We start from the raw sequence: 47,805 nt of genomic DNA on the forward strand, positions 1-47,805 counted from the left end.
GCGCTAGCGAATCGACAAAGCCCGCCCCGGCCGGTGGTTGGAGCGGGTTCTTCTCGTGGAGCTAAGGGGATTCGAACCCCGGACCCCCACTTGCAGGACGGGGCGGGAGCCGTGACCAGGCCTTTTACCGGCTTGAACGCCGTGTCGTTGACGTAGTTGGGCACGCTACTGTCGTCAGTGTTGTCGTCAGAATTGTGGTCAACGGAGTGCCCATACCGACGAGACGGCACTTCAGCGGCGTCAGCCCTTCCACGGGTCAGAGGAGGCGAGGAGGTCCGCGAACAGCCAGCCGACATTTGATGCCCGCGGCGCTCGATAGCATCACTTAAGACGTGAAGTGATGCTATCTTCGGTATGTGGCATCAGCTGGGGAGGGCACCGCGCTCACGTACGAGACGCTGACGTGGGACGCGCCCGTCGAAGCCGGTTACGGCCTTGCGGACCTGCGGGCGGCGCAGCGACAAGCCGGAGAGTACGAGGCCGCGATCCCGGCGTCCATCGCCGAACTCGCCGTGTCGCTTCCGGCGGCGGTCCTGGCCGACGCTGAAGAAGCGAGCAATGAGATCACACGTTTCGACGCTGAGCTCGGCGACGAGATCGCGCCCTTCGCCGCCGACTTGCTGCGATCGGAGTCCGCGGCGAGTTCGAACATCGAGAACTTGACCGCCTCCGCGCGCGCGATCGCTGAAGCCGAAGCCCTCGGCGACACCAGCCGGCGCAATGCCGCCCTGATCGTGAGCAACACCGAAGCCATGAAGGCTGCAGTCGCGCTGGCCGACCGACTCGACGACAAAGCGATCCTGGCTATGCACGCCGCCCTGATGCACCACACCGACCCTGTCTCCGCCGGAAACTGGCGCACTGAGCAGGTTTGGATCGGCGGTGGAAATTTCGGGCCCCGCGGCGCCGACTACGTCGCACCTCACCACACCCGCGTGCCCGGCGCGATCGAGGATCTCCTCGCCTTCACCCGTCGCGCCGATGTGCCCAGCCTCCCCCAGATCGCCATCGCCCACGCACAGTTCGAGACCATCCATCCCTTCACCGACGGCAACGGCCGGACCGGCCGCGCACTTATCCAAGCGATGCTGCGCCACAAGCGACTCACTCGCCAGATCACCGTCCCGGTCTCGGCCGGGCTCCTCACCGACACCGCTGCCTACTTCGGCGCCCTCGGCTCCTATCGCGACGGTGATCCCGCACACATGGTCGAGCGGCTCTCGGAAGCGTCGCTGCTCGCAGTCGCGAACGGACGCCGACTGGTCACCGACCTCAGATCAATTCGCGAGGAATGGGATACAAGGATCGCTGCCCGGCGGGACTCAGCTGTTCATCGGGTCGCCGACCTGCTCATCCAGCACCCGGTCTTTAACGCGCAACTTCTTCAGCGTGAACTCGGCATCAGGACCGGGAACGCCCGCCGATATGTCGACCCGTTGACCACCGCCGGAATCATCATTGAGTTCACCGACCGCGCCCGCAACAGGGCATGGCGCGCACCAGAAGTCCTCAGCGCGCTCGACGCGTTCGCCGCGCGAGCCGGGCGACGCAGCCGGTCCTGTTAGGCCGGCGAACCGGCAACGATGGATTATGAGTGGGTCAGTCCCCGGCACTTTTGGCCGAATCTACGTGCCTTGCGACGGGTTTGATGGCCTCAATCTGAGGTATTGGGTGCATGACCTGCGCCACTCGTGCGCCACGTCGCTCTTCACGATGGGCGTGCAGCCCGCCACCGTCCAGCGGATCCTGCGCCATCGTTCGATCACCGTGACCACGGGAAACCTACGTCGAAGTGATCGAGGCGGTGCAGCTCGACGCACTCGACTCGATGTGTGGAATCCATGTTCGAACGACGACTGTCGCCAAAGACTGTCGTCAAGACGGATCTCCGACCGTCCGCGCAAAACGACGAAACCCACCCCAACCGATGGTCAGAGCGGGTTTCGGACTGTGGAGCTAAGGGGATTCGAACCCCTGACCCCCACACTGCCAGTGTGGTGCGCTACCAACTGCGCCATAGCCCCGTGTCGTGCCCATCGAAGTTACACCACTGCCAGGTTGCCGTTCAAAATGGCTGGTCACGGTAGCTCCCCGGCGGCGTCGGGTCCGAGTGGGCGGGCCGGGGTGTGTTCGGCGGACGGCTTCCGGGTTTCGGGCGCGAAGAGCCACCCAACCGCGGCGGCCAGCAGGATCGCCCCGCTGATCACGAACGACCACGCGAACGACAGGTGCTGGGCGATCTGCCCGACCAGCAGCGAACCCACGATCGAGCCCATGTCCGCCATCATCTGAAACCCCGCCAGCGCGGTGCCGCCGCGCGCCTTGTTGCCGATGACGTCGGCCACTGCGGCCTGCTGTGGCGAGCTGAACATCCCCGTCGCCGCGCCCGCCAGAAACGCCGTGACCAGGAACACCGTCAGGTTGTCGCTGAACCCGACCGCAATCGTGGCCGCCCCGGCCGCGGCCAGCCCGATGATGAGCAGGATCCGGCGCCCGACTCGGTCCGACAGATGTCCGCTGGGGATCACGGCGACCACGTTGCCGATCGCGAACGTCGCCAGCGCCAGTCCCGCAGTGCCGACGCCGCGACCGAGCACCTCCACGACGAACAGCGGCACCAGCGCGATACGCAGCCCGAACGCCGACCACCCGGTGGCCAGGTTCGACAGCAGCGCGGCGCGATACGCCCCGTGGCGGAACGCCTCGCCGAAGGTGACCTTGATCTGGGTGTCCGGCGCGGGAGCCGCCAGCGACGAGTGCCGCAGGCTGATGAACACCACCGCGGCCGCAACCGAGAGCGCACCGCCGTAGATCAAAAACGGCGCCGATAACCCGAAGCCAGCGGTCAGGCTGCCCAACACGGGCCCGCCCACCGAGCCGACCAGGAATGCCGAGGAGAACATGCCGGCCACCCGCCCGCGGGCATCGGGCGGGCTGATCCGGATCATCAACCCCAGCGCGGAGATGAAGAACATGGTCGAGCCGACCCCGCCGACCGACCGGAACAACAACAGCTGCCAATACGTCTGCGCGAACGCGCACGCTCCCGTCGACAGCGCGACGATCAGCAATCCGCTGACGTAGATGCGCCGCTCCCCCAACCGCTGTACCAGCTGCCCAGCGGCGGGGGCGAACAACAGCCGCATCATCGCGAAGGCCGTGATGACGAACGTCGCCGCGCCGATGCCCACACCGAAATGGCGGGCATACTCCGGCAGCACCGGCGACACCACCCCGTAGCCCAGCGCGATCACGGCGTTCGAGAAGATCAGCACCCAGACTTCGGGGGGCAACCGCTCCTTGGTGCGTGCAGCCGCCGCGGACGAACTCACACGGCGACCCTATTGGACGACTTTGTTGACCACTTCCTTGGCAGCGTCCTGCACCTGTGCCAGGTGCTCGGGCCCACGAAAGGATTCGGCGTAGATCTTGTAGACGTCCTCGGTGCCCGACGGGCGCGCGGCGAACCACGCGTTCTCGGTCGTCACCTTCAAGCCCCCGAGCGGCGCCCCGTTGCCCGGCGCCTCGGTCAGCTTGGCGGTGATCGGTTCACCCGCCAGTTCGGTGGCCGTCACCTGCTCGGGCGACAGCTTGCCCAGCCGCGCCTTCTGCTCGCGGTCGGCGGGTGCCTGGATGCGGGCATAGGTCGGGGCGCCGTACTCCTCGGCGAGCGCGTGGTAGCGCTGCGAGGGCGTGGCGCCGGTGACCGCGAGGATCTCGGAGGCCAACAGCGCCAGGATGATGCCGTCCTTGTCGGTGGTCCACACCGAACCGTCGCGCCGCAGGAACGACGCGCCGGCACTTTCCTCACCACCGAAACCGATTGTGCCACTGAGTAATCCGTCGACAAACCACTTGAAGCCGACCGGCACCTCCACCAGCTTACGGCCCAGCCCGGCGACCACCCGGTCGATGATCGACGAGCTGACGATGGTCTTTCCGACCGCCGTGGCGGCCGGCCAGTCCGGCCGGTGGGCACAGAGGTATTCGATCGCCACCGCCAGGTAGTGGTTCGGATTGAGCAGGCCTGCATCGGGTGTGACGATGCCGTGCCGGTCGGCGTCGGGATCGTTGCCGGTCGCGATCTGATAGACGTCGCGGTTGGCGACCAGCGGCGCCATCGCGTGCGGTGAGCTGCAGTCCATCCGGATCTTGCCATCGGTGTCCAGCGTCATGAACGCCCACGTCTGGTCGACGTAGGGATGTACCACGGTGAGGTCCAGGTTGTACCGCTCGGCGATCGCGCCCCAGTAGTCGACGCTGGCGCCGCCGAGCGGGTCGGCGCCGATGCGAATACCTTCCGCGCTGATCGCGTGCATATCTACGACGGTGGCCAGGTCGTCGACGTAGGCGTTAAGGTAATCGTGGCGCTGCACGTCGCTCATCGCCCGCGCCAGCGACACCCGACGAATGTCCTTGAGCTTGCCGGCCAGCAGTTCGTTGGCCCGTTTGGCGATCGCGCCGGTGGCGTCGGTGTCGGCGGGGCCGCCGCTTGGCGGGTTGTACTTGAAGCCGCCGTCACGCGGGGGATTGTGTGACGGTGTGACAACGATGCCGTCAGCCAGACCGTCGGCGCGGCCGCGGTTGTAGGTGAGGATCGCGTGGCTGATCGCCGGCGTCGGTGTGTAGCGGTCGGCCGAATCGATCATCGTCACAACGTTGTTAGCGGCCAGTACCTCCAGCGCCGATTCCCACGCTGGCTCTGAGAGCGCATGGGTGTCACGGCCGAGGAACAACGGGCCGGTGGTGCCCTGCGCGGCGCGGTACTCCACGATCGCCTGCGTGGTGGCCAGAATGTGCGCCTCGTTGAACGACGCGTCCAGGCTCGACCCGCGGTGTCCGGACGTGCCGAACGCCACCTGTTGGTCGGGATTGTACGGGTCCGGCTCGGTCGTGTAGTACGCGGTGACCACCGCAGCGACGTCGATGAGGTCTTCGGGCTGCGCCGGCTGACCGGCTCGTGGATTGGCGGCCATGGACCCGATTGTGCTCCACACCGGAGCGGAACGCTCGGTGGTACCGCCATACTTTGCGTTGTGCTCAGTTACGACGGCCGCGAGCTAGCCGCGGTGTTTGTGGGCGGTGCGCTCGGCACGCTTGCCCGCGCAGCGCTCGAGGCACTGGCCGCGCCGGACCCGGGGCGGTGGCCGTGGCCGACGTTCGTCGCCAACATCGTCGGGGCACTTCTGTTGGGGTACTTCACTACCCGACTGCTGGAACGGTTGCCGGTCTCGAGCTACCGGCGCCCGCTGCTGGGCACCGGCCTCTGCGGTGGCTTGACGACGTTCTCGACCATGCAGGTCGAAACGCTGAAGATGATCGAGCACGGCCACTACGCGCTGGCCGTTGGCTACACGGCCACCAGCATCGCCGCCGGTTTGGTGGCGCTCTACGTCGCCACTGCGATGGTGCGACGCGTTCGGGTGCGCACATGACGACGTTTGCGGTCTGGACCGCGGTGCCGCTGTTCGGAGGTCTCGGCGCGGTGCTGCGTTTCGTCGTCGACCGCACGGTGTCGAATCGAGTCAACAGCGCCTTCCCTTACGGCACGCTGGTGGTGAACATCAGCGGCGCCCTGCTCCTTGGATTTCTGGCGGGCCTGGCCCTGGACCCGCACCTGGCGTTGCTCGCGGGCACCGCGTTCGTCGGCTCGTATACGACGTTCTCGACGTGGATGCTGGAGACCCACCGGCTCGGCGAAGAACGCCGGGTCGGCATGGCCGTCGCCAATATCGGTGCCAGCTTGGTGCTGGGACTTGCCGCGGCGGCATGTGGTCTGTGGCTGGGATTGCGCCTGTGACCGACGATTACATCAAGCTCAGTTGCTACTTCGGTGAACGACACCGGGCGGGAAACCGGTTTCTGGCCGAAGCGCTCGTCGGGCTCTACGCCGACGCCGAGGTCGCCGCCAGCGTCGTGCTGCGCGGTATCGCCGGCTTCGGTCCGCGCCATCGGTTGCGCACCGATCGGACCCTCACCTCGTCCGAGGATCCGCCGATCGTCGTCACCGCGGTCGACACCGCGACGAAGATGCACGGTCTTGCCGAACAGGCGGCCGCGTTGACCACCGATGGGCTGATCACCCTCGAGCGCGTGCGTCCCGTCGACGAGTTCGACGCGACGACGGCCGAGGTCTCGATGCTGACCGTGTACGTGGGCCGCTATGGCCGGGTGGCCGATCAGCCCGCCTACCGCGCCGTCTGCGACCTCCTGTACCGCCGCGGATTCGCCGGTGCCACCGCATTTCTCGGCGTCGACGGCACACGGCTGGGACGACGTCGGCAGGCCCGGTTCTTCGGCCGCAACCGCCACGTACCGGTGATGATCACCGCGATCGCGCGCGCAGAGCAGATCGATGATGCGACGTCCGAACTGCGTGCCGTATTGGACGATCCGCTGATGACGCTCGAACGCGCGCACCTGTGTAAACGCGATGGCCTGCTGGTGGACCGGCCACCGCCGCTACCGCCCGTCGACAGCGAGGGACTAGCGCTGTCACAGAGACTGACCGTCCGCACTTCTGAGGCAACGCTGCACGACGGTGTGCCGATCCACCGGGCGCTCGTCCGGCGCCTGCGCGAGTCCGCCGCGGTGAGCGGCGCGACCGCGCTGCGCGGTGTGTGGGGCTTTCATGGCGACCATGAACCGCACGGCGACAAGCTGTTTCAGATTGCCCGACAGGTCCCGGTGAGCACCGTGATCGTTGACACACCCGAGCGGATCTCGGCTTGCTTTGACATAGTCGATGAGCTGACCGCCGAACACGGCCTGGTCACCAGCGAGTTGGTACCCGCCGTGGTGTCCATCGACGGCGGTGAACGGCTCGGCGGCACGCGCCTGGCCCGGCACGACTGCTAAACCCGCCGAGGTAAGCCAGCCTCTGCTGCTTCGACGGTGTACCGTCACTCGCCGTGAAGCCGTCTACTCCAGAAGCAGTGAATGCCGCGCTCACAGAGATCTTGCGCGACGACATGAACGTCGACATCAGCCGGGTGACCCGGGAATCCCGGCTGATCGACGACGTCGGTCTCGACTCGGTCGCGTTCGCGGTCGGGATGGTGGCGATCGAAGATCGTCTCGGGGTGACGCTGGAAGAAGAAGATCTGCTCAGCTGCAACACGGTCGGCGATCTCGAAGCCGCAATCCTCGCAAAAGAGCCTGCCGCACAGACGAACTCGTGAACATCAGCGAGGGTTAGGCGACGTCGGAATTGCGCGGCAGCGCATAGAGCGCCATGCGCCGGTTGGGCATATCGTGCTCGCCGAGAAACTCGCATCCGGCGTACTCGCACAGGCGCCGGGCCCCGCTGTTGCGGTGGTCCGGGTCGAACATGATGCGCTGGCACTGTGGCTCCAGCTCGAAGATGCTGGCGACGATGCGCGGCAGTACGATCGGCCCGATCCCCCGGTTGACGAACCTGGCATCGGCGATGGCTGCGTGCAGACCGATGTCATGCGGGTCGGCGGCGTACCGGGTGGCGATGGAATCCTTTGCCGCCCGGTAGAGCTCGATATAGCCGAACGGCTTACCGCGGAAGAAGCCCAGCAACGGGCGCGAGTACTGGCCGTCGAGTTGAGCGGTCAGATAGCGGTGCCAACGCGCCGGCGGCCACGCGTACTCCCACGCCTCGACCAGATGCGGGCGGTTCATCCACTCCGAAATCAACTCCGCGTCGGTGTCGGGGTCGACGAGGCGCGCGGCGTACGGCTCGCCGACGATGGGAATAGCCGGCGCCGCCACCTGACGCACCTCTTCGCAGATGTCTTTCAGCTCGCGCGGCAGCACCGGGGTCGGCGCCTCTTCAATGTCGGTCATCGGCCTCCGACCCTACCCCACCAAGTTAGGCAAGCTTTACCTCCATTGAGGCGCGCACCGGGCGGGTGCGAGCGGCAACGCCCCGGTGGCGTTGTACGACCCGACGTCGGCGCCGCATGCACGACATCCACCTTAGGACAGCAGCTTCCGCAATACCGCCGCCTGGCTGATATCCATATCGCGAGACGCTGTCACCAGCACGACGGGGCCGTCGCGCATCAGGTCACGCACCTCGGACAAGGCGGCTGACCCTGCATCGGATTCGAGTTCCTCGGCGTAGCGGGTGGCGAACTCGTCGAACCGCTCACGCTTGTGCGAGTACCAGCGTCGCAACTCGGCGGACGGTGCCACGTCCGGAAGCCAGCGGCCGACCCTGGGATCGTCCTTGCGCATACCGCGCGGCCACAACCGGTCGACGAGCACCCGCGCGCCCTCGTCGGAAGCGGGGTCGTCATACACCCGGGCGAGCTTGATGCCTGAGCGTCGACTCATGCGTGGGATGGTAGGACGATGGACATCGATCGGGTCGCAGAACTTCAGCGTTGGGAGGATGCCGGCGCGGTGTGGGAAGTGCTGTCTCGGCGCGGCGGCGCCGTGATCGTGGCGTTGTTGCGCTGCGACGGCGGCGAGGAGGTAGACCGGTTCACCTCCGACGATCCCCGCCTGCTGGATTTCATCGGTGACCGGCGCAGCAGCGAGGAGTGAGGCGTGCAGGTCGGCCAGCTCACCTTCGTGCCCGCCGTCGATGCGGTGGAGCTTGTCGCGGCACCGGTACGCCGCCAGCTGCGCGACGGCCTGTGGGTCAGCGCGATCGACCCGAAGTTTGCCGACACCGCCGCATTCTGCGAGCACTACGGGGTGGGCCTGGACGAGTCGGCGAACTGCGTCGTGGTCGAGGCTCGCCGCGCCGAGCGCACGTGGTACGCCGCGTGTCTGGTGCTGGCCACCACCCGCGCCGACATCAACGGTGTGGTCCGCAAACACCTTGGCGCGCGAAAGATCTCGTTCGCGTCGATGGATACCGCGGTGTCGCTGACCGGTATGGAGTACGGCGGCATCACCCCGATCGGCCTCCCACCGGAGTGGCCGATCCTCATCGACGACAACGTGATCCGGCAGGGCCGGGTGATCATCGGCAGCGGTATGCGGGCCTCGAAGCTCCTTGGGACCACCGATGTGTTGGCCGGTCTGCCGAATAGCGAAGTGTTGGCGATTGTCAAGCCCGAGTAGACCGCATGCCGACGAGGTCGGCGAATGCGTTGGCCGCGGCATCGACACCGGCGAGGTCTTCGGTGGCCACGAGGTCGAGCAACAACCCACGGGTTACCGCCAGGCCGAGGCGCGTCAACGCGGGATCCGGCGCGCTACCGGTACTGACAGCACAGGCCAACCACGCGTCGATGGCGCCCGGCAGCATCCTGGCGAACGGCTGCTCGCCCTGTGCGCCGCGCGCGTAGCACTCAAAGAAAAGCCGTTCGAACGGGCGTAGTTCGGGGCGCCGCAGGTTCGCCCACATGGCGGCGATCGCTTTATCCGGCTCGGGCGGCAGCTCGCTCAGCAGCGCCATCTGCCGGCGCTCGACCTCCTCGACAATCGACAGCAGCAGCTCATCACGGGACCCGAAGTGGTGCAGCAGCATGCGGTGGCTGGTGCCGACGGCCGCGGCGATCTCCCGAAGCGAACGGTCGCCGATGCCGGCCTTCGCAAACTCGGTGACCAACGCGTCGAGCAGCTCCCTGCGCCGCCCGACGTCAGGAGGCCGCGCCATCGAGGCGGTAGAGCTGTTCGCTTCGGGTCTTCAGGCCCGCGGCCTCGAGATCCAGATAGCGCTTGGTCATCCGGTGCATCAGCACAGCGACCGCGACGCCGACAGGGCCCCGCTGGTCGACCTGCTGGCGCACCCGGGTGCGACGGTCGGTTACCGGCGCAATCTCGTGGCGCGCCACGGTCAACCCTCCTGGGGAGCGCTGCTCCCAGCTCCAGCCCGTGCCCGGCGATATCTCGGTCACCACCCATATCAACTTGGGCATCCGGGGCTGCTTGAGCTCGTAGCGCTTTCCGATAGCCAGCTCCGAGCCGTCCAGAGCGGTGAGCCGGGTGACCGAGGACGTCCACTCCGGCCAGCGTTCGACGTCGCTGAACACATCCCACACCACATTGGCGGGCGCCTCGATCTCGACGGCACATTCAGTAATCATGTACCAGATGGTACATCCATCGTCGGATCGACGGAAGGCCCCGTAGCAAACAGAACCGGCGAAAGTGCGTGCAGAACCGGTCGGGCAGCCATACCGTCATTCCATCGGCCCGCGCCGCAGGATTGACGAAAGGATGCCTTCGTTGACCACGATCGCGAACGCATACGGGCGATTCATCGGCAGGGTCGGCGCACTGGCTGTCGCGCTGGGTGTCGGCGCCGCCATCGCCCACAGCCCCGGCATCGCGCTCGCCGAGAACGGCACGGCCGACACCGCCGACAGCACCAGCGCTTCGGTGTCGGAATCCGCCGCAGTTTCCGACGACGACGTTTCGGTTGAGGACGACGTGTCCGTGGAGGACGACGACGTTGAGGACGATGTGTCCGTGGAGGACGACGACGTTGAGGACGATGTGTCCGTGGAGGACGACGACGTTGAGGACGTTGAGGACGTTGACGTTGAGGACGACGAGGAAGACGACGACGAGCCCACGTCGGACTCCGGCAGCGATCACCCGGCCACACCGATCGTAGAGGTGCCGACCGGCACCGCCGAACCGATCGACGAAGAGGAACCGCCGGCGGTAACCGTGTCGCAGGTGACCACGCAGCCCGATCCGCAGCCCGATCCGACGCCGACAGAAACCGTCGCGACCGTTGTCGCCGACACACCCGAGCAGGAAACCGCCGACGCACCGGTCGTCACGCACATCGACGGCGTCGTCTCATCCGTCCTGTCCGCGTTGGGTTTTGGCGCACACGCAGCCGATGGTGCGCCGGCACCGCAGCAGCCGGTCGCGCTGTGGGCGATGCTGGCATGGGCGCGACGCGAGATCGGCACCACGAGCACGCCGACGCTCAGCCCTGCCGCCTCGACCGTGACGACGTCACAAACCGCCGCCGAAACCACCGTCAGCCCGCTGGGCACACCCCAGCAGCTGGCCGCCGAACGGATTGCCCGGCAGACCGCCAACTCGCTACCGGTCACGCTGATGAAAGTCGTGCTGCGGGTGGGCTTTTTGTTTGCCGCGCACCGGCAGTATCCCGGCGGGCTCGACCAGGGCAGCCTGGCGTCGCTCAACAGGGCGGTCAACGAATACGCGATGGCAGCGGCCTATCAGCAGCAACTACTGAACCCGCTGACCCCGACGGTTGTCACCCAGGTCGCCCCGCCCCACATCTGGTACGGCCAGAGCGCGGGCGGGTCTCGGATCCTCTATGACAACCCCGACACGATCTACCGGTTCATGGCGGTCAGCGCCTCATCGGAGTATGTGATCACCGGCCGGTTTCACGATCTCACCGAAGACGGCCGGCCGGCCGACACCACGTTCAGCGTGCTGGAAGGTCTGGCGGGTACGACCTCGACGATCCTGAGTGCCGACGATCTGGAGATCAATGACGACGGCACCTTCGTCATCACGGTCAGCACCGAACCGGCCAACGGGCGCAAAAACCATCTGCAGCTGACGTCCGGTTCCACGCTCATCGCCGCGCGGGACACGTTGGGCAACTGGAACGAAGAGACGCCGATGAGCCTATCGATCGAACGCGTCGCCGGCCCGCCCAACAGCCTGTTCGCCCAGATCGGCGGCTTTGTGTTCCTCGGTCCGCAGGTCAGCACCAACCGGTTCCTGACGACGTTGGTGTCGCTGGTGCCGCCCCTGCCGTATATGCCGCCGGTGCTGCGCGGGGCGTTCACCGCGGTGATCCTGCTGGTGCGCGGGGTCAACGAGCAGGCCAAGTACATGGCGCTGGCGAGCACCGATCCGGAGACCGGACAGCCGCGCGAGGCCAACGTGCTTGCGCAGCCGTCCTCCAACGCCGAGTTTCTCGCCAACCAGCTACAGAGCACCGGACACTTCCAGCTCGCCGACGACGAAGTACTAATGCTCACCATCGATCCCGGCAGCGCCGGCTACTTCATCGTCCCGACCTACAACATCTGGACCATCACCGACGACTACTGGAACCAACAAACCAGCCTCAACAACGAGCAGGCCGTCGCCAACGGGGACGGCACCTACACGGTGGTCATCTCCCCGACCGATCCCGGTGCGACCAATTGGATTTCGACCGGAGGGCTGCACCAGGGCGCGATCTCGATCCGGTTCCAGGACCTCGGCCCGAACCCTGACGACAACCCGCCGCGCATCCTTGATCAGCAGGTGATGTCCCATGAGGAGTTGCGCGATTATCTGCCGCCGGAGGACTTCATCACCGAAGAGCAGCGCGCGGAGCAACTCGCCTTACGCAAGGCCGGCTACGACAGGCGCTGGGCGCCCTACCCGCAGCCCTGACCGTGAAGCCGGGTGCGGAACAATCGCATCCGACATGACCGACATCGAAGACCCACCGCCCACCTCGCGTCGTCGCCACGTCCTGCGCCTGGTCGCGGTCGCGGCGTTCCTGTTGGGGCTGTTCTACCTGGTCGCGGTCGCCCGGGTCATCGACGTCGAAGCCGTGCGAAACGCGGTCGCGGCCACCGGCCCTATCGCTCCGCTCGCGTACGTGGTCGCCTCCGCGGTGCTCGGCGCGGTGTTCGTGCCCGGCCCGATACTGGCGGCGGGCAGCGGCTTGCTGTTCGGACCCGTGCTGGGGGTTTTCGTCACGCTCGGCGCGACGGTCGGTACCGCCACCATCGCCAGCCTGATCGGACGTCGGGCAGGCAGGGATAGCGCGCGGGCCCTGCTCGGCGCGCAGCACGCCGAGCGCCTCGACCGGCTGATCCTACGGGGCGGGCTGTGGGCGGTGGTCGGCCAGCGATTCGTCCCCGGTGTCTCCGACGCGTTGGCGTCCTATGCGTTCGGCGCCTTCGGAGTTCCGTTGTGGCAGATGGCCGTCGGCGCGTTCATCGGGTCGGCGCCGCGTGCGTTCGTCTACACGGCGCTGGGTGCGTCGATCGGGGACTTGTCGTCGCCATTGGTCTATGCCGCGGTCGCGGTCTGGTGCGTGATGGCTGTCGTCGGCGCCTTCGCCACGCACCGCGGCTTCCGGACCTGGCGGGCGCGGTCTGGGGCGAACAGGCCCAGCTGAGCTTGATTGTGAGCTGACTCACATTAGGATGGGCCGCGGAGGTCAGGCCCATGACACGTAACTATTCACACTCACTCGTTTCAGGCGGGCTGAACTGGGACAGTCTGCCGCTGAAATTGTTCGCCGGCGGTAACGCCAAGTTCTGGGATCCCGCCGACATCGACTTCTCCCGCGACCGAGAAGACTGGGAAGGGTTGTCCGAACTGGAACGTGATTGGGCGACGCGGTTGTGCGCCCAGTTCATCGCCGGCGAGGAAGCCGTCACCCAGGACATCCAGCCGTTCATGGCGGCGATGCGGGCCGAAGGTCGCCTCGGCGACGAGATGTATTTGACGCAGTTCGCGTTCGAGGAGGCCAAACACACGCAGGTGTTCCGCATGTGGCTCGACGCCGTCGGCATGACCGGCGACCTGCAGCACTACCTCGATGAACTGCCGTCCTATCGTCAGATGTTCTACGAGGAGCTGCCGCGATCGCTGGACGCCCTGGCCACCGACCCCTCACCGGCCGCGCAGGTTCGGGCGTCGGCGACGTACAACCATGTCATCGAGGGCATGATGGCGTTGACGGGATACTATGCGTGGCACCGGATTTGCGTGGACCGAGGTATCCTTCCCGGCATGCAGGAGCTGGTGCGGCGCATCGGCGATGACGAGCGCCGCCACATGGCATGGGGCACGTTCACCTGTCGGCGCCACGTCGCCGCTGACGACGCCAACTGGACGGTGTTCGAGACGCGGATGAACGAGCTCATTCCGCTGGCGCTAGCCAATACCGAAGATGCATTCGCGCTCTACGACGACATCCCCTTCGGTCTCACGATGGCCGAGTTCCAGACCTACGCCGCCGACAAAGGTATGCGCCGACTCGGAACGATCGACAGTGCACGAGGTCGGCCGCTGGCCGATATCGACGTCGACTATTCGCCGCTTCAGCTCGAAGATACGTTCGCCGACGAGGATCGAGCATCCTTGGTGACGTCCGGCTAAGGCAACGCCGGACTGCCCGGCGGCGGTGCGAGCCGCCAGGTATCGCACGCCGTCGCCAACATCGCGTACGTGCCGAAGATGAAGATGAGCTCCATCGCCTGATGCGTGCCGATCTCGTCGACCAGGCGCTGCCACGTTGCTGGGTGGATGTGCGCGTCGGCCAGCATCTGGTCGGTGGCCTCCAGCACCAGCCGGTCCAGGCCGTCGAAGTCGTCGTTGCCGCGGGCCAGCAGGGCGATGTCCTCTTCGGCGATGCCGCCTGCGACGGCGATGCGGATGTGTTCGCCCCACACAAAAGCGGAGCGCCGTGCGTGGGCGAGGCGCAGTATCGCCAGTTCCCGCAGGCGCACCGGAAGTTCACCATGCATCAGCAGAAAGCCGTTGTAGCTCAGGAACTTCTGCGCCAACTTGGGGTGCTGGGCCAGCAATCCGAGGATGTCGAAGTTCAGCGGGTCCCTGGGATGCCCCGATCCGGCCCGCGGTATCTGGTCGCCTGAAACGCCGGTCAGTGCCCCGACGGCCTCGTATTCGTCCTTGCCCCACGCGTCGGCGGTCAGCGGGGTCAGCAGCGGTGCGTCAGCGTTTTCGGTCATGTCGCCCTTCGGTGTGCGGGCCGCGCCGTGTCAGAGAAGCGGCTCTTCGCGCGCCAGGATAGTGCGATGCATCAGCCGTCCGCTGTCCTCGGCATACCGAAGCGCCCGGTGCATGGTTCCGGTGTTGTCCCAGATGAGCAGATCGCCAAGTTGCCATTGGTGCCGGTTGGTGGACAGCAACGTCGATCCGGTCCGAGACGGGTTCGACGTGGTGTTCGGTACCGGACCACTGCAAGATTCGACGCTGATCGCGCGTAAGGTGTTCAGCCTCGAGTTGTTCCTCTGTGCCTCAGCGGAATTCGTTCGAGAAGTCCGCACACAGATCTCCGAACCCGCTCACCTCAACGAACTACCGTTCATCGACTTCGGCTTCTGCGGGCAACGCAAACTCGCCGTAACCAAGAACAAGCGTCGACACGAACTCACCCCGCCAGTGCGAGCGCGCGCCAACAACTTTCAGGTGTGCAAGCAATACATCCTCGAGGGTTTAGGTATCGGCGCCATGCCGACCCAGATCATCTGCACCGACGAACTGCGCGACGGCACCGTCGTGCCCGTCCTACCGGAGTGGACGCCGCAACCGCTGGACGTGCACATGATTTACCCGTTCGAACTGTCCTTCTCCACGCTGATCAGCGCGTTCTACAAGGCGGCCTGCGAGATCATCATCGAGAACACCGCACGCACATAGCCCTCGCAGCGAGGCCGACACAATTCCGATGCCAACGGTACCGTAATATTGCACGATGTTTATCTGCGTCACCGGCGGTACCGGATACGTCGGCGCGCACTGCGTACGCGCGCTTCTCGCCGACGGGCACCGAGTGCGTCTACTCGTCGCCCCCCATGACGAAGGCGCACCTGTGTTGCAGCGGTTCGCCGACGTGGGCGACATCGAACTGTTGGCCGGTGACGTTCGGGACCGGCCAACCATAGACGCGTTGCTCGACGGCTGCGATGCAGTACTGCACGGCGCCGGCGTGGTCGGCACCGACAGCCGTCGCAGCGCACTGATGTGGGAGATCAACGCCTACGCCACCGAAGCGGTGCTGACCCGCGCCGTCGACGCCGGCCTCGACCCAGTGGTGTCGATCAGCAGTTACAGCGCGCTGTTCCCGCCGCCCGACGGCGTCATCGGCCCGGACACCCCGACGAGCGCGGGACGCAGCGACTACGCGCAGACCAAGGGCTATGCCGACCGCGTCGCCCGACGACTCCAGGACCAGGGCGCACCCGTCGTCGTCACCTACCCCTCGAGCGTGGTCGGCCCGGCGTTCCACACCGCGCCCGGCGTCACCGAACGCGGTTGGGCACCGATCGCGCGGTTCGGTATCGCGCCCAGGTTGCGCGGCGGCATGCAGATGATCGACGTTCGCGACGTCGCCGACGTGCACGCAGCGATCATGACGCCGGGTCGGGGACCTCGCCGCTACGTGTGCGGCGGCACCCTCGTCGCGTTCAACGACATGATCTCCGCACTCGAGCGGGGCTCCGGCCGGCGATTCACCCGAATCCCATTGAGCCCTGGAATGTTTCGTTCGGGCAGCAGGATCGCCGAGGCGATGTCGATGATCGTTCCCATGGGTGACGGTCTGAGCTACGAGGCTGCGCTGCTACTGACCGCAGCGACCCCGACAGACGACTCGACCACGATCCGCGACTTCGGCTTGACCTGGCGTTCACCCGTTGAGGCCATCGTCGCGTCGTTCTCCCGACACCGCGTCGGTGAGGATGCCGGAGATGCGGGCGTGTAACTCGTCGGTGTCGTCCTCGACGCCGACGATGGTGAGAAAGAGAGCCGCCCCGGCGGCCATCGCCATCACCGCACGAGCATCGCGTTCGTCGTCCTGACCGTCGGCGAAGAGGGCGACAGCCGGTCCGCTGAACGTCTCCCACAACTGCCTGCGCAAATCGTCGTTCTGCGACATCGCGAGCAACAGGCCCGGCACCGCAGCCCGCACCTCGGGACGGGAAAACAGCTCACGGCTACCGCGCACCACCCAGTCGACCCAGCCGCGCCGGTCGGTACCGGCGAAGGGCGCCAGATCCGGTGTCGCGCCCAGTATCGCGTGCAGCACCAACTCCGCCTTCGACGACCAGCGGCGATTCAGACTCGATCGGCTGACCCCGCTACGTGCGGCGATCTGTCGCAGGCTGAGGTCGTCCCAGCCGATTTCCACCAGCAATTCGCGGGTGACGGTGAAGACCCGCTGCTCGATCGACGCGTCGCGCGGACGTCCCGCTGATCTGGCACCGGCCACGTCCGCAATTCAACCCCACCAGCGCAGAGCCAAGCCGACGCGCGCCCCGACATTTCGCTAATAGGCTGTTGGCCCTGTCGGGTACTCACTAGCATGGCAAGAGCGACTCCTCGCACATTTTCGTTGAAGGAGGTCCTTTGACCGCCGAAGCGCCCCCAGTTGGCGAACTGAAGGCCCGCCGGCCGTTTCCTGAGCGGATGGGCCCCAGAGGCAACCTGATCTACAACCTGATCACGACCACCGACCACAAGCTGATCGGCATCATGTATGTGGTCACGTGCTTTGCCTTCTTCTTCATCGGCGGGCTGATGGCGTTGCTGATGCGGGCCGAACTCACGGCCACCGGCCTGCAGTTCTTGTCCAACGAGCAGTACAACCAGCTGTTCACCATGCACGGCACGGTGATGCTGCTGTTCTATGCGACCCCTGTCGTGTTCGGCTTCGCCAACCTGGTGCTGCCGCTGCAGATCGGCGCCCCCGATGTGGCCTTCCCGCGGCTCAACGCCTTCTCGTTCTGGCTGTTCCTGTTCGGCGGTTTGATCACCCTTTCGGGGTTCATCACCCCGGGCGGGGCCGCGGACTTCGGTTGGACCGGCTACGTGCCGTTGAGCAGCGCCATCCACTCCCCTGGCGCGGGCGGTGACCTGTGGATCTTCGGCCTCGGGGTGGCCGGCCTCGGCACCATCCTGGGCGCCGTCAACATGATCACCACCGTCGTGTGCATGCGTGCACCGGGGATGACGATGTTCCGGATGCCCATCTTCACCTGGAACATCATGGTCACGTCGATCCTGGTGCTGCTGGTGTTCCCGATCCTGACGGCTGCGCTGTTCGCGCTGGCCTACGACCGCCACCTCGGTGCGCACGTCTACGACCCCGCGAGTGGCGGTGTGCTGCTGTGGCAGCACTTGTTCTGGTATTTCGGGCACCCAGAGGTCTACATCGTGGCGCTACCGTTCTTCGGCATCGTCACCGAAATCGTGCCCGTCTTCGCCCGCAAACCGGTCTTCGCCTACACCACGTTCGTCTACGCGACGATCGGTATCGCGGCGTTGTCCATGGTGGTGTGGGCGCACCACATGTTCGCCACCGGCGCCGTGCTGCTGCCGTTCTTCGCGTTCACCACATATTTGATCGCGGTGCCGACAGGCATCAAGTTCGTGAACTGGATCGGCACGATGTGGCGAGGCCAGTTGACCTTTGAAACACCGATGCTGTTCTCCATCGGCTTCCTGCTGACCTTCGTACTCGGCGGCGTCACGGGCGTGATCTTGGCCAGCCCGCCGCTGGACTTCCACGTTCACGACTCGTATTTCGTGGTCGCGCACTTCCATTACGTGCTGTTCGGCACCATCGTGTTCGCCACCTATGCCGGCATCTACTTCTGGTTCCCGAAGATGACCGGGCGAATGCTCGACGAGCGGCTGGGCAAGCTGCACTTCTGGCTGACGTTCATCGGCTTCCACACCACGTTCCTGGTGCAGCACTGGCTCGGCGACGAGGGCATGCCGCGGCGCTACGCCGACTACCTGCCCACCGACGGCTTCCACACGCTCAACGTCGTGTCGTCGATCGGCGCGTTCATCCTGGGCATATCGGTGCTGCCGTTCACCTGGAACGTGTTCAAGAGCTGGCGTTACGGTGAGCCGGTTCTTGTCGACGATCCGTGGGGTTACGGCAACTCGCTGGAGTGGGCGACGTCCTGTCCGCCGCCGCGGCACAACTTCACCGAACTGCCGCGCATCCGCTCCGAGCGACCCGCCTTCGAGCTGCACTACCCGCACATGGTCGCCCGAATGCGCGCCGAATCCCACGTCGGCAGACATACCGACACCGAGGATTCACCGAAGGGCGCCAACGCGCGCCCCGAAGCCGACCGCAGCAGCTGACCGTCTCGGACGGCTACGTCGCGTCGGCCTTCAAGTCCTCTGCGGCGTGCATCCCGTACGGGACCGCCTTGAGCAAGGTCACGGTGGCCGTGTCCCCGCTGGGCAAGGTGTAGGTGCGCTGCTCACCCGGGCGGGCACCGACAATCGCCGAACCCAACGGCGATTGCACCGAATAGACCTCGATTTCGGCGTACTCGGCGCCGCGCACACCAAGCAGGAACGTCTCGGCGTCGTCGTCGTCGTCGAAACGCACCGTCACGACCATCCCCGGTTCGGCGATCCCGTCATTGGGCGGGTCCTCGCCGACGACGGCGTTGACCAGCAGATCGTGGATCTGCTGAATCCGGGCCCGACGGGCGCGCTGGATCGCGGCGGTGTTCTCGTCGCTGCCTTCCTCGTCGTCGGCGACCTCATCGGTGAGTTGCTGCAAGGTGGCCAGTTCTTCCTGGAGCCGCTCGTGCGCCTTCGGGGTGATCCAAAACGTTTGGGAAGATGTCATTTTCGTCCTTTCAACCGTGGTGTGAGAAGAGATGGATGTCGTCAGATCGGAGTGAGCGCCTACCGCCGTCCGTGACGACGTGACCGCCCGTGGCGGGCGAAGGTCGCTGGCTGCGCCGGCTACCTGCCGGTTCGGCGCAGCGGATTGAACTCCCGCAGGACTTCGGGTTGTTTACCGGTGGTGATGTGTTCGGAGAGCAACCGGCCGGTGATCGGCCCGTGTGCCAACCCCCACATCCCATGGCCACCTGCGACATACACGCCACGCGACACCTCACCGATGAGCGGTCGGCCGTCGGGCGTTACCGGCCGCGGTCCCACCCAGACAGCACGGCGCTCGGCCCATCGCACACCGTCGAGCAGAGGACTCGCCGACGCAACGATCGCATCGACGCGTTCGTCGACCACCCCGTCATCGGGATCGCGGAACTCCATGGTGCCCGAGACCCGCAGCGCGCCTTGATAAGGCGTACATGCCACCCGTGCATCCGGCAGGTAAATCGGGCCGACCACCGGACGGTCGACAGGCACGGTGAACGAGTAACCACGGCCGGCCTGCACGGGCACCCGCAGCTGGGCACCCACCAGATGTGACAGCCAAGCGCCCGTGGCGATCACCGCCGCGTCCGCGGTGAGCACGTCGCCGCCTGCCGAGGACACCTTCACTCCGGCCGTCGAACTGTCAACGTCAACAACATCGTTCGTCACGATCGACGCGCCCCGCTCAACGACGGCGCGCCCCAGGGCGTGGACGAAGCGGCCGGGATCGACGAAACGCTGATGGTTGATGCTCAGCCCCGCGGTGACCACCGGGGATACCAGCGGTACCTGCTCGCGCAGCGCCTCCCCCGACAGCCCGGTGACGTGCAGTTCCTGTCCAGCCTTTTCGAGCTCACGCATTTCGGCAAGCATGTGCTCGGCGGCGCGGGTGCTGCGGAACACCGCGGTGAGCGGCGCATCGGTCACCGGCGCGTCGACCCCGTTGGCCACCAGCACGTCGAACGCTTCGATGGCTTCCTCGTTCAGCGGGACGTTCGCCCGTACCGCGCGCCGCCAGGTCGATTTACGACAGCTTTTCGCGAACTGCATCAGGAACGCCACGAGCGTGCGGTCGGCGGTGAATGGAATGTGCAGCGGGGCAGTCTTGTCCAGCAACGACCGCAATCCGTACCGCAGCACCCCGGGCGAGTTCAGCGGCAGCGTCAACGCGGGAGAAACCCATCCCGCGTTGCCCCAAGAGGAGCCCGCAGCGACACCGCTGCGGTCCACGACCGTGACCTCGACCCCGCGCTCCTGGAGGAACCACGCGGTCGACAGCCCGACGATGCCCGCACCGACGACGATCGCCGATCGGGGCCCGCCGTCTAACCGGTCGCCGCCGCCCATCAATACCTCCACAGCTGAAAAATCTGCTCGTACCCTCCATCATGGCCGCCATCCGCGACCAGGCCATTGCCCGGAATCAACAACGCTGCGCTGCCAGGTTGTGGCGATCCAACAACGTCGGCGGTGAGTTTGCTTCGCACGGCAAAAGCGTGGTCGGAACCGTCTTTACCCGTTGCCGTGCGGTTCGGGTCCGCCGCTGGTGTGCTCATCGAGCCGATGGGCCTCGGTGGCCGCAAGTTCGATCATCATCGCCAGCCGTTTGCCGGCGTCGTCGAGTTGCAGATCGGTGACCTCACCCATCTTGCGCAGTCGGTACCGCACGGTGTTCTCGTGCACCCCGAGCCGACGGCCCGCCTCAGCAGGATCGCCGAGGGCTTCCAACCAGGCGCGCAACGTCGCCACGTAGCCGGTGGCGTGCGCCTCGTCGTGCCTGCGCAGTTCGGCCACAGGGCCGCGGTCGGGTGAACGCCCGGCCAGAGCCGCCGTGCGAAGCCGCTGCAGCAGGATCTCGTCCCACGATTCGTCGTAGGCCGGCGGCGCAGTGTCGACCGAGCAGGTCTGGTGTAGCGCCAGGCACTCGTCGGCTTCTTGGCGCGCCGCGGGCAACTCGGTGAGGTACGCGGGCTTGCTGATCCCTGCCGACAACGTGACCGGGTCGGGCAGCGCCGCGCGCAGACCGGCGACCCATCGCCGGGCGGCGTCGGCGTCCTCGCCGGGCAGGATGGTGTAGACGGTGTTACCCGCCAATGCGCTGCGGCCAGGGCGCGACCAACCGAACCCGGTGGTGGCGCGGTCGAATGCCAACAGCAGCGCGGCATCTCGTTCTGCGCCGTTGACCGCCTGAATCGCGATGACGCGCAACGGACCGGATGAGAAGCCCAACCTGCTGACCGATGATGTGGTGTCCGCGCTGCCCTCGAGCAGCCGTATCACCAATTCAGACTCCACCTGCCGTTCGAGGTCTGCACTGGCGCGCGACCGCAGCAGATGCAGGGCCACCGTGCGGGCGCCGTCGACCAGCGCCGCGCGCGCCTGACCTTTCAGCGGCGCGGGGCACGCGACCCAGACTGAACCGAGAAGTTCGCGCCCGGAGCGCACTGCCACCACCATGCGGCCGGTCACACCGTGCTCGGGATGCGCACCGATGTACAACGGTTCGTCGGAGGCCGCTAGATGCGGATAAACCCCGCGGGTCCTGAAGAATTCCTTCAGCCGGTCCGGTGCTTGGCGGTCCATGATCGTGGCTGTGCGCGCGGGGTCGGCGTTCTGCTGATCTCTGGAGTAGGCCAACACCCGCAACAGCTGGTCCTCGATGACCACCGCGCCGCCGGTGGCGTCTGCAAGGCTGTCGGCAAGTGCGAACAAATCTGTTGGGCCGCGCCCTGATTCGGTTTCTCGGCCCTCCAGCACCAGGCCGTAGACCACCGCCGCCAGCTCGCTCCACGACACGCTCGGGTCGACCGCCATCACCGCGACACCTTCGGCCATTCCGGAGAACGTGGCCTCGTCATCACCGCTGCGCAGCAAGACGACCACCGCTCGAGCCGAAACAGCCCATCGCACAGCTTCTTTCACCGACCGGGCGCCGATGGCCAGCAGCACGTCACCGATGACGGTGCGGCCGCCGGCCACCTCGTGCATCACGACACTGCCCAGTTCTGTGGACCGCGGCACCGGGCAGAAGCGCAAGCGAACCCCGTAGCTGCCCAGCACGTTGACCAGCCGGTCTAGCGTGACCACACGTTCTCCTTAGGCCCAGCCGGTCACGTCGGCTCGGCGAGTTCGCCTGTCGGTGACGTAGAGCCTACTGTCCGTTGGGCCGTAGCCGCACCGAGAACGCTCAGCGCGCGCCGCGCACCAACCGGCCGGGTCGGGCACCGGTGTCGACGTCGTCGCGCCTCGTCACCGCACCGTTGACGATCGTCGCGCGGTAGCCGGACGCGCCCTGCACCAGACGGTTGCCGCCTGCGGGCAGGTCGTAGGCCATCCGAGGGGCGTGCAGCGTCAACGTGTTCATGTCGATCACGTTGATGTCGGCCTTCTTGCCGACGGCGATCGTGCCCCGGTCCGCGAGCCCGAACAGCTGTGCGGTGTCGTGGGCCTGTTTGCGGATCACATATTCCAGCGGCAGTTGTTTGCCGCGGTGGCGGTCGCGGGCCCAGTGCGTCAACAGGAACGTGGGATAGGACGCGTCGCAGATCATGCTGCAGTGCGCGCCGCCGTCCGACAGTCCCAGAACGCCTGCGGGATGGGTGAGCATCTCGCGGATCGCGTCGTGATTACCGTCGGCGTAGTTGTACAGCGGCAGCAAAAGCATTGCCCCCGCGTCGGATTCGAGCATCAGATCGTACATGGTCGCCAGTGGGTCCGCACCGCGTTCGCGGGCGATGGCGGTGACCGTGCGATCGGGGGTGGGTTCGTAGTCGGGCGGCTCGCCGAGGGCGTAGAGCCGGTCCGCCGAATGCTGCGCGAACGCGAACATCCCGTCGAATAGCACGTTCGGGTCAGCGGGCAGATCGTCCTCGGCCAGGATCGCCGCCTTGACGGCGGGATCGGCGAGCCGGGCGGCGAGCCCTTCGCGGCTGCATTCGGCCTTCAGCCGCCGATAGGTCGGCCGGTGGGTGAACGCATGATGGCCGGGAAAGCCCAGCAGCATCCCGAACGGACGCGCCGCGATCTGCGGGTACAGCCGGCTGCCCGCGTCGTGGGCGGCAGCGCTGATCTCGAGCTGTTCGCGCCACAGGTTGGGGTCGGCGTCGACCTGGATCAGCGCGAAGCTCAGGGCGCAGTCGATTTCGGCGCCCAGCCGGCGCATCCAGTCGAGCTCCTTTTTGGGCGCGACGATGTCCTCGCCCGCCGCGCCCTGCGGGGCGAGCTCGAACACCGACGCACCGCCCGCGGCCATCGCACGTCCGAGCGCGAACAGTTCGTCTTCGGCGGCGAAGGTGCCCGGCACGGGTTCGCCGTCCATCGCGCGGTGCGCGAGCGTGCGTGACGACGAGAAGCCCAGCGCGCCTGCCTCTGCCGCCTCCTGCACGAGCCGACTCATCGTCGCGATGTCCTCCGGAGTGGCGGGCTCATTGCGCGCACCGCGCTCCCCCATCGCATACGCGCGGACGGTTCCGTGGGCGATCTGGCTGCCGACGTCCACCGCCAGTTCGCGTTCACCGATCACGTCGAGGTACTCGGCATAGCTCTCCCAGCCCCAGCTGATGCCTTCGGACAGCGCGGCACCCGGAATGTCTTCGACGCCCTCCATCAGCTCGATAAGCCATTCCTCGCGGCCGGGCCGCACCGGGGCGAAACCGACACCGCAGTTACCCATGACGACCGTCGTCACGCCGTGATTGCTGGAGGGTTCGAGCAGATCGTCCCAGCTGACCTGACCGTCGTAATGGGTGTGGATGTCGACAAAGCCGGGCGCGACGATGTTTCCGGTCGCATCGAGCGTTTCGCGCGCGACACCTTCCAGCGGCGGGTCGTGCGGGCCACGGCGGCGCACTTCGACGATCTTGCCGTCCTGGACGCCGATGTCGGCCTGGAATCGGTCCGCACCGGTTCCGTCGACGACCGTTCCGCCAGTGATTTTGAGATCGAACACGATTCACTCCTCGGGTGCCCTACCGGCCGCTACAGTGGCAATGTAACACCGTTACAGGTCGATGTCGTAGACTTCAGACAGGCAGGACGCTTCCATGACGACCCAGACCGAGCGCACTCCAGATCGCGCCGGTCCCGCACCCCGTAACCGGGGCGACGATGCGATCGGCGCGCCGCCGCGGCGCCCCACCCTGGTACCGGCCGAGCGGTACTACTCGGCGGCGTTCGCAGCGCGCGAAGCCCAGCGGTTGTGGCCGAAGGTGTGGCAGGTGGCCTGTTCCGTCGACCACGTGGCCGAACCCGGCGACTACTTCGAATACCGGTGCGGACCGTACTCGGTGCTGATCGTGCGCGGCGACGACGGCGAGCTTCGCGCATTTCAAAACGTGTGCCGCCATCGCGGCAACACGCTGTGCGCCGGAACGGGTTCGGGGCTCAGCGAATTGAAATGCGGCTACCACGGCTGGACATGGGAGCTGTCCGGGGCGCTCAAACGGGTACCGAACCGCAAAGGTTTCGGCGCGCTGCGGATGTCGGAACTGCCCTTGCACGCCGCCGCCGTCGACGTCTGGGAGCGCATCGTCTTCGTCAACCTCGACGTCGACGCGATGCCTCTCCTCGAATACCTGGAACAAGTACCGTCAGACATCGTGTGGAATACGCTGAGCGACTTCCGTTGCTACGCAACGATGACCATCGAAGTGGATGCGAACTGGAAGACCATCGCCGACGGGTACAGCGAGACGTACCACATCCAGACACTGCACCCAGAGCTTCGCTCGTGCATGGACGACGTCCATGCCCCCCAGGTGATCTGGGGCCACACGGGCAAGTCCGAACAGCTGTACGGCGTGCAGAGCCCACACATCAAAGAAACCCTTTCGAGCCGTGAAGTGTGGGATGCCTACGTCTACACACAGGGCGCGTTGATGGGTGTCGAGGAGGGCACTCCGCTGCCCGACGGCCGCCCGTTGCCCGGCGAGTCGGTGGCCGAGGTGATCGCCGAGCGTACTCGGGCGTTCGCCGCGCAGCGCGGCGTCGAATTAGGTTGGGCGAGCACCGATCAGCTGATGCGGCTGCACCAATACAACGTCTTTCCGAACATGACGCTGCTGACCAACGCCGACCACCTGACGATCATGTCTTCACTTCCGGGCGCCGACCCGGACCACGGTGAGCTGGTGATGATGCTGTGGACGCGGATGCCACCGGGCTCACCTCGGCTGAAACCCGCCGACGTCCGGATGACGGCCGACGAAGCCCATCCCGGGGTGGTGCTGACCCAGGACATCACCGTGCTGCCCGGAATTCAGCGCGGTCTGCACCAGCCCGGGTTCACCCACCTGACCCTGTCCAACGAGGAGCGGCGCGTGATCAACATGCACCGCAACCTCGAACGTTATCTGGACCTTCCAGAACCGGATCGCATCACCGGGGGTGAGGCGCCCTGACCGGCGGTAAGGCCGACGGCGGACGCGGCCAGGACAACGTCAGCGCCGAGGCGATTCTGGAGACCGCGGCGCGTCTCATCGAACTCGACGGCGTCGACGGGTTGACGATGCGCCGCCTGGCCGAGGAGCTCGGGGTGGCCGTCACCTCGATCTACTGGCACGTCGGAGGACGAGACAAGCTGCTGGACAGCCTCGTTGGCCGTTTGCTTCGCCAGATGGCACAGCTGCCCGTCGAAGGCGCCACACCCGTTGACCGCATCGCGTCGCTGGCGCGCGCACAGCGGCGCGCCCTGATCGAGCGGCAGCATCTGCTCGCGGTCGCCCACGAACGCGACCGTACCCCGCTGTTGTTCCTGCCGATCCAGCAGACCCTTGCCGTCGAGTTGGCCGAGCTCGGCGTGACCGGCACCGACGCCGCGTTGTTCCTTCGCGCCGTGCAGGTGCACGTCATCTCCTCGGCGGTAATGCAATTCACCGCTGTGCGCGGTGCCAAGCACGAGGAAGAAGATCCGACGCTATGGGGTGACGATTGGCCCGACCGCGAACTCGTGGCCGCACTTCGGTCACCCACCGACTATGACGCGGTGTTCGAGTACGGTCTCGATGCACTGCTGGCGCCGTTGCGAAAAGGAGATGGATGACCAGGTTCGACGCCAAGGGCGTACTCGTCACCGGTGCGGCATCGGGCATCGGAAAAGCCACTGTCGAGCGACTGCTCGCCGAGCAGGCCACCGTGGTGGGCATCGATTCAGTGCCCGACACAGCGCACTCCGGTGCTGATAGGTTGACCTACCGCCGAACCGACGTGCTCGACGCCGACGCGGTCGCCGCGGCGGTGGCGGCCGTCGTCACCGCGGTGGGCCGACTCGACGGCGTGGTGCACTGCGCCGGCGTTGCCGGCGGCGGCCCGATTCACCTGCTGCCCGACGAAGAGTGGGACCGGGTGGTCGACGTCAACCTCAAGGGCACATTCGTCGTGCTTCGCGCCGCCCTGAGCCAGATGATGCAGCAGAGCCGGATCGGAGGCGAGCGCGGTGCCGTCGTCACCCTGGCAAGTATCGAGGGCCTGGAGGGCACCGCAGGAGGCAGCGCTTACAACGCCTCAAAGGGCGGCGTCAACCTGCTCACCAAGAACGCAGCGATCGACTACGGCCCGAGCGGAATTCGGGTCAACGCGATCTGCCCGGGCTTCATCGAGACGCCGATGTTCGACGCGGTCCTCGGCATGCCCGGGATGGAGACACCGCGCGAGGCGTTGCGCCACGAGCACAAGCTACGCCGGTTCGGCCGCGCCGAGGAAGTCGCCGCCGTTGCGGCGTTTCTGTTGTCCCCGGACGCGAGTTTCGTCAGCGGGCAGACGATCGCGGTGGACGGCGGCTACACGGCCGGACGCGATCACCACGTCACCGAGCTGATGGGCCTGGCAGAGAACTAGCGGGGCGCGAACACCGGAACGAAGACGGCGTCGTCGTCGACGTCGTGGCGTTCGAAGCGCACCTCGACAGGTAAGCCGATGCGCACCGAATCCGGGTCGCAGTCGACGATATTGGTCGCGATGCGCAGATCGGCCTGTTCGACGAGTTCGACGATCGCCACCACGTACGGCACCGGCACTGCGGGGTTGAACGGTTGCTGGTTGACGGTGTAGCTGAACACGGTCGCCTGACCTGACACCGGTTGCGCGACGAGCGGTCCGCCGCACTCGGGGCAATCCGATGCCGGAGGGTGCACCCACATCGCGCATCCGGTGCACCGGGCGATGAGCAGTTGGCCGTCGGCTCCGCCGGTCCAGAAGGCCCGATTGTGTTCGGTCAGCGCGGGCAGAATGCGCGCGGGAACGGCGGGGGTGGCGTCGTCGGGCATGACAAGCAAAGTACATTCCGGACAGCGGTCGTTACAAAAATGGAGCCGGATGAAACGGATGGTCACCCGATGAGCCACTTCGAGAAGAACGCGATCATCAGCGGTCTGGGCATCTCACGGGTCGGCCGGCGCACCGGAATACCTGGGCTGGATCTGACCCTGGAAGCCGCCCGGGGGGCCGTCGAGGATGCGGGCCTGACCACGAATGATATCGACGGCATCGCTTCGCTCGGCGATGTGGCGCTGGCCGACGTGAACACCGCGCTCGGAGTCGATGTACCCAACTACACGTCCGGGTTCGACACCGGCGGTCTGCTGACCCCGGTGATGTCAGCCTGCCTCGCGGTGTCCGAGAAGCGGGCCCGCCATGTCCTCGTATATCGCACGGTTCAGATGCTGGGCGGCACGATGACCCAGTCACCGCCGTCATCAGCACCCAACCCGCTGGCCAACCCGCCCGCAGCGCCGCGCACGCCCGGAACACGCAGGCAGCTCAAACCTTTCGAGGATATCGACGAGCTGTTGGCCGCACACGCCTACTCGGCGGCCAACTGGTTGGCGATGCACTGTCGGCGACACATGGAGCTCTACGGGACAACCAAAGAACAGCTGGGCTGGTTGGCGGTCAACAGCAGGCGCAACGCCGCGCTCAACCCCCGCGCGGCCTACCGCGAGCCGATGATGATGGACGATTATCTGGCGGCCCGTCCCGTCTCGACACCGTTCGGATTGTTCGACTGTGACGTGCCGGTCGACGGGTCGATCGCGGTGGTGGTCTCACCTGCCGATTACGCGCGCGACTGCCCGAATCCCGCTGTCGCAGTGGAAGCTATCGGCGGCTCGTACGGTCTGGGTGGCTGGTTTCATCGCGACGACTTCCCGAAGATGGCCTCGGTGGACGCGGCCGCCGAGATGTGGTCGCGCACGGAGCTCACACCGGCAGATGTCGACGTGGCCGAACTCTACGACGGTTTCACGTTTCTCACGCTCGCGTGGCTGGAGGCGCTGGGGTTCTGCGCCGACGGCGAAGGCGGTCCGTTCGTGCAGGGGGCGGCCCGCATCGCGCTCGACGGTGAGCTGCCGCTGAATACGTACGGCGGCCAGCTGTCTGCAGGGCGGATGCACGGCTACTGGCTGTTACACGAAGCATGCCTGCAGCTGCGCGGTCAAGCCGGTGAACGCCAGCTGCCCCGACGGCCCGAGGTGGCGGTCGCCGCGGCAGGGGGCGGGCCGATCGCCGGTTGCATGCTGCTGACTTGTTGAGCGCTCACGTTGCGCCGGCCTGAAGCGTGAGCACGGCGATGTCCGGCGGCGCACCGATGCGCACGGGCGGCCCCCAAAACCCGGCGCCCTTCGTGACGTACAGCTGGGTGTCGCCGACGGTGGACAGCCCGGCGAGCGAGGGCTGTTCAGCGCGTACGACGTAGTGGAAGGGCCACATCTGACCGCCGTGGGTGTGCCCGGACAGCTGCAGGTCCACTCCACGTGCGGCCGCCTCGGTCACCAGAACCGGTTGGTGGGCAAGCAGGATCGTGGGCCCCGACGCGTCGAGCATTTCCAAAGCCTGATCTAGGTCCGGCGGGTCGGACCGTTGGCCGCCGGCGATGTCGTTGATGCCGACCAGGTCGAAGGCTGCACCGGCGCGCCGGATCACGGTGTTCTCGTTGCGCAGCACCTGGACGTCGAGCCGTTCGAGTTCGCGCAGCCAAGACTCGGGGTCGGCGACATAGTATTCGTGGTTTCCGGTCACGAAGAACGTCCCTTCCCGGGCCGTCAACTCGCGCAAGGGCTCTGCGGCCGGACCGAGCTCCTCAACGGTCCCGTCCACCAGATCGCCGACGATCGCCACCAGGTCAGCGTCGGCCCCGTTGATCATCTCGACGATGCGCTCGGTGTGTGCGCGTCCGGCCAACGGGCCGAGATGGATGTCGGACACGACCGCGATTCGAAAACCGTTGAACGCCGGATCGAGCCGGCGCAGTCGCATCGGCAGCGCAAGCAGATGCGGTGGGCCCAGCGCATGGAAGGCGCCGACGCCCACCATCCCGACCGATACCGCGCCGGCGGCCACGGCGCTGGACCGGGCCAGAAACACCCGCCGGTCCATCGCAGGTGGCATCGGGGTCACGTCGCCGGTCTGTTCCTTCGGCGCGCGTTTGGCCCACCTGCGCAGCATCAGCCGGACGGGTTCGGTCAGCAGCAATGTCAGGAACAGGTAGGCCGCCAGACCGAACCAGAAGTAACCGGGCCAGGCGTACCACCCGGCGTCGGCGATTCCGAATACGCGCGGCAGCACCAGCGCCGCCAACAACAGCGCCGCCAGCGCGACGAGCACGGCGGTGAGGATCCTTCGGGTGCGCCCCGGCCCGGTGGTGTCCTTGATTAGGCGCTTCCACAGGTACACGTGCATCACTGCGAGCACCGCACCGAGAACGACGATGAACATTCACATACCTGCTGCGTGTGGAGTCAATTCCGACTCCCCCGCCAGAACTGCAGCCCGTACCGTGCCAACCGACGTGTCGGCACCCGGGTGGGCCAGTCATCGGAACGGAAGTAGGCGTCTGAGCCACCGTCGACGAATACTACGCTGCCGCAGAGGAAATCAGCGGCATCCGACAGCATGAAAACCATCCACTGCGCGAGTTGGTCCGGGCTGCCGAAACCTCCGACCGGGACCGGAAACGCGCGGACGGTGGTGGCTTCCCGCGGGGTCGCCAACTGCTTTTCGAGCAGCGGCGTAAGGATCGCGCCGGGAGCCAATGCATTCAACCTGATACCCGCGCCGGCCCATTGCGGTTGCACGGCGGTGCGACGCAGCCAGCGCGAGACGGCGATCTTGGAGCCGCCGTAGGCCAACGATGGTGCGGCCGAACGGAACAGCCGCAGCGCCCGCACGGCACGGTCCAAGTCACCGTCGAGCAGGGCGCGTACGGTGCGCTTGGGCACCATAGGCATGGTGGTGGTCGAATTACTGGCTACCACAACGACTTTGGCTCTTCCGGATGCGGCCAGCGCCGGCCGCCATGCGTCGAGCAGTTCGGTCACACCGAAGTAGTTGACCGACAGGATCAACGGGACGTTCTCCGCCCCCGGCAACGGGCCGACTCCGGCAGCCAGGATGGCGCCGTCGAGTCGGCCGTCCACCCGGTCGAGCACGGCGGCGGCGGCGTCCGAACGACCGCTCGCGGTGGCGAGATCGGCCACCACATCGGCGTCGCGTTGGTCGACGCCGATCACCGTATGACCGTCCGCCCGCAACTGTTCGGCAGCCGCGTGCCCCATACCCGATGCCGATCCCGTCACCGCATAGACGCCCATTGGCCACTCCTGACAAGGTCGGTTCCCCGGCGCAGCCCAGCGCGCGCCCTCAGAACAACATAGTCGGGCTACGCGTCGGCCTGCCGACGGCGACGACGTCGGCTCAGCCGAGGTAGGCGATGCTGGCAATGACGGCGGCTTGCGTGCCGGTGCGCAGGGTCGGCTGGATCGCGGGTGCGAACTGCGGGTTGTGGTTACCCACCACCTTCATCCCCGGCAGGAAACCACCGAAACCCCAAAACGTATAGGGCACACCGAACGCCGACGGGATACGGCTGAAGTCCTCAGACGCCGGAACCGGCTCCAACACGTGTACCCGATCTTCCCCGAACGCCCGGGTGAATGCCGTGCTCACCGTTTCGGTGACGTCCGGATCGTTCGACGTCAGCGGAAAGGTCGCGGTGGACTCGAACGTCGGCTCCCGCGGTGAGCCCGACGCCTCACATTCGGCACGGACGATTCGGTCGATGGCCCCGAGGATCGTGTCACGCACCGCGTTGTCGTAGGTGCGCACATTGAGCAGCAACTCGCCCCGGTCCGCGATGACGTTGGGTGAGTCACCCACCTTCACCGAGCCCACGGTGACGACACCAAATTCCCCCGGCGCGACTTCCCGCGACATGATGGCCTGCAGCCGCAACACGATGCTCGAGGCCAGCACTGCAGGATCGACCCCGAGGTGGGGCATCGAACCGTGTGCGCCCGTCCCGAAGACCGTCACCTTGAGGCTGTCACCGGCCGACAGCACGGGCCCACCTCCGGTGGCCACATGGCCGGCCTCCGGCCTGGTCAGCACATGCTGGCTCAGGCAAACATCGGGCTTATCTGCCACCAGCTTGTCGACCAGGTCGCCGTCGACCATCGCCTGCGCGCCCTTGGCGGTTTCCTCGCCGGGCTGAAACAGCGCGAGGTAGGTTCCGGACCATTCATCTTTGTTGCGGGTCAGCAGCGCCGCGGCGCCGAGGCCGCACGCCACGTGCACATCGTGGCCGCAGGCATGCATCTTCCCCTCCTCGGTGGAGGCGTACTCCAAGCCCGTGGCCTCGGTGACCGGCAACGCGTCCATGTCGGCGCGAAACAGCACGCGGCGGCCGTCGCCGTTGCGAACGACGCCGACAACTCCCCCGCCGATCTGCAGGATTTCGTCGACGCCGATCTCTTCGAGTTTGCGCGTCACCTTCGCGGCGGTGCGCGCTTCCTCACCCCACACATCGGGGTGGCGGTGGAGGTCCTTGTAGAACTCCTCCTGCCAAACCTGCACCTCGTCGATGCCGTTCGTCGCGAAGGAATCATCTGCCGTGGACATCTCGGTGCCTTTCGACGGGGTGGCTGCTGTCGCCGACCTTCGCCATTGGTACCCACTGTGGTCAGGATCGACGCGGTGGGTATCGGGCCCGCCACCAAGAAGTCCACGAGTTGCGTTGATGTACAGACGGGTTCGCCCGATCGCGCCGACTTCTCAGAGACGGTCAACTAGGTTTCCATATGTGGAACCGCCCCACAGGTACGTACGGAACGCATCCGATTCCGTCGTGCACCATGAGGACTACCTCAACAGCCGCGACGACCATGCGCTCTGCGGATTTGCGTTCGACGGCTCCACCAGGTTGGACCAGGCAGAACAGCCCACTGCGGTATGCCCCGACTGCGAGGCGAAGCTCATCGAATATCACCTCGTGTGGTGGCGCAACACCGCCCTGGCCGCCCTCGCGGAAATCGACGAGCTGCGGGCCAGCGCCGGCAGCGCCCCACCGGCATCACGACCTGTGAGACAACCGCGGCCGCGTGCGCCCACGGCCGCGCGAGCCGATTCGCAGCCGGAATCGCTGCTTGACCACGCCCGTCAGGAGCTGCTCGAGCTCTGTCAGCAGTTCGACGACGATGTCCCCTACCGGCAGGTGAAAAACACCATGCAGGCGTTCAGTGACCAGCTGAATCCCGACGATCGAACCATGCTGGCACAGCAGATCGGCAACGACGGCTCGCTACTGCGTTGGAGCACAACAGAAGTGCAGAGGCTCGGCTGGTCGGTATCGGATAACCCGTTGGCGGAGACCCCGGAAGAAATCATGTGGGAGGACTGGACCCAGTCGCACCAGACGCCGAAACCGAGCCGATGGCGCCTGACCCGGCCGCGGTCCAAAACCCGCGACGGCAGTTGACGTCGGGCAGCGGCTAGCTGCCCGACGCCACGCAGGCGGGCTCGCTACACGGGGTCGGTCCCATCGCGCACCGATGGGTCCCGAACGACGATCCGCCGCGTGCGCGGCCGCCCGATTGACCGTTGACGCTTGCGATGATCGCGCGGAGGTTGCGCCGACACCGTCCGCAGTCCGCTCCGGCGCCGCACGCGGCCGTGACCTGGTTTGAGGTGAGCGCCCCGTTCGCTACCGCGTCAGCGACCAACTCGCTGGTAGCGCCTGTGCATAGACAAACGAACAACTAAGACACCTCGATGGTCGGACCGCGTCAAACAAGCTAAGTCTCACCTAACTTCCGTGAGCTTATTAGGCCAGCCTAAGCATGGCAAGAGCTACGGTCGACCGTTTTGTATCCGTCCCGTCGTTATCTCACGCGCCGGCCGAAAATGCCTCGTCACCGGCGGAGTTCACGGCTCAACTGTGCTGGTTTGTAGGCTTTCGGCATGCCGTTGAACCACGGTGAGATCTTCGCGGGCTACGTCATTCAGCGGTTGCTCGGTACTGGCGGAATGGGCGAGGTGTACCTCGCCCAGCACCCCCGGCTGCCTCGTCATGACGCGCTGAAGATCTTGTCGGCGTCTTCGGCGGCTGACGAGGAGTTCCGGGCGAGGTTTATCCGCGAGGCAGAATTGGCCGCGACACTGTGGCACCCGCATATCGTCGGTGTCCTCGACCGCGGCGAGTTCGACGGCCGCCTGTGGATCTCGATGGATTACGTGGACGGCACCGACGCCGGGCGGTTGATCCGGGAGCGCTATTCGTGCGGTATGCCGGAACACGAAGTGGCAGAGATCGTCATGGCGGTGGCCGATGCGCTCGACTTCGGTCATGAGCGCCGTCTGCTACACCGTGACATCAAGCCGGAGAACATCCTGGTCACCGCGCCCGATGGCCAGCGTCGCAGGGTGCTGCTGACCGACTTCGGGATCGCCCGCAGAATCGACGAGTCCAGCAACCTGACCAAAGACAACGTCGCGATGGGAACGATCAACTACGTGGCCCCCGAGCAACTTCTCGGCAAGCCGCTCGACGGGCGCGCAGACCAATATGCGCTGGCGGCCACGGCATTTCACCTGCTGACCGGCAAGCCACCGTTCGAGGATTCCAATCCCGCCGTGGTGATCAGCCACCAGCTCAATACGCCACCACCACGGCTCTCCGATCATCGACCCGAACTCGCCCGTCTGGACGCGGTGCTGATGAAGGCGCTGGCCAAAGATCCCAACCAGCGATATCGAAACTGCCTCGACTTCGCTCGGGCCCTCGCAGCGCCCGGGACGCAACCGCATTCGGGCGCGACGCCGTCGGGCCACGTGTCCACACAGCGGCTCGAGCGGCTGGTGGTGCACGGCACCGCGCGCGGTGTGGCGCAGAACGTCGTCGACGCCCAACATGACGTCGGGGTGTTGTCGTTCCACGTAGTGCCCCACAACCCCATCGACAACCGGGGCGCTCCGGTTCCGGTCGAGATCCAGACGCAACTGGTCGCGGGGCAACTGGCAGAAGGCGACGAGGTCGAGGTGGGTGGTGTCTGGGACGGCGACACGCTGGACGCCGACACCATCGTCAACGTGTCAGCCGGTGCCCGGCCCAAGAGGCGGTCGTCGCCGCCCCCAACGCAGCCGCGACGCGACGAGCCGTCGAGGCGGAACAAGAAACGCCATCGCTCAGGGCTGTTCATCGCGCTCGGCGCGCTGATCGGCGTGATCGTTTTGGCCGCGGCCTCGGTGGCCTACGTCACCGATGGGTTCGGCCTGTGGGGTGGCCCGGGACCGATCGTCAAGCCCGTGAGCGCGACGGTGTTCTCCCCCGCCGGCGCCCCGGACAATCCGCAGGATGCCGATCTGGCGATCGACGGCGACCCGGACACGGCATGGTCCACCGTCACGTACAAGGACGCCGTCCCGTTCCCGAACTTCATCGAAGGCATGGGCCTGATGCTGCACCTGTCCGAACCGACCGAGCTCGGCGTCGTCACGATCGACTTGTCCAGCACGGGGACCGAGGTGCAGATCCGCTCGTCGCCCACCGAAAACCCTGCTGAGCTGTCGGATACCACCGAGTTGACGCCGACCACACCGCTGCAGCCCGGGCACAACCGCATCGAAGTGGACAACGAGACCAAGACGTCCAATGTGCTGGTGTGGATCTCCACCTTGGGCACGACCAACGGCCAGAGCCGCACGGAGATCTCGGAGATCACACTTCAGGCGGCCGGTTAGGGCCAATCCGCTCGGGATGCGGCGGCCCGCTAACACTTCACCCTCGGTTTGGTCACGGCCCCCTGTTCGCGCAACACCGGTGGTTTGATCAAGCGACTGGTTCGCCAAACGATGCCCAGAGGTACGCCTTGACTGTGCTCGGAGCAGCAGCACTTGCCCTTCTTCTCATCACGGTTGCCGTCACCGGAGCAATATCTGGCTTTATCGCTGCGTTTGCAGTGCTGCGGAACCACAGACGCAGCCGCGGACTATTTCTGCTCGGCGCCGTCACCGGGTGGGCGGCGGCCAAGGTGCAGCGCACCAAATCCCGCCGCCCAGGTGCGCTCGGCGCCTTCGCCCACGGGGTCGTCGTACTGCGCAAAGCGCGTCGGCGCCGCAGCACCATCGGCGAGCTGTGGCCCGCACTGGTGGCGACTTACATACCGAGTTTTTCGTTGCGCAACGCGTCGTTGTCACTCTCCAGGGTGACGTTGCGTTCGTCGAGGGCGGCGTTGCGGTCCTCCAGGGAGAGGATGCGACCGATACCGGCGAGGTTGACCCCGTCGTCGACGAGTTCTTTGATCCGCCGAAGTCGAACGATGTCATCGGCGCTGTAGCGACGTGTTCCGCCGGGACTACGCGAGGGCTTCAGAAGACCGTGGCGCTCATAGAGCCGCAATGACTGTTCGCTGATACCCGACAGTTCGGCAGCTACCGAGATTCCGTATACCCCGCGGTCAGACGCGGGAGGCGCGGCGTTTGCCAGCTCATCCGTCATTTCGTCGTCAACCATCGTGTGCGTAGCGTCCCGGCATCCCTTTAGCGATATGCACTGTAACAGGAACACTATCTGCTGACGAGATTGCACAAAAACATCGATACTGCTATAAAAAATCTATCTGTTCGACCATAGATTTTTTGCTCGCGTTGAGAACGCAGCGACGGGGAGGAAGTCATGGTGTTGCATCCGAGCGATGACACCCGCGACGGCGACATAGGACCGGGAGCCGCGACGGCGGTGACTTCCATGCCCAGCACGATGACGGGTTCGCGCGACGGCGATTCGGAGACCAACCACGAAGCTGTCGAGTTCGCGGTGGGCACCGGCGAACCCCAGCGAGTAGGCAGTTTCCGCTTTTACACCGCCGAGCAGCAGTGGGAATGGTCGGACAACATTGAGCGGATGCATGGCTACGAGCCGGGCACCGTGACGCCCACAACCGACCTGCTACTGCGGCACAAGCATCCGGACGACCGTCAACAGGTCGCCGAAATCTTGGAGAGGGTCGCGAACGGGGAGCCGTTCAGCAGCAGGCACCGCATCGTCGACACCGCTGGACGAACCCACTGGGTCATCGTCGTCGGTGACCGCATGGTCGACGAGGCGGGCAACGTCGTGGGCACAACCGGCTTCTACGTCGATTACACCGAGACCATGCAATCCGACATCTCCGCGGCGCTGTCCAAGATGGCCGAAGGCCGCGCCGTGATCGAGCAGGCCAAGGGCTTGTTGATGGCCGCGTACGGGATCAGCGCAAACCGGGCCTTCGACATCCTGGTCTGGCGCTCGCAGGAGACCAACATCAAAGTCCGCGAGTTGGCCCGCCGGTTCGTCGATGAAATGGCTGGCGGCCTGCCGGACGATACCCGGGCACGGGTCGACCACGCGCTGTTGACCATCTCTTGACGAGGCTTCTCACTCGAACAATCCGTCTAGCGCGCTTTTCTCGAGGCGCAGTCACCGGTCGACTTGCGCGCGGACGCCATCGATTTCGGCTGGGTCGAGGTGATGGGACCCGTCCGGGGGTGATACGACACAGGTCCATCGGCCCACCGACGCTGGGCGACGACACATCGAGTGCGTCGAGCACCGGAACCGCTGCCGCCCCAGGCCGCGCGCTTTCCCATCATGTGCAGCTTCTGCGCGGGATAGCTCAACCCGCGACCCGGATCGGTGATCTGAGAAACCGACCCCATCACCAACCCGTCGGCGCAGCGCAGCGCCAGAACCACCGTCACCATGCGATGTTCGCACGGCACACATCGGGATGCGGGCGGGTTACGGTGGCCGCCGATGCACAACTTCACGGTCCCGGCCAGCCTCGGTCAGGCCGACTGCGCACGCATTACGGACGCCGCGCTGGCGCAGCCGGTGTTGGCGGTGACCAGCCTGGCCTACCTCGTCGTCGGGATGGTCGTGTTGTGGCGGGCGATGCGAACGGCGGCCGTGCTGGTGGCTCTTACCGGATTGGCGGCGCTGACGGTGGGGCTGGGCAGCTTCGCTTACCACGGACCGCAGCCGCCTTGGGCGCAGACCGCTCACGACTGGCCCATCGTCGCCCTCGTCGTGATCTGTGCCGCCGGTCTGGCCCGCAGCCGCCTGCGGGCGCGACGGGCATTGTGGGCGACGGCTGCCGGGGTCTTCGCGTTGGGCATGCTCGCCTATGCCGCAGGACGTTCGGGGTCACCGCTGTGCCGGCCGGACAGCCTGTGGCAGTTCCACGGCGCCTGGCACGTACTTTCCGCTGTCGCAGTGGGTTTGGCGGCCTGGGCCATGACACCGAGCTCGACCTCAGATACCCAGCGCTTGGGCCGCGGCCGTCGCCACCGCACCCTGTAGATCGGACACGGGCCGGCTGCCGGGCAAGTGGATCGCGTTGGTGAACAGTACGACGTAGGTGTTTGAGCCCGGGTCGAGCCAGAGCGAGGTTCCGGTGAAGCCGGTGTGGCCGAAGCTGCCGATCGGGAAGATCGTGCCTCGCGGCCGGGAGTGGCCGGTGTCAATGTCCCAGCCGAAGCCGCGCAGGTTTTGTCCCCCGATCGCCGGATATCTCGGAGCGCCAGCGCGGGCTGCGGCCTTGGCTGCTTGCAGCTGGTCGGTCGAATGGCCAGGTTGTTGAGGGGTCGTCATCAACTGCAAAGTCGCCTGCTGCAACGGAAATGGGCTCGGTCGACCCGCCAGCCGATCCAGCAGCGCCTGGGCGAAGCGGCTGACATCGTGCACGGTGGAGAACACGCCCGCTGATCCGGCGACCCCGCCCATGCGACGCGCTGTCGGGTCGTGCACCGTGCCGCGCAGCAAGCGGCCGAAGTTGGGGTTCTCGGCGGGGTCGGCGGCGTGTTCTCCGTCGAGCGCTGTCGGTGCGATCCGCGGTAACAGATCCGTGTTCCAGGTGCCCGCGGTACAGCTTTTCTGGTTGCCTCGTTCTGGCGCCCACGCCAGTGCCACTCCCCTGATCTTGTGGGGCCCACAGGCTTTCGCCGGCGGCAGGTAGCGGGTGTCGCGCATGTCGAGCGGCGCGAAGATGTTGCGCTGAACGTAGGCCTCCAATGTCTGGGCCGTGACCTTTTCGACCATCGCGCCGAGCAGAATGAAGCCGATGTCGGAGTAGCGGAACACCGCGCCGGGCTCCGACAGCAGCGGGGCGCTCAGAGCGCGCTGGATGCCCCCTGCCTTGTCGGCGTGGTCGAGGCCCCAGGGTTCGCGCAGGTCCAGCACGTCCGGTTCACCCGACGTGTGGGTGAGCAACATGCGCACGGTGATTTTGGCGCGCTGCGGATCGTTGTCCGGGTTGAATGCGGGCAGGTAGGTCTGGATGGGTTTGTCGAGTTCGACCTTGCCCTGTTCGTAGAGCTGCATAACGGCGGTCGCCGTGGCCAGCGGTTTCGTCAGCGACGCGACGTCTAAGATGGTGTCCGCGGTCATCGGCTCGGCGGGTGAAGGTGCGCCGTGGAGCCCTTGTTCGCCGGCCAATTTGCGTACTCCGTAGGCGCGCTCGACGACGACCTTGCCGCCGTGCCCGATGGCGGCGACGGCACCGGGGAGCCGATGTGCGGCGATCGCGTCGGTGATCACCTCGGAGACGGCCGGGATGTCCGGCGTGGGTGGGGCAGTCGGCGTCCGCACCGGGCTGGTCGCGACCGGCGGTGTCAGGGTGTGCGACGGGGGGTGGTGCACAGCGGGCGTTGACGCATGGCCACACGAGGTGACCCATGCCAGGAGAAGCAGGGCCGACGCGGCGAACCTGACCATTGCCACCTCCATCCATTGACGGTGCGGGCGCGCCCCAGCGTAGGACGTCAGGAGTGCATCACAACCGTTGTTTCTCCGATGACATCGTCAGGCCGGCCGTAAGGTGACTAAACAAGCAGAAACCAGCAGGGGAATGAGTCACCGTGGGCGTGGAAGACATCGTTGCTCCGAAGCTGCCAGGCGGCGAGACGCTGCCTTTCGCGACGGTGCCGTCCGCGAGCACCGCGGGGCGAACGCTGCAGGAATCGACCTATTCGCAGCGGGTCATCCCGCCCCGCCTGCACGACGACACCCCCAACATCGTGATCGTGCTGATCGACGACGCCGGGCCGGGTCTGCCGTCGACCTTCGGCGGTGAGGTACGCACCGACACGATGGGCCGAATATGCGCGGAAGGTGTGTCGTACAACCGGTTCCACACCACGGCGATGTGCTCGCCAACTCGAGCCTCGTTGTTGACCGGGCGAAACCATCACGAGATCGGCAACGGCCAGATCGCCGAGTTGGCCAACGACTGGGACGGCTATGCGGGAAAGATCCCGCGCAGCAGCGCGACGGTCGCCGAGGTGCTCAAACAGTACGGGTACGCCACGTCCGCGTTCGGTAAGTGGCACAACACCCCCGCCGAAGAAACCACGGCTGCGGGTCCATTCGAAAACTGGCCCACCGGATTGGGTTTCGAATACTTCTACGGATTCCTCGCGGGCGAAGCGTCTCAGTACGAGCCGCATCTGGTCCGCAACACCACCGTGGTGGCTCCACCACGAACTCCCGAAGAGGGCTATCACCTTTCCGAGGATCTGGCCGACGATGCGATCGGCTGGTTGAGGCGTCACAAGGCGTTCAATGCCGACAAGCCCTTCTTCATGTACTGGGCCAGCGGCTGCCTGCACGGTCCCCACCACATCATGAAGGAATGGGCTGACCGGTACTCGGGCAAGTTCGATGACGGCTGGGATGCGTACCGGGAGCGCGTGTTCGCGCGCGCCAAGGAGAAAGGCTGGATTCCGCAGAACTGTGAACTCACCGAGCGTGACGAGACGCTTGCTTCATGGAACAGCATCCCCGCAGACGAGAGGCCCTTCCAGCGCCGGCTGATGGAAGTCGCCGCGGGTTACGCCGAGCACGTCGACGCGCAGGTCGGCCGGCTTGCCGACGAGCTCGACGCGTTGGGCTACGGCGACAACACGCTGTTCTTCTATATCTGGGGTGACAACGGTTCGTCGGGCGAAGGCCAGAACGGTACCATCGCAGAACTGTTGGCGCAGAACGGGATTCCTACCACTGTTCGTCAACACATCGATGCGCTCGATGAATTGGGCGGTTTGGAGGTGCTCGGCTCCCCGCTGGTCGACAACCAGTATCACGCAGGGTGGGCATGGGCAGGCAGCACGCCGTACAAAGGAATGAAGCTGCTGGCATCGCACCTCGGCGGTACCCGCAACCCGATGGCGGTTAGGTGGCCCGCCAAGATCTCATCGGACACGACGCCCCGCGATGTCTTCCTGCACTGCAACGATATCGTGCCCACCATCTACGACGTTCTCGGCATTGAGCCACCCCGGGTTGTGTACGGGGAGCCGCAGATTCCCCTGGCGGGCGCCAGTTTCGCGCACACGCTGATCGACAGGTCCGCAGCCGGCGGAAAGAAGACGCAGTACTTCGAGATCATGGGCAGCAGGGCGATTTACCACGACGGGTGGCTGGCATCGGCGCGCGGTCCGCGACTGCCGTGGGTGCCAGGACAACCCGAAGGTATCGACACTTGGACCCCTGATAACGACACGTGGGAGCTGTATCACCTTGACGAAGACTGGTCGCAAGCACACGACCTTGCCGGGTTGCAGCCGGAGAAGCTACTTCAAATGCGCGAGATGTTCGCCATCGAGGCCGCACGCAACTCGGTACTGCCCGTCGGCGGTGGCCTGTGGGTGCCCGTCTACCACCCCGAGTTGCGGATCGCGCCGCCGTACCGGCAGTGGCGGTTCTGCGGCGACACCATCCGGATGCCAGAGTTCTGCGCCCCGGCGCTGGGCAATAAGAACAATCTAGTCACGATCGACGCCGACCTACCTGAGAGCGCCAACGGTGTGCTGTATGCACTCGGGGCCGCGGCGGGCGGCCTGACGTGCTACCTCGACGACGGCTACCTCTGCTACGAATACAACTTGTTCATTCTGATGCGCGCAAAGATCCGATCCCCGAACAAGCTATCGGCGGGCCGAGCGACTATCAGCGTCGAAACCCGGTACGCCGAGGAGCGGCCCGGTGGTCCGCTGGACGTGACATTGCGCAGCGGCGAGGAGATCCTCGCGGCAGGCCAGGTTCCAGTGAGCGCCCCGCTGCTGTTCACGGCCAACGACTGCTTAGACATCGGTACCTGTCTGGGCTCACCCGTGTCAATGGACTACCGCGAACGCGCCCCGTTCCCCTTCGAGGGCCACATTCATGAGGTTCATGTCGCCTATACGTGAAGTCCACCAGCGAAACTGGTCTGGGCAGCGATCCGGACGGGGCGCTCAGAGCGCGATGGATAGCCTCGCAGCGTTGTTACCATCACGCGGTGCACAACGCGAGTGACGGACCGCGACCTTTCTCGCGGCGCGACGTCCTCAGATTTGGCGCGTCCGCACCTGTGCTGGTGATGCTCGGTATGGCGGGCGCGGCGGTTGCTGCGCCGACGGCCGATGCGCGGCCCTTGCGGCTGGTCGACTTCACCCACCGACAGGTGCCCGCCGAGCAGATCAAGGCGGCCGGCTATGACGGGGCGCTGGTCTACGTGTCCGAGTTGCGGCCGGGCGCCGACTTCGACTTCAAGCCGGTCACCCGCGAGTACGCGGATGCACTGCGGGCGGCCGGTTTGCACGTGGTCAGCTGCTATCAGTACGGCAAGCCGGGTTGGGCGACGCCGTCGGACTACACCCGCGGTTATCAGGGCGGGGCGGCGGATGCGCAGACCGCGTTGCGGTGGCACGCCGCAGCAGGCGGTCCGGAGTCTGCGCCGATCTTCTTCAGCATCGACGAGGATATCGACCTCGACACCTGGGAAAGCGTTGCCGTGCAGTGGCTTCGAGGGATCAACTCCGTTGTGGGCGTGGAGCGCACCGGCGTCTACGGCCACGCGCGGGTGTGCGCGTGGGCGATCGACGATGCGGTGATCGGCCGCTCGACGTCAGACGGGCACTGGTGGGCCTGGCAGACCAAGGCGTGGTCCGCCGGTAAGCGCGAGCCGCGGGCGGTGCTGTATCAGGCGGTGGTGGTCACCGGGCCGGACACCGGTATCGCCATGGGCGGCACGCAGGTCGATGCGAACGAAGTCCTCGCTTCTGATTTCGGCCAGTGGGATCTCGACCGAAGCTGAGCGCGCGCGAACCGCGCGAGTTTTGCTCGGCGCCCTCGCCACCAAAGGCCCGCGGTGTGGGGCACCGCGGAATATGCTCAACCTTCTGATGTCCGAGTGGCTGCTGCTCGTGCTCATTGTTCCGGCCATCGTCGTGCCGGTCGTGCTGCTGCTCGGGTTCGCCGGTTGCGATCAGGTCTTTGGTCTTGACCGTATCGACGACCCAGAACCCGGACCCGTGATCGAATCGGCCGCCGGCAAGAGCATGAGCGTCATCACGCTGACGTGGATGATCGACCCAACGGCAACGGAAATCGAGTTCGAAAGGACTAGAGTCAACCCGACCGGACCCCCGGATCCGCCCTATCGATTCAAGGTGGTCGCGTCGCTGCTCAGCCGCGAGGATCCCGGACTCGATCCGGCCACCAGCTATACGTACACGGCGAAGGCCATATTCGCCGACGGCGACGCATCTTTGCCGTCCGCGCCTGTCACGGGCACCACCTTCCCTCCGCCGACCTTTGACGCCGCAGGCGCGGGCGGTTCCGGGTCCGGCACCAACAGCGCCGCGGCGACATGGAACCACACCGCATCTGCCGATTCCACCGCGGTCATCGTCGGGATGCGGTGGGCGCATCGGGGTGGCTTCTTACCGCCGAGTGGATCGCCGACCCGCACGGCGACCTACGGCGACAATCCGATGACCTCACTCGGCGTCGTCGGCCTCAACAATGCGGCCCTGACGGCGATCAACGGCACCTTCATCTACCAGGAGTTCTTTGGTTTGCTGAACCCTCCGACGGGCGACCAGCCGGTAGCGGTGGCCGTTGAGCGCGCGGGCGCGGCGTCCATCACCGTCGAAGGATGCTCGGCTTCCTACCTCGCAGTGTCCGCGTTCGGCGCTGTAACCGCAGCGGCCGGCACGGAAGCTGGGACATCGCTGTCACAGACGGTCACCTCGGCCGTCTACGAGATGGTCGTGCAGATGTTCACCACCGCGTCGGGGGCCATCACCAACTACAACCAGACGTTGCGTTTCACCGGTCAAGCCGACGGCATCGGCATCGTCATCGGAGATGCGCCGGGAAACGCGTCGGTCCCGATCACCGCACAGCGCGCCGACGGAGTCGATTACGCCGAGCTGGCTGTGCGGCTTACCCCGATCTCGTAGCGAGGCAGCCATGGCCAATCCGTTCACCGGCGAGTACCCCGCGGCGGTGCACATCGCCGCGCGACAGATCAACGGCCTGTTGGGAACCCTGCACCAGAACGGTGACCTGGATACGCCGCTGAAGCTGATGCACAGTGTGTCCACGCGCATCGGTAATCCTCGCCGCAGACGCGCGGACGTCGGGGCGTTCGCGGATTGGTTGGTCGCCTACCAGCGCACCACCTCGGGCCGCGGGCTCGCCGATCTGCGCGGCCAACTGACGGCGACCGCACCGCCTGGCACCGTGCGAAGGTTCGCGGACGCATTCGATGGGTTCGATCGGGGTTGGGCAATCGAGCTGCCCCCTAACGTGGTGCGCGGCAGAGCCAAACTGCAGATCTCGTCGATCACGGTGTCAGTGCCGGACGGCTCGTCCACCGAGGTCGTCATCCGCGCGGCGGTCCGGGCGCAGTATTACCCGGACCCCGGTACGACGGAGCTGCCGCCATCGGTGCACGGCGAGGTGCACGCCACGTTCGATGTCAGCCAGATACCGTACGGAACCGGACGCCGGCTGCTCATCCGGCCGTCGGCGCAGGACGCCAAGATCGACTTCATCGCTGCGCCGGGCAGCGGATTGGCCCCGCCGGCTGTGAGCCGAATCGCAGCTGAGGTTCGCAAGTTCATCCGCGAGGGGGTGTCCCTGCTGCCCGTCGATCTGCCCCACGACTTCGCTTTCGCTGATTTCAAGGGCGTCGGGTCCGGGCCCGGCCAGATAATCGCCCTGCCGTACCAATTCTCAGGAACTCCGGCTCCACCTGGCGGGCTGCAAGGGCTCACGCAATCCTTCCTCGGCTCAAGCGGATTCGGCTTTGCGGTCAGCAAGGAACACGTCAACACCTTCATCGACGTCGAGGCCATCCGTCAGGCAGTCAGAAACCGACCCCCGTTGACCTTCACGATCAGCACCATCTTCGGCGGATCCGTTTCGGTCAACTACCGCTTGCGGTTCAGTTCCGGACCGACGTTGACATTCAAGTCGGGCGCGATCGAGATCGCCGGGCGGGTCGCGGCAGAAACCGACACCGTGTGGGCGCCCAACGGGTTCGTCAGCTTCAAACAGCGCGTCGTATTGGTCCTGGATACGAGCAGCCAGGGCATCAGCCTCGAACGCGATGGCGAGCCCGACGTCGACGAGTCGTGGTTCATCCCGCACAGCAGGGCGACCAGCGTCGTGACGACCGAACTCGACAACGCGCTCGTGCAGAACCAACCAGCGATCCGCCGCGTTTTCGACGATGCTAGAAATGCACTCACCCGCGGGCTGCGCGCATTCGACACCGTCGCGTCGGCTTCTTACACGGCCGTCGACATCACCCCCGAGATCGCGTTGGTACGCGGCGAGATTCGCAGCCAGAACCGCCGTCCGCCGGTGGTCACCGTCGAGGAGACCCACGGCGGCGCCGCGTTCACGGCACTGAACAGTTGGATTCCCGCCGGCACCGTCCAACGCTTCGTCTGGACGTGGGTGGAGCACTCGCATCCCGCCAGCATCTGGTCAGGCGTCCAGAAAACCGTGGCCGACGAGCACCGCTTCATCCTTGCCAAGCCTGCAGGCCCCACCAACGTCAGCCAGGTCTGCCTGCGCATCGAGGGCAGTCAGATCGGACCGTCGGGGCAGCAGTCGAGCGTCGCGGCCGGTACGACGTGTCAGGTGCAGGAACCGGAGTTCGCGATAGACATTCCGTCGTGGTGGGGGCCGGTGACGGTGCCGATCTGGCGGCCCGATGTGGCCGACACGGTCCCGCTGAGCCAGGCGATCGCCGGGCACGCAAGCGTGGTCGCCTTACCCGGAGACACCTCGGTACGGCGAAATGCATTGGTGTACTTCGTGGATGATCAGCAGGATCGGCCGCTTCAGCCGCTCCTCGAGGCATTGCGCCGAGCTCGCGACAGCTCTTCGGTGACGGTCGTTGTCGTGGTGTCGAACGGCACGTTCGACGCACCTCGTGGCGAGGTGGAACGCCGGCTCGGGTTGCCTCGCGAAGGTCTTCCCGCAATGCACATCACCCAGGACGACGAGGGCGGATGGACAACGACGTTCGGAGTCTCCCGCCTGCCGTCGACCTATTTGATCAATGCCAGGCGAGAGTTCGTCTGGAAGCACGAAGGCGGACCCCAGCCCGATGAAATCGTTGCCGCGCTGGACAACTGCGCTGGCCCGTCGGCGCCGTCAGGCTTTCGTCCACTCCAGCTGGCTGTCTCACCAGGTGCGTCGGCGCCCGATATCAGGTTCCAAGACGGCGAGCATCAGTATGCGCTACACCGGTTTCGCGGCCGCGATGTGATTCTCAGCTTCTGGCAATCGTGGTCCGTACCATGTCTTTCAGAGTTGAGCCGCCTGCAGCAGATGTACCAGGACGGCCGAAAGGCGCCGTTCATCGTCGGCGTTCACGGCGGCGTCAACGCCGAGGCGGTCGACGACATCCGCAAGCGCCTGCGGCTGACCTACCCTCTCGCGCAGGACCACCAGCAGCGGATTGCGCGCAGATACGGACTTAGGTGCTGGCCCACCACGATTCAGATCGACACCGACGGGCGCGTAGCACACGTCCAATTCGGAACGGCGCACCACGAGCGACCGAAATCGGTCACGAATGGTTGAGATGCAACTGGTTCTGACCGCTGTCGTCGTGCTGGCGACCGATCAAGCGGTGAAGCTTCTGGTTCGCAGCCCCCAGTTCGACGTCGTGCGGCTGGGGCCGTTCGGAAGTCTGCGGATGGTGGCGGGACGATTGTGGCTGGCGCGATCGGCCAAGACTGTGCCGAACACGCTGGGGCTCTGGGCCGTATCAGCCGGGGCACTGATGATCGCCGCCACGGCGCTGCTGTCGTCCGCTGTGTTCGTCGGGCTGCTGCTCGGCGGATCGCTCAGCAACGTCGTGGAAAGCTGGCTGCGGGGTTCGGTCACGGACTTCGTGTGCCTGCGGTTCTGGCCGGCGTTCAATGTCGCCGATGTCGCGCTGGCGGTCGGTGCGCTTGGGACTGGGATCGAACTGCTCAGGGTAGTCGGTGCCGTCCCGGGGTAAATCGGGCGTCTCCGTGTCAGGGTTTCCGCGGTTCTTCACGATCGCGGGTCGTCGGGTCAACGCGTACAAAATCTTTCTGGCAGCGGGCATCTGTGTCGGCACGCTGACCACGGCGGCGATGGCAGACACGGCGGGGCTGTCGCCGCTGCGCGTGGGGTTGGCAGCGATGGTCTCGGCACTCGCAGGCTTGATCGGCGCACGGATGTATCACTTGCTCGTCCATGCGCCGCGCTATCTCGATGCGGGCTCACCACGCGCGTTGTGGCGCACCGCGTCCGGAGGGACGAGCGTGTTCGGGGCCCTGCTGACGTTTGTCCCCGTCTCGGTCATCGCTGCGGCCGTGATCGACATACCGGCGGCCGTGTTGTGGGATCAGATGGCCGTCGGCGTACTCGCGGGCGGATTCTGGATCCGGCTGGGCTGTGTGTTCAACGGCTGCTGCGGCGGGCGCGAGACCGACGGGCCGCTCGGGGTTTTCCTGCATGACACCGTTGGTGTGCGTAAGCGACGCGTTCCGGTCCAATTCCTCGAGATGGCGTGGTGGCTGCTTGGTCTGCTCGGCTTTCTCGCCTCGTGGCCCACGGGATCCCCTGCGGGCAGTTGCGCGCTGGCCGTTCTCGCCTGGTATGGCGTCGGACGGTTCATTCTCGAGCCCCTGCGGGAACGGCCGGCTGTCATCTGGGGCGGCGTGCGGATCAACCAGCTGGTGGCGCTGCTGATCGCTGTGGGCGCGAGCGGTGCGCTGATCTTGATTGCTTGGCGTTCGTGAGTTCCCAACGAAAAGAGCTAGATCTCTGCGGCCCGGGAATCGGACCATGCCTCACTCAACCTCCTCAACGTCGGCCGCGCTGTGGATAACGCGACCCGTCAAAAAGTCTGAGTCAGTGCGAGT

At 66.0% G+C, this 47,805-nt stretch carries 45 protein-coding genes, 1 tRNA gene and 4 pseudogenes; 28 read left to right on the forward strand and 22 right to left on the reverse strand.

All coding sequences use genetic code 11. The annotated features are described in order from the left end of the window. Positions 1 to 356 precede the first annotated feature (356 nt). On the forward strand, positions 357 to 1,565 hold the full coding sequence (locus ABQE44_RS24810; RefSeq protein WP_448432453.1) for a Fic family protein: 1,209 nt from the start codon (positions 357 to 359) through the stop codon (positions 1,563 to 1,565). Positions 1,566 to 1,590: 25 nt separating this feature from the next. Beyond that, positions 1,591 to 1,761: pseudogene (locus ABQE44_RS24815) on the forward strand (tyrosine-type recombinase/integrase); the annotation flags it as partial. A gap of 190 nt (positions 1,762 to 1,951) precedes the next feature. On the opposite strand, the gene ABQE44_RS24820 reads toward ABQE44_RS24815, so the two are convergent. The 3 genes from ABQE44_RS24820 to pgm form a co-directional block, all read right to left on the reverse strand. Next, positions 1,952 to 2,024, reverse strand: a tRNA-Ala gene (locus ABQE44_RS24820). Between the two features lie 54 nt (positions 2,025 to 2,078). Continuing rightward, complete coding sequence (locus tag ABQE44_RS24825) at positions 2,079 to 3,332, reverse strand: MFS transporter (protein WP_448395484.1); 1,254 nt, start codon at positions 3,330 to 3,332, stop codon at positions 2,079 to 2,081. Between the two features lie 9 nt (positions 3,333 to 3,341). After that, the gene (pgm, locus tag ABQE44_RS24830) at positions 3,342 to 4,976 is read right to left on the reverse strand and encodes a phosphoglucomutase (alpha-D-glucose-1,6-bisphosphate-dependent) (protein WP_448432455.1); all 1,635 of its coding nucleotides are present in this window, start codon (positions 4,974 to 4,976) and stop codon (positions 3,342 to 3,344) included. A 60-nt stretch (positions 4,977 to 5,036) separates the two neighbouring features. On the opposite strand from pgm, the gene crcB (ABQE44_RS24835) reads away from it, so the two are divergent. From crcB (ABQE44_RS24835) to ABQE44_RS24850, 4 genes are read left to right on the forward strand one after another with little or no spacing between them, the layout of a single operon-like run. Then, positions 5,037 to 5,435 carry a fluoride efflux transporter CrcB gene (crcB, locus tag ABQE44_RS24835; RefSeq protein ID WP_448395482.1) on the forward strand — a complete coding sequence of 133 codons (399 nt, stop codon included), beginning with the start codon at positions 5,037 to 5,039 and terminating at the stop codon, positions 5,433 to 5,435. Beyond that, positions 5,432 to 5,800 (forward strand): fluoride efflux transporter CrcB, encoded by a 369-nt coding sequence (gene crcB / locus ABQE44_RS24840; protein WP_448432457.1) that lies wholly within the window; start codon positions 5,432 to 5,434, stop codon positions 5,798 to 5,800. Before crcB (ABQE44_RS24835) ends, crcB (ABQE44_RS24840) begins: the two co-directional genes overlap by 4 nt. Further along, a complete protein-coding gene (locus tag ABQE44_RS24845) occupies positions 5,797 to 6,858 on the forward strand; it encodes a putative PII-like signaling protein (protein ID WP_448395480.1) in 1,062 nt (353 codons plus the stop codon). Before crcB (ABQE44_RS24840) ends, ABQE44_RS24845 begins: the two co-directional genes overlap by 4 nt. A 53-nt stretch (positions 6,859 to 6,911) precedes the next feature. After that, the gene (locus ABQE44_RS24850; RefSeq protein ID WP_448432459.1) at positions 6,912 to 7,181 is read left to right on the forward strand and encodes a mycobactin biosynthesis acyl carrier protein MbtL; all 270 of its coding nucleotides are present in this window, start codon (positions 6,912 to 6,914) and stop codon (positions 7,179 to 7,181) included. Between the two features lie 13 nt (positions 7,182 to 7,194). Here the strand turns inward: ABQE44_RS24850 and ABQE44_RS24855 are convergent, their stop codons facing one another. Together ABQE44_RS24855 and ABQE44_RS24860 are read right to left on the reverse strand one after the other, a co-directional pair. Beyond that, positions 7,195 to 7,815: a GNAT family N-acetyltransferase gene (locus tag ABQE44_RS24855; protein ID WP_448395478.1), complete on the reverse strand. Its 621-nt coding sequence runs from the start codon at positions 7,813 to 7,815 to the stop codon at positions 7,195 to 7,197. A gap of 132 nt (positions 7,816 to 7,947) precedes the next feature. Further along, positions 7,948 to 8,307, reverse strand: coding sequence for a DUF488 domain-containing protein (locus ABQE44_RS24860; RefSeq protein ID WP_448395477.1), 360 nt, complete (start codon positions 8,305 to 8,307; stop codon positions 7,948 to 7,950). A gap of 18 nt (positions 8,308 to 8,325) precedes the next feature. Between ABQE44_RS24860 and ABQE44_RS24865 the strand changes: the two genes are divergently transcribed. Both ABQE44_RS24865 and ABQE44_RS24870 read left to right on the forward strand, forming a co-directional pair. Beyond that, entirely contained in the window at positions 8,326 to 8,520 is a 195-nt protein-coding gene (locus ABQE44_RS24865) for a hypothetical protein (RefSeq protein ID WP_448395476.1), read from the forward strand. Between the two features lie 3 nt (positions 8,521 to 8,523). Further along, a complete protein-coding gene (locus ABQE44_RS24870; protein ID WP_448395475.1) occupies positions 8,524 to 9,045 on the forward strand; it encodes a YbaK/EbsC family protein in 522 nt (173 codons plus the stop codon). On the opposite strand, the gene ABQE44_RS24875 is transcribed toward ABQE44_RS24870, so the two are convergent. Both ABQE44_RS24875 and ABQE44_RS24880 read right to left on the reverse strand, forming a co-directional pair. Next, the gene (locus tag ABQE44_RS24875; protein WP_448395474.1) at positions 9,032 to 9,583 is read right to left on the reverse strand and encodes a TetR/AcrR family transcriptional regulator; all 552 of its coding nucleotides are present in this window, start codon (positions 9,581 to 9,583) and stop codon (positions 9,032 to 9,034) included. The two genes, ABQE44_RS24870 and ABQE44_RS24875, sit on opposite strands and share 14 nt — an antisense overlap. Beyond that, the gene (locus ABQE44_RS24880; RefSeq protein WP_448395473.1) at positions 9,567 to 10,013 is read right to left on the reverse strand and encodes an SRPBCC family protein; all 447 of its coding nucleotides are present in this window, start codon (positions 10,011 to 10,013) and stop codon (positions 9,567 to 9,569) included. The genes ABQE44_RS24875 and ABQE44_RS24880 overlap by 17 nt, the downstream gene beginning before the upstream one ends. Before the next feature lie 142 nt (positions 10,014 to 10,155). On the opposite strand from ABQE44_RS24880, the gene ABQE44_RS24885 reads away from it, so the two are divergent. From ABQE44_RS24885 to ABQE44_RS24895, 3 genes are read left to right on the forward strand one after another with little or no spacing between them, the layout of a single operon-like run. After that, entirely contained in the window at positions 10,156 to 12,312 is a 2,157-nt protein-coding gene (locus tag ABQE44_RS24885; protein ID WP_448432461.1) for a hypothetical protein, read from the forward strand. Positions 12,313 to 12,346: 34 nt separating this feature from the next. Next, positions 12,347 to 13,048, forward strand: a complete 702-nt coding sequence (locus tag ABQE44_RS24890; protein ID WP_448395471.1) for a TVP38/TMEM64 family protein — start codon at positions 12,347 to 12,349, stop codon at positions 13,046 to 13,048. 50 nt (positions 13,049 to 13,098) lie between these two features. Beyond that, on the forward strand, positions 13,099 to 14,037 hold the full coding sequence (locus ABQE44_RS24895; protein WP_448432463.1) for a R2-like ligand-binding oxidase: 939 nt from the start codon (positions 13,099 to 13,101) through the stop codon (positions 14,035 to 14,037). Here the strand turns inward: ABQE44_RS24895 and ABQE44_RS24900 are convergent. Further along, positions 14,034 to 14,630 (reverse strand): carboxymuconolactone decarboxylase family protein, encoded by a 597-nt coding sequence (locus ABQE44_RS24900; RefSeq protein WP_448432465.1) that lies wholly within the window; start codon positions 14,628 to 14,630, stop codon positions 14,034 to 14,036. The genes ABQE44_RS24895 and ABQE44_RS24900 overlap by 4 nt on opposite strands. 30 nt (positions 14,631 to 14,660) lie before the next feature. Further along, a pseudogene (locus ABQE44_RS24905) lies at positions 14,661 to 14,795 on the reverse strand (TauD/TfdA family dioxygenase); the annotation flags it as partial. Here ABQE44_RS24905 and ABQE44_RS24910 point away from each other — a divergent pair. Both ABQE44_RS24910 and ABQE44_RS24915 read left to right on the forward strand, forming a co-directional pair. Continuing rightward, a pseudogene (locus tag ABQE44_RS24910) lies at positions 14,794 to 15,321 on the forward strand (LysR substrate-binding domain-containing protein); the annotation flags it as partial. The pseudogenes ABQE44_RS24905 and ABQE44_RS24910 sit on opposite strands and share 2 nt — an antisense overlap. A gap of 55 nt (positions 15,322 to 15,376) precedes the next feature. After that, on the forward strand, positions 15,377 to 16,384 hold the full coding sequence (locus ABQE44_RS24915) for an NAD-dependent epimerase/dehydratase family protein (protein WP_448395468.1): 1,008 nt from the start codon (positions 15,377 to 15,379) through the stop codon (positions 16,382 to 16,384). Here ABQE44_RS24915 and ABQE44_RS24920 read toward each other — a convergent pair. Further along, a complete protein-coding gene (locus tag ABQE44_RS24920) occupies positions 16,310 to 16,891 on the reverse strand; it encodes a TetR/AcrR family transcriptional regulator (RefSeq protein WP_448395467.1) in 582 nt (193 codons plus the stop codon). The genes ABQE44_RS24915 and ABQE44_RS24920 overlap by 75 nt on opposite strands. 137 nt (positions 16,892 to 17,028) lie before the next feature. Between ABQE44_RS24920 and ctaD the strand changes: the two genes are divergently transcribed. Further along, positions 17,029 to 18,780 (forward strand): aa3-type cytochrome oxidase subunit I, encoded by a 1,752-nt coding sequence (ctaD, locus tag ABQE44_RS24925; RefSeq protein ID WP_448395466.1) that lies wholly within the window; start codon positions 17,029 to 17,031, stop codon positions 18,778 to 18,780. Positions 18,781 to 18,793: 13 nt separating this feature from the next. On the opposite strand, the gene ABQE44_RS24930 is transcribed toward ctaD, so the two are convergent. From ABQE44_RS24930 to ABQE44_RS24945, 4 genes are all read right to left on the reverse strand, one after another. After that, positions 18,794 to 19,279 carry a GreA/GreB family elongation factor gene (locus tag ABQE44_RS24930; protein ID WP_448395465.1) on the reverse strand — a complete coding sequence of 162 codons (486 nt, stop codon included), beginning with the start codon at positions 19,277 to 19,279 and terminating at the stop codon, positions 18,794 to 18,796. 119 nt (positions 19,280 to 19,398) lie between these two features. Next, positions 19,399 to 20,664 (reverse strand): NAD(P)/FAD-dependent oxidoreductase, encoded by a 1,266-nt coding sequence (locus ABQE44_RS24935; protein WP_448432491.1) that lies wholly within the window; start codon positions 20,662 to 20,664, stop codon positions 19,399 to 19,401. A 165-nt stretch (positions 20,665 to 20,829) separates the two neighbouring features. Then, a complete protein-coding gene (locus ABQE44_RS24940) occupies positions 20,830 to 22,404 on the reverse strand; it encodes a PucR family transcriptional regulator (protein ID WP_448432467.1) in 1,575 nt (524 codons plus the stop codon). Between the two features lie 100 nt (positions 22,405 to 22,504). Continuing rightward, a complete protein-coding gene (locus ABQE44_RS24945; protein ID WP_448432469.1) occupies positions 22,505 to 24,265 on the reverse strand; it encodes an N-acyl-D-amino-acid deacylase family protein in 1,761 nt (586 codons plus the stop codon). 94 nt (positions 24,266 to 24,359) lie between these two features. On the opposite strand from ABQE44_RS24945, the gene ABQE44_RS24950 reads away from it, so the two are divergent. Genes ABQE44_RS24950 through ABQE44_RS24960 form a run of 3 tightly spaced genes read left to right on the forward strand, consistent with a single transcriptional unit; the run spans position 24,360 to position 27,150 of the window. Further along, complete coding sequence (locus tag ABQE44_RS24950) at positions 24,360 to 25,715, forward strand: aromatic ring-hydroxylating oxygenase subunit alpha (RefSeq protein WP_448432471.1); 1,356 nt, start codon at positions 24,360 to 24,362, stop codon at positions 25,713 to 25,715. Between the two features lie 56 nt (positions 25,716 to 25,771). Beyond that, positions 25,772 to 26,356 (forward strand): TetR/AcrR family transcriptional regulator, encoded by a 585-nt coding sequence (locus ABQE44_RS24955; protein WP_448432493.1) that lies wholly within the window; start codon positions 25,772 to 25,774, stop codon positions 26,354 to 26,356. Next, entirely contained in the window at positions 26,353 to 27,150 is a 798-nt protein-coding gene (locus tag ABQE44_RS24960) for an SDR family NAD(P)-dependent oxidoreductase (RefSeq protein WP_448395461.1), read from the forward strand. The genes ABQE44_RS24955 and ABQE44_RS24960 overlap by 4 nt, the downstream gene beginning before the upstream one ends. Here the strand turns inward: ABQE44_RS24960 and ABQE44_RS24965 are convergent. Further along, complete coding sequence (locus ABQE44_RS24965; protein ID WP_448432473.1) at positions 27,147 to 27,578, reverse strand: Zn-ribbon domain-containing OB-fold protein; 432 nt, start codon at positions 27,576 to 27,578, stop codon at positions 27,147 to 27,149. The two genes, ABQE44_RS24960 and ABQE44_RS24965, sit on opposite strands and share 4 nt — an antisense overlap. Before the next feature lie 69 nt (positions 27,579 to 27,647). Between ABQE44_RS24965 and ABQE44_RS24970 the strand changes: the two genes are divergently transcribed. Beyond that, positions 27,648 to 28,841 carry a thiolase family protein gene (locus ABQE44_RS24970; protein WP_448432475.1) on the forward strand — a complete coding sequence of 398 codons (1,194 nt, stop codon included), beginning with the start codon at positions 27,648 to 27,650 and terminating at the stop codon, positions 28,839 to 28,841. Positions 28,842 to 28,845: 4 nt separating this feature from the next. Here ABQE44_RS24970 and ABQE44_RS24975 read toward each other — a convergent pair whose 3' ends face one another. The 3 genes from ABQE44_RS24975 to ABQE44_RS24985 all read right to left on the reverse strand — a co-directional run bounded on the left by ABQE44_RS24975 (position 28,846) and on the right by ABQE44_RS24985 (position 32,205). After that, positions 28,846 to 30,024 (reverse strand): metallophosphoesterase, encoded by a 1,179-nt coding sequence (locus tag ABQE44_RS24975; protein WP_448432477.1) that lies wholly within the window; start codon positions 30,022 to 30,024, stop codon positions 28,846 to 28,848. Between the two features lie 23 nt (positions 30,025 to 30,047). After that, on the reverse strand, positions 30,048 to 30,899 hold the full coding sequence (locus ABQE44_RS24980) for an SDR family oxidoreductase (protein WP_448395457.1): 852 nt from the start codon (positions 30,897 to 30,899) through the stop codon (positions 30,048 to 30,050). 103 nt (positions 30,900 to 31,002) lie between these two features. Beyond that, a complete protein-coding gene (locus ABQE44_RS24985; protein ID WP_448432479.1) occupies positions 31,003 to 32,205 on the reverse strand; it encodes an amidohydrolase in 1,203 nt (400 codons plus the stop codon). Positions 32,206 to 32,431: 226 nt separating this feature from the next. Here ABQE44_RS24985 and ABQE44_RS24990 point away from each other — a divergent pair, with 226 nt between their 5' ends. Continuing rightward, positions 32,432 to 33,061: a hypothetical protein gene (locus ABQE44_RS24990; protein ID WP_448395455.1), complete on the forward strand. Its 630-nt coding sequence runs from the start codon at positions 32,432 to 32,434 to the stop codon at positions 33,059 to 33,061. Between the two features lie 127 nt (positions 33,062 to 33,188). Here ABQE44_RS24990 and ABQE44_RS24995 read toward each other — a convergent pair. Beyond that, positions 33,189 to 33,341 (reverse strand): annotated as a pseudogene (locus ABQE44_RS24995) ((2Fe-2S)-binding protein); the annotation flags it as partial. 202 nt (positions 33,342 to 33,543) lie between these two features. Here ABQE44_RS24995 and ABQE44_RS25000 point away from each other — a divergent pair. Continuing rightward, positions 33,544 to 35,322: a serine/threonine-protein kinase gene (locus tag ABQE44_RS25000; RefSeq protein ID WP_448395454.1), complete on the forward strand. Its 1,779-nt coding sequence runs from the start codon at positions 33,544 to 33,546 to the stop codon at positions 35,320 to 35,322. 415 nt (positions 35,323 to 35,737) lie between these two features. Here the strand turns inward: ABQE44_RS25000 and ABQE44_RS25005 are convergent, their stop codons facing one another. Next, positions 35,738 to 36,079 carry a MerR family transcriptional regulator gene (locus ABQE44_RS25005; RefSeq protein WP_448395489.1) on the reverse strand — a complete coding sequence of 114 codons (342 nt, stop codon included), beginning with the start codon at positions 36,077 to 36,079 and terminating at the stop codon, positions 35,738 to 35,740. A 249-nt stretch (positions 36,080 to 36,328) separates the two neighbouring features. On the opposite strand from ABQE44_RS25005, the gene ABQE44_RS25010 reads away from it, so the two are divergent. Then, positions 36,329 to 36,988, forward strand: a complete 660-nt coding sequence (locus tag ABQE44_RS25010; RefSeq protein ID WP_448432495.1) for a PAS and ANTAR domain-containing protein — start codon at positions 36,329 to 36,331, stop codon at positions 36,986 to 36,988. Positions 36,989 to 37,014: 26 nt separating this feature from the next. On the opposite strand, the gene ABQE44_RS25015 is transcribed toward ABQE44_RS25010, so the two are convergent. Continuing rightward, the gene (locus ABQE44_RS25015) at positions 37,015 to 37,320 is read right to left on the reverse strand and encodes an Ntn hydrolase family protein (RefSeq protein WP_448432481.1); all 306 of its coding nucleotides are present in this window, start codon (positions 37,318 to 37,320) and stop codon (positions 37,015 to 37,017) included. Between the two features lie 55 nt (positions 37,321 to 37,375). On the opposite strand from ABQE44_RS25015, the gene ABQE44_RS25020 reads away from it, so the two are divergent. Next, positions 37,376 to 37,921 (forward strand): hypothetical protein, encoded by a 546-nt coding sequence (locus tag ABQE44_RS25020; protein WP_448395452.1) that lies wholly within the window; start codon positions 37,376 to 37,378, stop codon positions 37,919 to 37,921. Here the strand turns inward: ABQE44_RS25020 and ABQE44_RS25025 are convergent. After that, on the reverse strand, positions 37,874 to 39,346 hold the full coding sequence (locus ABQE44_RS25025) for a serine hydrolase domain-containing protein (protein ID WP_448432483.1): 1,473 nt from the start codon (positions 39,344 to 39,346) through the stop codon (positions 37,874 to 37,876). The two genes, ABQE44_RS25020 and ABQE44_RS25025, sit on opposite strands and share 48 nt — an antisense overlap. Positions 39,347 to 39,477: 131 nt before the next feature. Between ABQE44_RS25025 and ABQE44_RS25030 the strand changes: the two genes are divergently transcribed. From ABQE44_RS25030 to ABQE44_RS25055, 6 genes are all read left to right on the forward strand, one after another. Next, positions 39,478 to 41,808, forward strand: coding sequence for an arylsulfatase (locus ABQE44_RS25030; RefSeq protein ID WP_448432485.1), 2,331 nt, complete (start codon positions 39,478 to 39,480; stop codon positions 41,806 to 41,808). A gap of 170 nt (positions 41,809 to 41,978) precedes the next feature. Then, complete coding sequence (locus ABQE44_RS25035) at positions 41,979 to 42,695, forward strand: DUF1906 domain-containing protein (RefSeq protein WP_448395487.1); 717 nt, start codon at positions 41,979 to 41,981, stop codon at positions 42,693 to 42,695. 88 nt (positions 42,696 to 42,783) lie between these two features. Further along, the gene (locus tag ABQE44_RS25040) at positions 42,784 to 43,845 is read left to right on the forward strand and encodes a fibronectin type III domain-containing protein (protein WP_448395449.1); all 1,062 of its coding nucleotides are present in this window, start codon (positions 42,784 to 42,786) and stop codon (positions 43,843 to 43,845) included. A 10-nt stretch (positions 43,846 to 43,855) separates the two neighbouring features. Continuing rightward, positions 43,856 to 46,489 (forward strand): TlpA family protein disulfide reductase, encoded by a 2,634-nt coding sequence (locus tag ABQE44_RS25045; RefSeq protein WP_448432487.1) that lies wholly within the window; start codon positions 43,856 to 43,858, stop codon positions 46,487 to 46,489. Position 46,490: 1 nt separating this feature from the next. Beyond that, positions 46,491 to 46,913: a signal peptidase II gene (locus tag ABQE44_RS25050; RefSeq protein ID WP_448395447.1), complete on the forward strand. Its 423-nt coding sequence runs from the start codon at positions 46,491 to 46,493 to the stop codon at positions 46,911 to 46,913. A 13-nt stretch (positions 46,914 to 46,926) separates the two neighbouring features. Continuing rightward, complete coding sequence (locus ABQE44_RS25055; protein ID WP_448432489.1) at positions 46,927 to 47,682, forward strand: prolipoprotein diacylglyceryl transferase; 756 nt, start codon at positions 46,927 to 46,929, stop codon at positions 47,680 to 47,682. Positions 47,683 to 47,805 lie beyond the last annotated feature (123 nt).

The organism is Mycolicibacterium sp. XJ2546 (genome assembly GCF_053483195.1).

Coding starts and splice junctions, on each gene's coding strand:
- pgm (WP_448432455.1), bottom strand. CDS start 4,976: ATGGCCGCCAATCCACGAGCCGGTCAGCCGGCGCAGCCCGAAGACCTC.
- crcB (WP_448432457.1), top strand. CDS start 5,432: ATGACGACGTTTGCGGTCTGGACCGCGGTGCCGCTGTTCGGAGGTCTC.
- ABQE44_RS24855 (WP_448395478.1), bottom strand. CDS start 7,815: ATGACCGACATTGAAGAGGCGCCGACCCCGGTGCTGCCGCGCGAGCTG.
- ABQE44_RS24860 (WP_448395477.1), bottom strand. CDS start 8,307: ATGAGTCGACGCTCAGGCATCAAGCTCGCCCGGGTGTATGACGACCCC.
- ABQE44_RS24865 (WP_448395476.1), top strand. CDS start 8,326: ATGGACATCGATCGGGTCGCAGAACTTCAGCGTTGGGAGGATGCCGGC.
- ABQE44_RS24875 (WP_448395474.1), bottom strand. CDS start 9,583: ATGGCGCGGCCTCCTGACGTCGGGCGGCGCAGGGAGCTGCTCGACGCG.
- ABQE44_RS24880 (WP_448395473.1), bottom strand. CDS start 10,013: ATGATTACTGAATGTGCCGTCGAGATCGAGGCGCCCGCCAATGTGGTG.
- ABQE44_RS24890 (WP_448395471.1), top strand. CDS start 12,347: ATGACCGACATCGAAGACCCACCGCCCACCTCGCGTCGTCGCCACGTC.
- ABQE44_RS24895 (WP_448432463.1), top strand. CDS start 13,099: ATGACACGTAACTATTCACACTCACTCGTTTCAGGCGGGCTGAACTGG.
- ABQE44_RS24900 (WP_448432465.1), bottom strand. CDS start 14,630: ATGACCGAAAACGCTGACGCACCGCTGCTGACCCCGCTGACCGCCGAC.
- ABQE44_RS24915 (WP_448395468.1), top strand. CDS start 15,377: ATGTTTATCTGCGTCACCGGCGGTACCGGATACGTCGGCGCGCACTGC.
- ABQE44_RS24930 (WP_448395465.1), bottom strand. CDS start 19,279: ATGACATCTTCCCAAACGTTTTGGATCACCCCGAAGGCGCACGAGCGG.
- ABQE44_RS24935 (WP_448432491.1), bottom strand. CDS start 20,664: ATGGGCGGCGGCGACCGGTTAGACGGCGGGCCCCGATCGGCGATCGTC.
- ABQE44_RS24950 (WP_448432471.1), top strand. CDS start 24,360: ATGACGACCCAGACCGAGCGCACTCCAGATCGCGCCGGTCCCGCACCC.
- ABQE44_RS24960 (WP_448395461.1), top strand. CDS start 26,353: ATGACCAGGTTCGACGCCAAGGGCGTACTCGTCACCGGTGCGGCATCG.
- ABQE44_RS24965 (WP_448432473.1), bottom strand. CDS start 27,578: ATGCCCGACGACGCCACCCCCGCCGTTCCCGCGCGCATTCTGCCCGCG.
- ABQE44_RS24970 (WP_448432475.1), top strand. CDS start 27,648: ATGAGCCACTTCGAGAAGAACGCGATCATCAGCGGTCTGGGCATCTCA.
- ABQE44_RS24975 (WP_448432477.1), bottom strand. CDS start 30,024: ATGTTCATCGTCGTTCTCGGTGCGGTGCTCGCAGTGATGCACGTGTAC.
- ABQE44_RS24980 (WP_448395457.1), bottom strand. CDS start 30,899: ATGGGCGTCTATGCGGTGACGGGATCGGCATCGGGTATGGGGCACGCG.
- ABQE44_RS24985 (WP_448432479.1), bottom strand. CDS start 32,205: ATGTCCACGGCAGATGATTCCTTCGCGACGAACGGCATCGACGAGGTG.
- ABQE44_RS25000 (WP_448395454.1), top strand. CDS start 33,544: ATGCCGTTGAACCACGGTGAGATCTTCGCGGGCTACGTCATTCAGCGG.
- ABQE44_RS25005 (WP_448395489.1), bottom strand. CDS start 36,079: ATGACGGATGAGCTGGCAAACGCCGCGCCTCCCGCGTCTGACCGCGGG.
- ABQE44_RS25010 (WP_448432495.1), top strand. CDS start 36,329: ATGCCCAGCACGATGACGGGTTCGCGCGACGGCGATTCGGAGACCAAC.
- ABQE44_RS25020 (WP_448395452.1), top strand. CDS start 37,376: ATGCACAACTTCACGGTCCCGGCCAGCCTCGGTCAGGCCGACTGCGCA.
- ABQE44_RS25025 (WP_448432483.1), bottom strand. CDS start 39,346: ATGGAGGTGGCAATGGTCAGGTTCGCCGCGTCGGCCCTGCTTCTCCTG.
- ABQE44_RS25035 (WP_448395487.1), top strand. CDS start 41,979: ATGCTCGGTATGGCGGGCGCGGCGGTTGCTGCGCCGACGGCCGATGCG.
- ABQE44_RS25040 (WP_448395449.1), top strand. CDS start 42,784: ATGTCCGAGTGGCTGCTGCTCGTGCTCATTGTTCCGGCCATCGTCGTG.
- ABQE44_RS25045 (WP_448432487.1), top strand. CDS start 43,856: ATGGCCAATCCGTTCACCGGCGAGTACCCCGCGGCGGTGCACATCGCC.
- ABQE44_RS25050 (WP_448395447.1), top strand. CDS start 46,491: ATGCAACTGGTTCTGACCGCTGTCGTCGTGCTGGCGACCGATCAAGCG.